Here is a 56,304-nt window from a genome sequence, read left to right on the forward strand (position 1 = left end):
CAGTGCCGCCGGGCCGCCCTGCGGCGCTGCCGGTCCCGCGGGTCCCCGCGCGCCCCCCCCGGGGCCCCCCCCCCGCCGGGGGGCCCCCCCCCCCGGGGGGGCCCCCCCCCGGCGGACTGCGTCCGGCGGCTTCCGGGGCCGGGAAGCGCCGGCGGGAGCCGCGAACCACCGGGCGGAGGCAGCCGGGAGGCGCCGGACCCGGCTACGCGGCGGCCGGCTCCGCCGCCTCGGCCGGAGCGGTCCGCGCGGGCCGCAGGAGCAGCAGGTAGGACGCGGCGGAGAGCACCGCGCAGCTGAGCACGACGACCGCGAGCAGCACCGCCGACGGGCTGCCGCCCAGGCTGCTGAGCGGGGCGACCACGGCGCCGCAGAGGAAGGTGCCGGTGCCGAGGAGCGCGGAGGCGGAACCGGCGGACTGCGGGGCGACCAGACTCAGCGCGCGGGCGGCCGAGTTCGGCAGGACCATGCCGAGGCTGGCCATCATCACGAACAGCGAGGCGCACACCGCGACCAGCCCGAGGTCCCAGACCGCCGTGACCAGGACCAGGGACACCCCGGCGGCGATCATCACCGCGAGGCCCGTGCGCATCAGCGCCCCCGCGGTGAACCGGGGCGCGAGGACCCGCCCGTTGAGCTGGGTGGCACCGACGATCGCCACCGAGTTGAGCCCGAACAGCAGGCTGTAGGTCTGCGGCGACACGTGGTAGACGTGCTGGAGCACCACCGAGGAGCCGCTGATGTAGCCGAACAGCGCGCCGAAGGCGAAGGTGCTGGTCAGCAGCAGCCCCAGGAACGGCAGGTTGCGCAGCAACCCGCCCATGGTGCGCAGGGTGCTGCTCAGGCCGCCGCCGCGCCGGGCGGAGGCCGGGAGGGTCTCGCGCAGGGCGGCGAAGGCCACCAGGGTGAGGAGGAGGCCGAGGGCGGCCAGGGCGCCGAAGGTGCCGCGCCAGGAGGTGAAGCGCAGCATCTGGGCGCCGAAGAGCGGCGCCAGGATCGGGGCCAGGCCGGATATCAGGGTGATCGAGGCGAGGAAGCGGATCATCGCGACGCCCTCGAAGCGGTCGCGGGCGACGGCCCGGCCGATGACCAGTCCGGCGGCGCCCGCGGCGCCCTGGACGAAGCGTGCCGCGATCAGCACGGTCAGGTCGGGGGCGATCACGCAGACGACGCTGGCGAGGGTGTAGACGACGAGTCCGACGAGCAGGGGCGGACGGCGCCCGAAGCGGTCACTGAGCGGACCGAAGATCAGCTGCCCGGCCGCCACACCGAACATCGAGAAGGTGAGGGTGAGCTGGACGGCGGCCGGTTCGGCCACGAGGTCCTCGGCGATCGCGGGCAGACCGGGCAGGTAGAGGTCGGTGGTGAGGGGGCCGAGAGCGACCAGACCGCCGAGGACGACGATGGCGGCACGGCCGCTCGCACCGGCGGCGGCAGATGCGTCGACGGCGGGTGCATCGGCGGCAGCGGCTTCGCCGGAAGTGGCATCGCCGGGAGTGGCGGGGACGGCGGGGGCGGTCGACGTGTCACCGGCAGAGCCGGCGGTCGGACCAGGCATGGGGCTCCTCTCGGAACGAGCACGGCGATCGTGCTCGCTCCGTCCTACCCCAGTGCCCCGGGCCACCGACAGCCGGGGCGGCCGCCCGGACCATTTCACCGCCGGGTGGACCGGCCGCCCCGACGGCCCGCAAGCGTCCGCGAGCACCCACGAGCACCGGCAAGCACCCGGCGACGCCCGGAGCGGCCGGGCGCGGGCGGCCCCGGGGCCGGGGACGTCAGCGCGCGGGCTTCTCGGCGCGCAGGGCGGCCTGCACCGCGGCGCCGTCCTGCCAGGCGTAGAGCTGGTTGCCGGTCAGGGTGACCTTGTAGTGGCCGCAGGAGCCGGTGACCTTCGAGGTGATCCCCGCCGGGAACCAGCCCGCCTTGAGCGTGACCGGCGCCAGGTGGTTGCCCTTGGTGGGCTCGGTGGTCGTGCAGCCGGCGGGCAGCCGGCCCTCGGGGACGGTGGCGCGCAGCAGCCGGTCGTCGCCGGTGGTGGACATCAGGTAGCGGACCGAGGAGGCGTTGTCGGGCAGCCAGGTCGGCATCGAGCGGCGGTCGGCCTTGGCCTCGCTGCCGCTGGCGTAGCTGGCCTGCTCCTGGTGCCGGCCGTCGTACCACTCGGCGACCCTCGGCCCGACCGCCACGGTGGCGACGGCGGCGGCCATGCCCGTGCCGACCACGCCGATTGCGATCTTGCCCGCGATGCCGTTCATGCCGGTGTGTCCTCTCCTGCGCCCTGCTGCTCAGCGTCCGGTCCCGTGCACCCCGTCGGGGCTGGGGACCGGCTCCCCGTTGTCTTCCATCCTGGTGGGCACCGGGGTGCCGGGGCGTCACCAGGAGGTCTTGATCCACCGCCGTCCTTGGGGGGTACGACCTCCACCTTGAGAGGTACACGGGGCCGACCGGTCTCGGGGTTCACCCCGGACGAGCCTGGCCCGGGACCGGTCGGCGCGCAGCCCGGTCGGGGCCGCCCGGGTGCCCCGACGGCGTGTCGCTCACCCGGTCGCCGGACGGCCCGGCCCGGGCCGGGCGGTCCGGCGTTCCGGTGACGGGTCGGGCGGTGACGGGCCGGTCGGTGGGGGCCGGTCGGTGGGGGCCAGTCGGCGACCGGTGTCAGGCCGCCGCGGTCGCCGGCACGGCGACCGGGAAGGGCCGGCCGTCCAGGGTCCAGTGCGGGTCGATCGGCCGGCCGAGGGCGGCGTAGACCTGGGCCGCGACATCGGGGTGGCGGATCTCCCCGGTGGGCGGGGCGGCGGGGATGCCCGGTCCGGCGCAGGCCACCCAGGCGGTGCGCTCCTCGACGGTCCGCCCGCCGTGGCCGCCGCCGTCGACGTGGCCGTGGTCGGTGACGACGATGACCGTCCAGGCCTCCTCGGCGCGGCCGGGCCGGGCGCGGACCGCGTCCAGGAGCCGGCCGAGACGCTCGTCGGCGGCGCGCATCGAGGCGCGGTACTCCTCGCCGCAGCCGAGGAAGTGGGCGGTCTCGTCGACGGCGCCGAGGTAGACGAAGGAGGCTTCCGGGTCGGCGTGGCGCAGCACGTCCACGGCCTCCCGGGTGACCTCCTCGTCGACGGCCTCCCACGCCTCGGGGGTGTCCTCGGCGGGGGCGACGTAGCAGAGGCGGCCGGGCGCGCGGAACAGCGGTCCGCCGGACTCGCCGATCACCAGCGGGTCCCAGCCGGCCGCGACGAAGGTGCGGCGCCGGTCGCCGCGGGCCAGCCGGGTGGTGAAGTCGGGGAAGACGTCGAGCCGGTTGCCGCCGAGGTGGTTGCCCCAGACGCCGTGCTTGGCGGGCTCCACACCGGTCACGATGGTGGCCCAGCACGGTCCGGACATGGTGGGGGTGGAGTCCGCCACCGTCACGGGCGCCAGGAAGCCGGCCTCGGCGACCTCCGCGAGCCTCGGCATCGGGACCTGGTCCAGCAGGTCGTACCGGACGCCGTCGATCCCGACGACGAGGACCCGGGGGCGCGGCAGCGGCGGTGTGGACATGAGCGGGGCGGTTCCTTTCGCGGTGCGGGTGCCGACCGTGCCCGCACCGGGGCGGGCGGCGGCGACCGGATCATGCTCCACCGCCCGCCGAACCGCGGGGTTGCCTCCCGGCCAACGCCGGATGTCCTGACCGTGTCCGGACGGCGCCGTTCCGCGTCGGCCGGCCCCGGCCGGGGGTCAGCCCTGCGGGCGGAACTCGTGCACGACCTCGATGCGGCCGACGATGTGCCGGTTGAACTCCGCCAGCTCCTCGGCCGGCACCCAGAGCTCCAGGATGGTGCGGCCGCCCGCCCGGCGGACGGGGTAGCGGCTCAGGAACTCGGTCTCCACCTCGAAGCGGGTGACGTAACCGCTCCCGGAGGCGGGCACGTTCCAGTCCCGCGCGATCCGGATCGCGTAGTCCTCGTTCAGCACCGGGTAGAAGATCGGCTGGTCCGGCAGGCGCGGCGGCCAGGCCCGCCAGTCGGCGGCCGCGACCAGGGCCAGCTCCTTCGGGCCGGTGGGACGCCAGAGCGTGGTGGTCGGCACGGCGTGCTGCACGGCGGAGGCGGTCGGGACGGCAACGGTGGTCGCGGTGCTCGGGGGTCGGTTCGTCGGGCCGTTCATGGGCACGAAAATAGCCATGAACGGCCCGGACGGGTACCGGTTTTCGGACGTGCCGGGTCCGCCCGGCGCACCGGGCGCACCGTCCGCCGGGTCAGTGGTACGCGGACTCGCCGGTGATCGCCTCACCGAGGACCAGGGTGTGGATCTCTCCGGTGCCCTCGTAGGTGAGCACCGACTCCAGGTTGTTGGCGTGCCGCAGCACCGGGTACTCGGTGGTGATGCCGTTGGCGCCGAGCACGGTGCGGGCGCTGCGGGCGATCTCCAGCGCGGCCCGGACGTTGTTGAGCTTGCCGAAGCTGACGTGCGCCGGGCGCGCCGCGCCCTCGTCCTTGAGCCGGCCGATCCGCAGGGCGACCAGGTACGCCTTCTCGACCTCCAGCATCATCTCGACCAGCTTCTGCTGGGTGAGCTGGAAGCCGGCGATCGGGCGGCCGAACTGGACCCGGCTCTTCGCGTAGTCGAGGGCGGCGGTGTAGCAGTCGCGGGCTGCGCCGACGGTGCCCCAGAGGATGCCGTAGCGGGCCTCGTTGAGGGAGGACAGCGGTCCGCGCAGTCCGGTGACGCCGGGCAGCACGGCGTCGGCCGGCAGCACCACCTCGTCGAAGGCGAGTTCGCTGGTCACCGAGGCGCGCAGGGACAGCTTGCCGTGCACGTCGGTGACGGTGAAGCCGGGCATGCCGGGTTCGACCAGGAAGCCCCGGACGCCGTCATCGGTCTGCGCCCAGACCACCGCGACGTCGGACAGCGAGCCGTTGGTGATCCACATCTTGGAGCCGGAGAGCACCCAGTCCGCGCCCTCGCCGGCGCCCTTGCGGCGGGCGCGGGTGCGCATGTTGGCGGGGTCGGAGCCGAAGTCCGGTTCGGTGAGGGCGAAGCAGCCGATCAGTTCGCCGGCGGCGAGGCCGGGCAGCCAGCGCTGCTTCTGCTCCTCCGATCCGAACGCGTGGATGGAGCGCATCGCGAGCGAGCCCTGGACGGAGACGAAGCTGCGCAGTCCCGAGTCGGCGGCCTCCAGTTCCATGCAGGCGACCCCGTAGGCGACGGCGGTCGAGCCCGCGCAGCCGTAGCCGTCGAGGTGCATGCCGAGCACGCCGAGGGCGCCGAGTTCGGGGGCGAGTTCGCGGGCGGGGAAGACCCCGCGCTCGAACCAGTCGCCGATGTGCGGGCGGATCCGGTCCTCGGTGAACTTCCGCACGGTGTCGCGGACGAGCCGCTCCTCGTCGGTGAGCAGGTCACCGACGGCGAGCAGGTCGGCGGGGTCGATCCTGGTCGGCTTCGCCATTGAAGCTCCTTGTAGTCTCGGCGGCGCGGACCGGTCGGGGCGTCGGGACCGGTGGCGGCGTTGGGTACCGGCGAGTATTGCGCACCGGCCGCCTCCCGGGACCGTCGGGAACGAGGGAGTGAGCATGTACACAGTCCGGCCGGTGACGGCGGAGGAACTGCTCGGCGCCGCCGAGCGGCTGGGCGGGCTGCTGGCGGACACCGTCGACGGCGGCGCCTCCGTCGGCTTCCTCGCTCCGCTCGACCCCGGCACGGCGGCCGACTGGTGGCGGGCGCTGGCCCCGGACGTCGGGGCGGGGCGGCTGCTGCTCTGGGTCGCGCACCCGGAGGCGGGTACCGGTTCCGGGTCCGGGTCGGGGCGGCGGATCGCGGGCACGGTGCAGCTGCGCCCGGCGTCGACCGCCAACGGCCGGCACCGGGCGGAGGTGGCCAAGTTGATGGTCCACCGGGCGGACCGGGGCCACGGTCTGGCCGGGCGGCTGCTGGCGGCGCTGGAGGAGGAGGCCGTCCGGCGCGGGATCCGGACCCTGGTGCTCGACACCGAGACGGACAGCCCCGCCGAACGGCTGTACGCGGCGGCGGGCTGGACCCGGGTCGGCACGGTGCCGGACTTCGCGACCGACCCGGCGGGGGCGCCGCACGCGACGAGCATCTACTTCAAGGCGCTGCCGGGGGCCGCCGGCGCCCCTGGGCGGTGAACGGTCGCGTCGCTACCATGACCGCTTTCGCACACGGACGAGTGACAGAGGGGTGGACCGTGGGACGTTGGGCCGTGGTGGTCGAGGAGACCGAGGGCATCGGGGAACACCGGATCTGGGGCAGCAAGGTGCTCGCCGAGGTGACCGGCACCCGGGAGGACGCCGTCGCCGAACTGCGGCGGCTCGTCCCCGCCTACGCCCCGCAGCACCCGTTCAACGCCCGGCGGCGCAGGCTGCTGCGGGACGGCGACAGCTACCTGCTGATCCTTCAGGGGAGCATGCGGGACTACCACTGCGTGTTCAAGGTGTGGGAGCTGCTGTGGGACAGCAAGCACCCCGAAGTGCAGCAGGAGCGGCTCGCGGCGGCCGAGGCCCGGGAGGCGGAGGCGGGCTGACGCCCGCGTCCCCCGCGGGGCCTCAGGCGACCCCGCACAGCCGCAGCAGCGCCGTGGTCCCGGCGGCCGCCACCACGACGAGCGGGAAGGGCGCGCGCCGCAGCGCGAGGACACCGGCGACCAGGACGCCGGCCGGCCGGGCCCAGCCCGCGAAGTCGTTGCCCGCGGTGAGTGCGCCGGTCGCGGTCAGGGCGACCAGCAGGACGGCGGCGGCCACGGCGAGCAGGTGGCGCAGCCGGTCCGAGACGGTGAGGCGGCCGCCGAGCAGGGGGCCGGCCAGCCGGAACGCGTAGGTGCCGGCGGCCAGCAGGAGGATGGCGAGCAGGGACATCAGTGGACCTCCTCGGCGAGCGGGCGGGGCTCACCCTCGGCATCGGCGGCATCGGTGTCGCCAGCGGTGTCGCCAGCGGTGTCGCCGGCGCCGTCGGGGCGGCCCGCGAACAGCAGCCCGGCCAGGGCGAGCAGCACCGGCAGGCCTGCCGGGACGAACGGGGTGGCGGCCACGGCGACGGCGGCGCCGGTCAGGGCGGCGGCGCGGGTGCGGCGGTCGGTGAGCGAGGGCAGTACGAGCGCGAGCAGGACGGCGGGGAAGGCCGCGTCCAGTCCGAGCGCGTCGGTGTCGCCGATGAGTCCGCCGGCCAGCGCGCCGACCAGGACGGAGGCGTTCCAGATCACGAAGAGGGCGAGGCCGCACACCCAGTACGCGGCCCGGCGCCGTCGCGGGTCGGCCTGGAGCAGGGTGAAGGCGACCGACTCGTCGGTGAGCAGCTGCGCGCCGAGCAGCCGCCGCCACACCGGGCCGTCGAGGGTGTCCGCGACGGTGAAGCCGAAGGGCAGCAGCCGGGCGTTGAGGACGAGACCGGTGACCACGGCGGCGAGCGCGCCGCCGCCGGAGAGCGCGATGCCGACGGCGGCGAACTGGGAGCCCCCGGCGAAGACGAGGACGGACATGGCGACCGGGACCCAGAGCGGGAGGCCGCCGGAGACGGAGATCGCCCCGAACGAGGCGCCGACCAGGGCGTCCGCGAGGCACACCAGGGCGATGTCGCGGAGCGTGGCACGTTCGAGGGTTCGGAGGAGCGAACGCATGTCCAGTAGAGTGAACCCAAAGGGTGTCGTTCGTCAAGGCGAACGCATGGACCTGTGGAGCGAACGCTGATGAGTGGAAGCAGCAGCGGATCCGGATCCGGATCCACCCCCGGCGTATCCGGGACCGAGCTGATCGGGCTGATCTCGGCGTCGATCCGGCGCGAGCGCGAACGCGCCGGACTCTCGATGGCCGAACTGGCCCGCCGGGCCGGGATCGCCAAGTCGACGCTCTCCCAGCTGGAGTCGGGCGTCGGCAATCCGAGCGTCGAGACGCTGTGGGCGCTCGGCGTCGCGCTGGACGTGCCGTTCAGCCGGCTGGTCGACCCGCCCCGCCCGGTGGTCCGGGTGGTGCGGGCCGGCGAGGGTCCGGTCACCCACTCCGAGCGAGCCGACTACGCCGCGACCCTGCTGGCCTCCTGCCCGCCCCACGCCCGGCGCGACATCTACCGGATCGAGGCCGGGCCGGGCGAGACCCGGGCATCCGACCCGCACATGCCCGGCACGGTCGAGCATGTGCTGCTGGGCACCGGGCGGGCGCTGGTCGGGCCGGCCGAGGCACCCGTCGAGCTCGGCCCGGGCGACTACGTGAGCTACCCGGGCGACGCCCCGCACGTGTTCCGGGCGCTGGCGCCGGGCACCCTCGCGGTGATCGTGATGGAGCACGTCTGAGCGGGGCGCCCCGGCGGGCCGGCGGGTGTCAGAGCTTCAGCAGCCGGTCCAGGAAAGGGTTGCCGAACACCCGGTGCGGGTCGTGGCGGTCCAGGACGGTGACCGCCTCGTCCCAGCCGGCCCCGCCGCCGGCGCGGTGGCTCGCCGGGACGATCCGGTCCAGCATGTCCGCGTCGGCCCAGGCGGCGTCCTCGGTGTAGGCCCAGCCCTTGGACCACTCGACGCGCAGACCGGCCCGGGTGCCGTCGAAGGAGCGCAGCAGGGCCTGTTCGAGGTCCCGGGCGAAGCGGTGCAGCCCGGGCGTGCCGGGGAAGGCGAGCACGTCGAGCCAGACCGCGGTGTCCCACTCGGGCCGGTCGGGGCGCGGGCGCAGCGCGGAGAGCAGCGGCGGCCGGGCGCCGGGCACCCCGGACCAGGCCGGGTCGTCCGTACCGGTCACCCGGATCTCCACCGCGCCGTTCACCGGGAACTCGCCGCGGGACCGGTAGTCGTCGAGCAGCCGCCGGTACTGGTCGGCGAATTCGGCCACCACCCACTGGAGGTCGGCGCGCCGGGCGAGGATCGCGTAGCCGTTCGCGGTGACCCGCAGGGTGGTCGGGCGGACGTACTGGAGCAGGGTGCGGGAGGGGCCCCAGAGGTCGGAGTGCAGGCCGCCGGCCAGCAGGTGGGTGAGCACCTCGCCGGTGAGCAGGTCGCGGATCAGCCCGCCGGAGAGCAGGACGTCGGTGAGGTCGCCGGTGAGTCCGATCTTGGCGATCAGGTACTGGAGCCGGCCGAACAGCGGCGCGGTTCCCCAGGCTCCGGCGAGAAGGTCGCCGGCCAGCCGGGCGACCGGTTCCGGGATCGAGTCCGAGAACGGGTAGTTGTAGGGCTCGTCGACGGCGCGGGAGCCGAGCGGGCGGTCCGGGGCGATGCTCCAGGTCTTCAGCCACGGCCGGTCGGTGTAGGCGAACCAGATCGCCTCGGCCCGGCCGTCGCGGTCGACGAAGTCGGCGAAGGTGCGCGGGCGGGAGAGGCCGCCGAGGCCGGTCGTGGTGCCGGGGCGGGCGAAGAGCTCGGTGGCCGGGACGTCCAGCCGGCTGACGCAGCGCAGCGGGCGGTCGGCGCCGGCCCGGAGCACCACCTCGGTGACGAACGCCCGGCCGAGGTGGACCAGGAAGGCGGCGCTGTCCGCCTCTGACCGGTCGAAGGTCCGCAGGGTGTAGCGGTCGGTGGCCGGGTCGAGGACGACCGCGGTCAGGCTGGTCACCTGGTTACTGACCGAGCCGTAGCCGTGGCCGTCGGCCAGCGCTTCGCCGGCGGCGGGGACGGCGGTGCCGTGGCCGCCGATCGCGAGCACGCCGCCGACGGTGAGTTCGCCGGGGGCGGGGACGGCGGTGAGGCCGAGGCCGCGGTCGGCCAGGTGGGCGAGCAACGCCTCCATGGTGGCGCCGGTCCGGGCGCGGACGGTGGTGGGCGAGTCGGCGGTGATGGCGGTGAGGTGGCGGGTGGTGTCGAGCAGCAGCACTCTGGCCGCCTCGGGGGTCCCGTCGGCGACGGTGAGCGGGGCCCAGGTGTGCCGGTGGCCCTGGGCGCGCAGGCGCCAGCCGTGGGCGCGGGCCCAGTCGGCGAGCGCCGGGACCTCTTCGGGCGTGCGCGGGGCGCAGGTCCAGAGCTGGTCGGTGCCGATCTCGCCGGACCAGTTCCGGTAGACGCGCTGGAACACTTCGGTCCCGGCGGGCAGTCCGGGCGGTGCGGGGGCGGCGGCCCGGGCGCTGTCCGGTCCGACGGTGCCGCTGACCAGCCAGCCGGTGGTGCCGAGCGCCGCGGAGAGGCCGAGGAGGCGGCGCCGGCTGAGGCCGCCCTCCTCCGGCTCCCCGGCCGCCGGGCCGGTGGCGGCGCCTCCGGCCGGGTCCTGTCCGTGGTGGTGCCGGTGGTGCTGGTGGTCCGGTGCTGCCGTCATGCCCGCCCCTGTGTCCGGTGGACTTTCGTCCGCTCGCTCCCCCGATTCCGGGTGAGCGTACGAAGCAGTCGCGCGGGTGCCCCGATCCGGCTCATGATCTTCACTCGAAGGTATGAACCTTGCCGGATTTCCCGGTGGGCTCATAGGTTGATCGTGATTCTCGTCCCCGATCTGCTCCGGAGGCCCCACCGTGTCCGCGCCCGTGCCCGCGCCCCTGACCGTCGCCGTCGCCCAGCCCGCCTGCGCCGAACCGGGTCGGCCCGACACGGTCGCGGTCAACGTCGAGCGCCACGCCGCCGCCGTCCGGGAGGCCGCCGCGGCCCGGCTGGTGGTCTTCCCCGAGCTCTCCCTCACCGGCTACGACCTGGCCGCGCCCTCGGTCGACCCGTCCGACGAGCGCCTCGCGCCGCTGGTCGCCGCCTGCGCCGAGACCGGTGCCACCGCGCTGGTCGGCGCGCCGGTGACCGACCCCGACGGCCGCGACTTCATCGCCACCCTCGCCGTCACCGGCGGGGGCGCCACGATCGCCTGCCGCAAGATGAACCTCTGGGGGAACGAGCCCGAGCGCTTCGTCGCCGCCGAACGGCCCGCCCTGCTGGAACTGGACGGCCGGCGGCTGGGCCTGGCGATCTGCGCCGACGCCGCGAACCCCGCGCACGCCGAGCTGCTGGCCGGTCTCGGCGCCGAGGTGTACGTCGCCTCCACCCTGTACGGCGCGGGCCCGGAGGCGCTGGCCACCAAGGCGGCCCGCTACCCGGCCCGGGCGGCGGACAACGGCGTCTGGGTGGTGCTGTCGACCACCGCCGGCCCGAGCGGCGAGTTCGCCGCCAGCTCCGGCGGCTCGGGCGTGTGGGCCCCGGACGGCGGCGAGGTCGTCAAGGCCGGCACCGGGACCGGCGAGATCGTGACCGCCGTCCTGGGCTAGCCGGCGACGTCGGGCGGTCGCGGCGGTCGGGCAGCCGCGCAGTCACGGCGGTCGGACAGTCACGGCGGTCGGGCGGTCGGGCACGATGTCGTACCCGCGCACCGGCCGGAAATACCCCGGGCCGACGCGCGGCTGTGGTCAGCGGAAAGCCGAACCCGGCCGGAGCGGGGACCCTGGATCCGCAGGGGTCCCCGGCCCCCGGTCCGACCGGGACCGTTCAGGAGGTGCAGCGCACGATGGGTGACGAGCAGTACCGGATCGAGCACGACTCGATGGGCGAGGTACGGGTGCCGGCCGCGGCGAAGTGGCAGGCGCAGACGCAGCGCGCGGTGGAGAACTTCCCGGTGTCCGGCCAGCGCCTGGAGCCGGCCCACATCGCCGCGCTGGCGCGGATCAAGGCCGCCGCCGCGCGGGTCAACGCCAGGCTGGGCGTCCTGGACGAGGAGACCGCCGGGGCGATCGTGTCCGCCGCCGAGGAGGTCGCGGCGGGCCGGTGGGACGCGGAGTTCCCGGTCGACGTGTTCCAGACCGGCTCGGGCACCTCCTCCAACATGAACGCCAACGAGGTGATCGCCACCCTGGCCGGCGAGCGCCTCGGCCGGCCGGTCCACCCCAACGACCACGTCAACGCCAGCCAGTCGTCCAACGACGTGTTCCCGTCCTCGATCCACATCGCCGCCACCGCCGCCGTCAGCCACGACCTGATCCCCGCCCTGGAGCACCTGGCCGAGGCGCTGGAGCGCAAGGCGGCGGAGTTCGCGGGCGTGGTCAAGGCGGGCCGGACGCATCTGATGGACGCCACCCCGGTCACCCTGGGGCAGGAGTTCGGCGGTTACGCGGCGCAGGTCCGGCACGGGCGGGAGCGGCTGCTGGCCACCCTGCCCCGGGTCGCCGAACTGCCGCTCGGCGGCACCGCGGTGGGCACCGGCATCAACACCCCGCCCGGTTTCGCGGCGGCGGTGATCGAGGAGGTCGCGCGCGCCACCGACCTGCCGCTGACCGAGGCCCGGGACCACTTCGAGGCGCAGGGCGCGCGGGACGGCCTGGTCGAACTCAGCGGCCAGCTGCGCACCGTGGCGGTCGGCTTCACGAAGATCGCGAACGATCTGCGCTGGATGGGCTCGGGCCCGCGCACCGGCCTCGGCGAGCTCAACCTCCCCGACCTCCAGCCCGGCTCCTCGATCATGCCCGGCAAGGTGAACCCGGTACTGCCGGAGGTGGTGCTGATGGTCTCCGCCCAGGTGATCGGCAACGACGCCACCGTGACGGTGGCCGGGGCGAGCGGGAACTTCGAGCTCAACGTGATGCTGCCGGTGATCGCCCGCAACGTCCTGGAGTCGGTCCGGCTGCTCGCCAACAGCGCGCGGCTGCTCGCCGACCGGGCCGTGGACGGCATCACCGCCAACGTCGAGCGGGCCCGGGAGTACGCGGAGTCCTCGCCCTCGGTGGTCACGCCGCTGAACCGCTACATCGGCTACGAGGAGGCGGCGAAGGTCGCCAAGCAGGCACTGGCGGAGCGGAAGACGATCCGCCAGGTGGTCCTGGAGCGCGGGTACGTCGAGCAGGGACGGCTCACGGTCGGGCAGCTGGACGAGGCCCTGGACGTGCTGCGGATGACCCGGCCGTAACCCCCGGGGGACGGCGCGAGCCGTCCCGGTCGGCACACGCTCCCGGACGGCAGGCCCAGCGGACGGGCAGGCACCCCGGACGGCAGGCCCCGGGCGGCACGCGCCCGGGGCGCGGACGGCGGCCTCGCCGTTCCGCGCCCCGGGTTCCGGGCTTCCGTCGGACGTCAGCCCTTGGCTCGGCCGGCCCGGCCGAGCCGCATCGCGGCTCCGTTCGACGTCATGGTGGCCATCGAGATGGCGGCGAGCCCCAGCAGGAACATCACGCCACCTGCGATCATGCAGGTCACGATGTTCTTGCCCCGGTTCACCTCACCCGAGACGACCCAGGGGGAGACGAACGTCCACGCGCCGAGCAGGGTCGCGGCCCAGGCCCGTGCGTGCGTGCGCTCGTACGCCGAGCCGTAGCCGGCCATCAGCACGCAGTAGGCGATGCCGACGATCAGGCAGGTGACGGTCAGCGTGCTGAAGGCGGTGAAGCCGACGATCCATGGCGAGGCCGCCAGGAACAGACCGGCCAGGACGGCCAGGGCCTCGACGGCCTGGGCCCGTGGGGTCAGAGTGACCCGCTCGTAGTGCTCCCGGAGTTCGACGATGTCCGGATGGTGCTCCATGCCCATCGGGATCTGGGTAGACACCGATACCACCTCCTACGTGCGGAACATGGGGGCGCAAGCCCAGTACCATTCTGGCGCCGTTGGACCGTTTTGCACCTTTTCGCCGGGGAAGCTACCCTGCCCGCCCGCCGGTCCGCCCCCTCCGCCCGACCGGGTGACCTCCGTCTCAACCCCGCCCGCGGCCATTGCGTATGCAACTCGTTGCATAGCAGGATGCCGCTCATGGCACTGGAGCACGCGATCCTCGTCTCGCTGCTGGAACGACCCGGTTCCGGCTACGAGCTGGCCCGGCGCTTCGACCGGTCCATCGGCCGCTTCTGGACCGCCACCCACCAGCAGATCTACCGGGTGCTGCGGCGGATGGAGACGGACGGCTGGGTCTCGGTCGAGGAGGTCCCGCAGGACGGGCGGCCGGACAAGAAGGTGTACTCGGCGGCCGCGCCCGGCCGGACCGCGCTCGCCGCCTGGCTGCGCGAGCCCGTCGAGGCCGAGACGGTCCGCCACGAGCTCGCCGTGCGGATCCGCGCGGCGGCCTTCGACGACCCCGCCGCCCTGATCCCCGAGGTCGAACGGCACCGGGACGGCCACGCCGCCCTGCTCGCCCACTACCTCCACGGCGAGGGGCGCGACTTCCCCGAACCGGACACGCTCGACGCCCGGCAGCGGCTCCAGCACGTGGTGCTGCGCGGCGGCATCGAGTACGAGCGGATGACGCTGGCCTGGCTGGACGACGTCCTCGCCACCCTGCGCGAGCTGGCCGCCGAGGCCGCCGGCCCCGCCGACTGACCCTCCGTGCTCCTCGTCCCACCCTCCACCCAGCTCTCCACCCTCGACCCCCGGGAGCCCGCGATGCTCTTCAACCCGCGTTCCTACGACCCCGCGCAGTTCGACGAGCCGACCCGCCGGCTGCTGCGCGCGACCGTCGACTGGTTCGAGTCGCGCGGCAAGAAGGCGCTGATCGACACCTACATCGATCGCAGCTGGTACGCCGACTTCCTCGAATTCGCCGCCAAGGAAGGCCTGTTCGCCGAGTTCCTGACGCCGTCCGCGGCCGACCCGGACAAGCGCTGGGACACCGCCCGGATCGCCGAGCTCAACGAGATCCTCGGCTTCTACGGCCTCGGCTACTGGTACACCTGGCAGGTCACCATCCTGGGCCTCGGCCCGGTCTGGCAGAGCGAGAACGAGGCCGTCCGGGCGCGGGCCGCCAAGCTCCTGGCCGAGGGCCACGTGATGGCGTTCGGGCTCTCCGAGCGCAGCCACGGCGCCGACATCTACTCGACCGACATGATCCTCACCCCGGACGGCGAGGGCGGCTTCACCGCCACCGGCTCCAAGTACTACATCGGCAACGGCAACGTCGCCGGCCTGGTCTCGGTGTTCGGCCGCCGCTCGGACGTCGAGGGGCCGGAGGGCTACGTCTTCTTCGCCGCCGACAGCCGCCACGAGGCGTACCACCTGGTCAAGAACGTCGTGAACGCCCAGATGTACGTCAGCGAGTTCCGGCTGGAGGAGTACCCGGTCCGCGCCGAGGACGTGCTGCACACCGGCAAGGCCGCCTTCGACGCCGCGCTGAACACCGTCAACGTCGGCAAGTTCAACCTCTGCACCGCCTCCGTGGGCATCTGCGAGCACGCGATGTACGAGGCCGTGACGCACGCCCACAACCGGGTGCTCTACGGAAAGAAGGTCACCGACTTCCCGCACGTGCGGCGCGAGCTGACCGACGCCTACGCGCGACTGGTGGCCATGAAGCTGTTCGCCGCCCGCTCGGTGGACTACTTCCGGACCGCCTCCCCCGAGGACCGCCGCTACCTGCTCTTCAACCCGATGACCAAGATGAAGGTCACCACTGAGGGCGAGAAGGTCATCGACCTGATGTGGGACGTCATCGCGGCCAAGGGCTTCGAGGCGGACACCTACTTCGACAAGGCCGCCAAGGACATCCGGGGCCTGCCGAAGCTGGAGGGCACCGTCCACGTCAACCTGGCGCTGATCCTCAAGTTCATGGCCAACTACCTGTTCGCCCCGGCCGAGTACCCCGCGGTGCCGACCCGCCGGGACGCCGCCGACGACGGCTTCCTGTTCCGGCAGGGCCCGGCCCGGGGCCTGGGCGCGATCCGCTTCCACGACTGGCGGACCGCCTACGACGCGCACGCGCACCTGCCGAACGTCGCCCGGTTCCGCGAGCAGGCCGACGGCTTCTGCGCGCTGCTGCTGGAGCACGCGCCGAGCGCGGAGCAGCAGGCCGACCTGGACTTCCTGCTGGAGATCGGCCAGTTGTTCGCGCTGATCGTCTACGGCCAGCTGGTGCTGGAGCAGGCCGAGCTCACCGGGCTGGACCAGGACCTGCTGGACCAGGTCTTCGACGCGCTGGTGCGGGACTTCTCCGCGCACGCCACCGAGCTGCACGGCAAGGCGTCCACCACCGAGGCGCAGGCGGCGTGGGCGCTGGCGCACGTCCGCCGCCCGGTCGCGGACGGCGCCCGGACGGCGAAGGTGTGGGGCATGGTCGAGGCGCTCTCGGGCGCCTACGAGATGGCGCAGTAGCCGCCCCGCCCGTGGGGGACCCGGGGGTGCCGGTCGGCGGACCGGCACCCCCGGAGTCGTGTCACCGGCGGACCGTCAGAAGGTGAGCTTCCAGCTGTCGATGTAGCCGGTGTCCTGCGGCCCGACGTCCTGGACCTTGAGCTTCCAGGTGCCGTTGGCGGCCACCGCGGACGCGTTCACGGTGTAGGTGGTCTGCACATTGGGCGCGGAGTCGCTGCTGGAGCCCTTCAGGCGGTAGGAGGTGCCGTTGGGCGCGACCAGGTCGATGACCAGGTCGCCGCGGTAGCTGTGCTTGATGTCCACCCCGACCTGGAGCGCGGCGGGCGCGTTGCCGGTACGGCCGGTGACGGTGACGGCCGAGGTGACCGCCCCCCCGTTGTCCGGGATCTGCACGTCGGCGGTGTTCTCGAAGACGGTGCCGGTGGGCGGGGTGGTGCCGCCGGCCGAGAGGGTCCAGATCGCGTACGCGACGGCGTCGCTCATCCGGTCCAGCGCGGTGTCGTTGATGTTGGCGCTGGTGTCGCAGGAGGAGTGGTAGCAGCGGTCGAAGGGCTGGCCCGCCGTTCCGCCCCACTTGGCCGCCTGGGCGCTGGTCTTGGTGTAGTCGGCACCGCTGAACAGGCCGCCGACCCGGATGCCCGCGTCCTGGAACGGGGCGTGGTCGGACCGGCCGTCGCCCTCGAAGTCCTGCTCGGTGCTGATGCCGAGACCGGCGAAGTAGTCGCGGAACAGGGCGTCGAGCGCGCTGTCGTAGCGGTAGGTGAAGTAGCCGGGGTTGGGCGAGCCGATCATGTCGAAGTTCAGATAGGTGTCGATCTTCGAACGGTCGGCGCTGGAGAGGCTGTTGACGTAGTTCTTGGAGCCGATCATGCCGTACTCCTCGGCGCCCCACCAGCCGAACCGCAGGTGCTTGGAGGGCGTGAGCCCGGCCCGGGAGACGGCGAGCGCGGTCTCCAGGATGCCGGCGGAGCCGGAGCCGTTGTCGTTGATGCCCGGCCCGCCGGTGACGGAGTCCAGGTGGGCGCCGGCCATCACGACGTGCGAGGTGTCGCCGCCCGGCCAGTCGGCGATCAGGTTGTAGCCGGTCGAGCCGTTGTAGCTGAAGGTCTTCAGCGCGGTGGTGTAGCCGGCGGCGTCCAGCTTGGCCTTCACGTAGTCGATCGAGGCCTTGTAGCCGGCCCGGCCGTGGGCGCGGTTGCCGCCGTTGGCGGTGGCTATCGACTGGAGCTGGGCGAGGTGGGCCTTGACGTTGGCCACCGGAATGTCGGGGGCGGCGGCCGCGGCCGACGGGGCGGCGACGGGCGTCGTGGGGGACGCGGCCGCGGCCGGGGTCAGCAGGGCGGCCGCGAGGGTGACGACGGCGGCGGCGGACAGGGCGGATCGGCGCAGGCGGGATCGCCTCGGGGCGCGCTCGGTCAATGGAGGCTCCGATATCTGATGGGGCAGAACGGAAGCGCGCCACTCCGCGGGCGGCATTGGGGTGTTGAGGGGGTGTGGGGCCGGCCGCATCGCAAAGTTGACGCGACCATGATGATTGAGGGAACCTCCGGCCCCGTCAAGAGGCGGCGGTCAGAAGGGCGACCGCGGGGGCCGTCAGCCGTCCGAGGCCGGGCGGTCCGGGGTGCGGGGAAGCTCCGCCCGGACGAGGGCGCCGCCGTCGTGGTTGCCGGTGCTGAAGCGGCCGCCCAGCTCCTCGGCGCGCTCCGCCATCGAGCGCAGCCCCAGCCCCGACCCGGCCCGACGGGACCCGTCGGCGCCGACCGGCTCCGGGCGGCCCCCGGGGAAGCCCCGGCCGTCGTCCCAGACCTCGACCACCACCGCCTCCGGCCGCACCCGCAGCGTCAGCCGGGCCTGCCCGGCCGCCGAATGGCGCAGGACGTTGTGCAGCGCCTCGCCGCTGATCCGCAGCACCGCCACCTCCACCGCGGCGGCCAGCGCCGGCGGTGGGTCCGGGTCCAGCACCAGCGCGATCCCGACCCGCGGCCCGTCCAGCTCCGCGACCAGCCGCCGCAGCGCCACCGCCAGCCCCTCCCCCGCCAGCGCGGCGGGCGCCAGCCCCTCGGTGATCCGCCGCAGTTCGTCGATCGCCTGCCCGATCCCCGCCGACACCGCCCGCAGCGAGCGGGCCGCCGGGGAGTCCTCCGGCACGACGGCCCTGGCGGTGTCGACCCCCAGCCGCAGCCCCGAGAGGGTGGGGCCGAGCCCGTCGTGCAGGTCGTGCCGCAGCCGGCGGCGCTCCTCCTCCCGGGCGAGCACGATCTGCCGCCGCCCGCGCTGGAGCTCCTCGTACATGCGCAGCGAGGCGATCGCGGGCGCGGCCTGGTCGGCGAGGAAGCGGAGCACCTCGTGGTCCTGCGCGTCCAGCTCCGGCTGCCCGGCCCGCGGCGGCGCGTAGAGGTCGCCGATCACCGCGCCCTCGTAGCTGAGCGGGAACACCTGGCTGTCGGGGCCGACGGTGCCGACGGAGGCCAGTTCGTGCGGTCCGGTGCGGGTGTGCAGGACGACCCGGGCGCCGGGCAGGCCGAGGGCGCCCACCACGGTGTCGCAGAGCAGCGGCGGGGCGTCGGCCGGGCTGACGGCGCGGCTCAGGCGTTCGGCGAGCTCCCGGACCACCTGGTAGGGGCGGGCCCGGTCGCCGTAGTAGAAGCGGTCGACGGCCCGCACGACCCAGCGGGTGGTGGGCCCCAGCAGTCCGCCGATGGCCAGCGCCCCGGCCGCCAGCAGCTGGGCGCCGGTGTTGCTGGCCGTCGGCAGGGCACGGCGCAGCAGCAGGGCGATGCCGAGGTAACCGGCGATCAGCAGGGCGATCAGCGCGAGGACGCTGAGCATCCGGCGGGTCGCCCGGTCGAGGTAGCGGGAGCGGTCGCGGGTGAACGCGTAGCCGACCGCGCCGAGCATCCACAGCGCCGACCCGGCGAAGTAGGCCACCGCCGCGACGCTCTCCGAACTGCCGATCCGCAGCGCGATGTTGGTCGTGACCAGCCAGACCAGATAGGGCACCAGCACGGCGGTGACGCCGCGGTGCGGCCGCGCCGAGCGGCGCCAGCGGACGGCGGCCACGGTCAGGCTGGTGGCGACGATGCCCCAGGCGACCAGGGTCGCGTGCCATTCGTCGAGCGGCAGTCCGCGGCCGTCCGGGACGAGCACGTCGCCGAAGTAGGGCAGCGGGGTGCCGAGCCGCACGGCGCAGGCGTGCAGTGCGCTCCAGACGGCGACGGCGACGACGAACGCGCGGCCCGGCCCGCCGGGCAGCCGTCCCTCGGGCAGCCAGAGCGGCAGGGCCAGGGAGACGAAGACGAACAGGGTGACCGAGGCGAGCAGCAGCGCGGCGCCGAGGGCCTGCACCGCCGGTCCGGCGTCGGCGGCGGCGCCCGCGAGGAGGGCGAAGCGGGAGAGGCAGCCGCCGAGTCCGGCGGCCAGCAGGCAGCGGCCCAGGCTGCGGCCGACCGGTGCCCCGGCCGGGGCGGGCTCGGACTCGGGGCCGGGGCCGGGGCCGGGGCCTTGGCCGGGGCTGCCGTCGGAGGGCCGGAGGGGAGCCGGCCCGTCGGCGCCGGGTCCGGCGCGGTGGGCGAGGATGAGCAGCCCGGAGAGCGCGAACGCGAAGCCGAGCAGGACGGTCTCGCCGTCGTGGAGGTAGAACGGCACGGCCCAGGCGGCGTCCTGGTGGGTGACGGCGAGCAGCACCCAGCCGAATCCGCTGAGCAGGGTGGCCGCGCAGACCCAGGCGGCCGGGGTGAGGCCGCTGCGCCGGGGTGGCGCGGCCCGGCGGCCCGGCCGGGGGGCCGGCTGCCGCGCGGACGCGGCGGGGAGCCCGGTGGGCGCGGCGGGCCCGGCGGGCGCGGTGGGTGCGGGGCTGTGCCCGGTCCCGGTGGTGGCCGAGGTCGCGGCCGGTTCGCTCATGAGAGCCTCCTCTCCCGCATCCTCGGCTTCCTGGCGTCCCGGGGGCGCGGGACGGCGGTCCGGTCCCGGTCCCGGCCGTACCCGGGGCGGCCGTCGGCCCGCGGGTCCGCCGGGCGGTCCCCGGGCCCGCGACCCGCCCCGGCAACTGCCTGCCTGCCTGCCGGGTGGCCCGACGGGCGGCGGCGGGCCGGCGGGTCAACTGTCGCCGAGGCCCATGTCCCTGGCCCGGGCGACGGCCTCCGCCCGGGTGGCGACGTGCAGCTTCTCGAAGATGTGGGTGACGTGGTTGCGCACCGTCTTCTCCGCGACCACCAGCTCGCGGGCGATCCGGCGGTTGTCCAGCCCCCGGGCCACCAGGTCGAGGACCTCCGCCTCGCGGGCGGTGAGCGCCGGGAAGAGCTGCCCGGCCTCCCGCACCCGGGCGCCGGCCAGCAGGGTGGTGATCCGCTCCGCCACGTCCGCGCCGAACACCGCGCCACCGGCCGCGACCGTCCGCACCGCGTGCAGCACCTCCTCCCGGCCCGCGCCCTTCACCAGGTAGCCGCGGGCCCCCGCCTGGAGCGCGGCGAGCAGGCTCCCGTCGTCGTCCGCCATGGTGAGCATCAGCACCGGCGGGGCCGGCCGGTCGGCGGAGAGCCGGCGGGTGGCCTCCAGCCCGGAGCCGTCCGGCAGGGAGAGGTCCATGACCACCATGTCCGGACGGTGCCGGGCGACCGCCTCCGGCACGTCGCCCACGCGCTCGGCCTCGGCCACGACGACGATGCCCTCGGCACTCTCCAGGGCGGCCCGCAGCCCCTCCCGGAACAACGGGTGGTCGTCGACGATCAGGACCCGTACGGGTCCGGCCGACGGCGCCTCGTCCGGTTGCGGTCCCCCGGCGCGGGGGTCTTCGGCGGGCTGCTCTTCATCCACCCGGCCGACACTACCAGCGATGCCGGTGTGACTTTCCGTGATCATGACGCCGGGGCCGCCGGGTCGGCCGGGCGAACGAGACCGCTGCCCCATGCGCCCGGGACAACGGGCGGCCGAGACTGGTGGGAACGCCTCCGACCCGGCGACCGCCCCCCGGTGGACCCACCCTCACCCGTCCCTAGGCGGTGCCATGACCACGGTGACCCCTCTCCCGCCCCTGCCGCGCACGCCCGCCGGGGTCCCGCCGCGCCGGACGCCCGCACAGCGCCGGCTCACCGGGGCCGCGGCGCTCACCGTGCTCTGCCTGGCGGTCGCCGCCCTCTGGGGCTGCTACGTGCTGGTCCACCTGGACGCGCCCGGGGTGGAGGCCCCCCGCGACCAGCTCGCCATCCTGGTCTACGCGCTGCCCACCGCCGCCGCGGGCATGCTGCTGCACGCCCACCGTCCGGGAAATCCACTCGGTTGGGTGATGCTCCTCTACGCGCTGACGTCGATGCTGCCGAGCGCGGCCGCCGCGCCCGTCTGGGTGGAGGTCTCCGACCCCGGTCTCGTCGGCGCTGCCGCCGTGGTGCGCGCGGTGTGCGACACGGTCAGCCAGACGCTGTTCTACGTCCTGCCGCTCTGGCTGCCCGCCGGACGGCTCACCGGTCGCAGGTGGTGGTGGTACATCGGCGCCGTCACCGCGTGGGTGCTCCCGGACACCATGTCCTTCCTGGACCGCGCGACCGTGTTCGGCCGGCCGAATCCGCTCGCCGACAGCGCCGTCGCGAACGCCTTCGGCTCCGTGTCCGACCAGCTCGACCGCCTCTACGACCCGGTCAACTACCTGCTGATCGGTGTCGCCGCCGCCGTGCTGCTGGTCCGGCTGCTCCGCCGGAGCGCGCCCCGTCACCGCGCCCACCTGGCCGGCATGCTCGGCGCCTACCTGCTCTGGGCCGGAATGCAGGACTACTACACCCGGCGGTTCCAGTACGAGTACTGGCTGAGCTACTCGCTGTTCACGGCGGCGGGCGCGGTGTGGGCGGTCGCGGTGGCGTACCTGGTGGTGCGCGACGGCGGGTGGCGGCTGGACCGGGCCGCCCGGTCCGTGCTCGGCGGCCTGCTGCTCGCCGCCGGGCTCACCGTGGTGTTCGTGGTCTGCGCGACCGTGCTCTCGGGCTGGCTGGTGCCCGGCCGCGGCGGTGCCGCCCTGCTGCTGATCGCCCTGCTCCTCGCCCTGGGCGCGGGCCTGCCCCGGGCCGGCCGGCGGGCGACGGGCCTCGTGGACCGGCTCTACTACGGCGAACGCGCCCAGCCCTACCAGGTGCTCCGCACCCTGGCCGGGCAGGTCCGGCAGGTCGTCGACCCGGAGCGGCTGCCGTCCGCGCTCTGCGGCACCGTCGCCGAGGAACTGCGGCTGCCGGGTGTGGCACTGGCCGTCACCACCAGGGCCGGGCGTCGCCCGCTGGCCGCGGTGGGGCGGTTGGACGGACCGGTCCAGGGTTTCGCGCTGGTCCACCACGGCACGACGATCGGGGAGCTGACCGTGGGACTGCGGGCCGGCGAGGAGCGGCTCGACCCCAGCGACGTCGACATCCTGCGCTCGCTGGCGGACCAGGCCTCGCCGGCCGTCGCCTCGCTGCGGCTCCGGGAGGACCTCCAGGCCGGCCGGGAACAGATCGTCGCGGCGCGGGAGGAGGAACGGCGGTGGCTGCGCCGGGACATCCACGACGGGCTCGGACCGGCGCTGGCGGGGCTGCGGCTGCGGGTCGACAACGCGGCCTCGGCCGCCGGGGCCGCGGGCACTGCCGGGACTGCGGCGACTGCGGCGACTGCGGCCGGGTCGGGCGGCGCGGGCGGCGCGGCCGGCCCGGCCTCCGGGAGAGGAACCGACGCGCTGGCCCTGACGCTGCGGGGGATCTCCGACGACCTGGCGCTGACGATCAAGGAGGTGCGGCGGATCACCGACCGGCTCGGGCCCGCACCGCTCGGCGAGTTCGGCCTCACCCGGGCCGTCGAGCACCTGGCGGCCACGTTCAGCGGCGACGGCCTCGCCGTCAGCACCGCGCTGCGGCCGGACCCGCTGCCGGAACTGCCGGCCGCCGTCGAGGTGGCGGCCTACCGGATCACCGCCGAAGCGCTGAACAACGTGCTCCGACACGCCCGCGCCCGGCACGCCGAGGTGGCCCTGCGGGTGGACGAGGAGAACCTCGTGCTGACCGTCCAGGACGACGGGATCGGCCTCGGCGACCCCCAGGCGCCCGACGAGTACCCGGGCCCCGGTGACCCGGGCCCGGTCGACCCCGGCTCGGCCGACCCCGGCTCGGCCGACGCTGGCACTGCCGACACCGGCACGGGCTCGAACGAGCCGGGCGACGCCGGACCTGCGGACCCGGACCGGGCCGCCGGGGTCGGGCTGCGGTCGATGTCGGACCGCGCGGCCGAGATCGGCGGCCGCTGCACCGTCGGCAGCCTCCCCACCAACGGCACCCGGGTCCTCGCCGTCCTCCCCCGCCACCCCTTCCGCAGCCCCCGGCCCGGCGCCTGAACGTTCCGCCGGGTGCCCCACGCGTGCCCCCGTGCCCCCCGCGCGGTGAGGCACGGGGAGCACGGGGGCGACGGGGGCGGGACGGCGGAGGTCAGTTCTTGCAGTCCTTCTCGCCGGGCTTGCAGCGGTGCTCGGTGGCCGTGGTCCCGTCGGCGGGCGCCGCCGCCTTGGCCAGCGCGCCGGCGGCGCTCCTGATGATCACGGTGGCGGTGGCGATGCAGGCGACTACGGAGGCGACGCCGAACGTCCTCGTTCTCGTGTTCGTTGCCATGAGTGGTGCTCCAGACTTTTCTCTCCCCGAGCGGTCCGACCGATCGACCGCTCCGCCCCCCACTCTGGTCGGCGGCGCGCCCCGGGCACATGGGCCTGCCGTCCTGTTCCGGTCCCAGGACGGGTCCGCGGACGCGAACCGTCGACACCGAACCACCGGCCCCCGCCGGGGTGGCGGGGGCCGGTGGCCGGAAAGCGGAGCGGGTGGAAAGCGGAGCGGTCGGGGAACGGGGCGGTCGGGGAACGGAGCGGCCGGGCGGCAGGACCGCCGCGGGAGCCGTCATGGCCGGCTGCGCCGTTCGGCGCGGCGCCGGGCCAGCGAGTTCCTGGTCGCGGTGGTGCGGCGCGGCGCGTCCAGCGCGAGGCAGAGCACCTCGGCGCCGAGCGGGCCGGCCTCCAGCCGCAGCGGACAGCCCCGGGTCGCCAGCAGCAGATCGCCGTCGACGGCCAGGTGGTCCGGCTCGTCGGCGGTCCGGCCGACCAGCAGCGAGCCCCGGACCACGAACAGCACGGTCTCGCCGTCGGACCGCCCCGGCAGCGCGTGGTGCGCGCCGGGGCTGAGCCGCAGGTGGTCGAAGGTCTCGCAGGCGCTGGTGAGCATGGACCGGCGCGCCAGGCAGCGGACGCGGACGCGTTCGCCGTTCGGGCCGAGGATGACGGTGGCCGCGGCCGTGGCGGTGGTGACGATCATCGTGCGTCGCCTCCTTCGGGGCTCGGCGGGGTCTCGGGACGGTCGGGGGTGTCGGCGGCCGGGGCACCGTTGGTGGTCGGGGCACCGTTGGTGGTCGGGGCACCGTTGGTGGTCGGGGCACCGTTGGTGGTCGGGGCACCGTTGGTGGTCGGGGCGCCGTTGGTGGTCGGGTGCTCGGTGACCGGACGTTCGGCGACCGGACGTTCGGCGACCGGCTGCTCGGTGACCGGCTGCTCGGTGGTCGGGCGCCCGGCCGCCGGGTGGGCGGTGGCACCGCCCGGGCGGCCCGCGACCGCGAGGATCGCGTGGAAGTACTCGAGCCCGGCGGTGCCGGCCGTGAGCACGGTGCGCGCGCCGAACGGCAGGGTCAGGGCGGTGCCCTCGACCAGCGGGAATGCGGATTCGGCGACCGTCGACGCGTCGGTCCCGGCCTCGGGCACCGTCGCGGTGCCGGAGCCGGCCGTGATGTAGAGGGCGCGTTCGACGCCCTCGGCGGCGACCTCGACGCTGCGCCCCGGGTCGAGCCACTGCAGTCCGACCGCACGGAGCGGTCCGGCCAGCACCCGGCTCGGGTCGACGGCACCGCGGCGGCGGAGGTCGGTGATGACGGTGCCCGTCATGACGGGAACTCCTTCTGCTGAGCTGCGGTCCCTGCTGGGCCGCTTCTGGTCTCCACGGTGCTGCGCCTGCCGTCCCGGCCGCACGGGGACGCGGTCCCGTCCTGCTCCCGGCCGGCGGCCGGGTGCCCGTCCCCCCGGTTCGGCACCGCGCCCGGGCCGGTCCCGGCAGCAGCCCGGCTGTGCGGGACGGCGACCCGGGCGGGCCGGGCGGCGCCGACGGCCAGGTCGCCCGCGGCGGCCCGCAGCACCGCGCCGTCCACCGGGGTCAGCAGCCGTCCGTCGACGCAGTACGGACGTCCCAGGTCGGCGAGGAGCAGCAGACCGGGCCGGGTGGTGGCGACGGCCGCGGCGGCGAGCCGGTCGAGGTCCGCCCCGGCGGGCAGGGCGGTCGCGGAGCCGTTGCGCGCGAGCAGATCCCGGTGGGCCCGGCCGGACGGGCCGGCGGACAGCCCGAGCCGGGCCGCCACCGCGGCGGCGAGCAGCAGGCCCAGGGCGTCGGCGTCGCCGGGCGCCGGCGCGGGACCGGGGGTCGCGCGCACGGCGGCGGCGAGGCTGCGGCCGTAGCCGAGGGCGAGGGCGGGGCCGGTCTCGTCCGGGTCGAAGCAGACCAGGGCGGCCCGGGCGTCGGCGCACAGGGCGAGCAGGGCGGTCAGGGTCCGGGCGTCGTGGCGGGCCGCGGGCGTGAGCAGGCCCGCGAGCGCCGGGCCGTGGGCCGGGCAGACGGCGAGCACGTGCCGGACGACGGCGACGAGCCCGGCCCTGGTCCGCGCGGCGGGCCCGGCGGCGAGCAGGTCGGAGCGGACCCAGGCCAGCGCGGCCGGGACCGGACGGTGCAGGGCGAGGGCTGGACCGCAGGCGGCGGCGAGGTCGGTCGGCACCCGGACGGCGGCCGGGACGGCGCAGGCGCGTTCGCCTCCGACCGCGATCACCGTGCCGTCGGGGAGGGTCCCGGCGTCCGTCCGGCCGCCGGTGGCCGGGTCGGTGGGGAGGGGCCCCGCGCGGACCTCGCGCGGGGCCTGCGCGCGGACCTCGTGCAGGACGGTGGGCGCCCGGGCCTCGGCGAGCGCGCGGACCCGGGCGAGCTGCTCCGGGGGCGCGGTTCCGTCGGTGACGAGGACGAACCGCCGATCTTCGAACTCGGCGATCCGCGCGCCCAGTTCGCCCCAGGAGCGCTCGTCGCCGCGGACCGCGAGGGTGAGGTGCGCGGCACCGGCCTGGATCCGCCGGTCCAACCGGGCGCTGCGACGCATGGGGGCCTCCTCCCGTTCGGGGTCGGAGGCCCAGCGTGTCCTGCCCGTCGCCCCGGGCGCCTGAGCCCCGGAGCCCGTCCGTGCCCTGCCCACCGGGCGGGACACCCGGGCCGTGGGGCGCGGGGGCCTCGGGCGCGGCAGCTGCGGGCCGGGCAGCGTCGGGCGCGGCGGTCGGCGAACGCTTTCAGCCGTCGAGCGTCGGCGCGCACCCCGTGGCCGTCACCGCCGACCAGGCGCGCAACCACCCCGCCGCGCCGACGAGTTCACGCCCGCCCAGGTCGTCGACGAGCACCCCCGCGCCGATCCCGGACGGCAGCGGCAGCCACCGCCCCGCGACGCGGCGGCGCACGGTGCCGGCGAGCGCCTCGCCGAGCGCGATCGACTCCAGCAGCGGGTGCCAGAGCGGGAGTTCGAGCCTTCGCATCAGCCCGAGGATCCGTTCGGCCTGCCCCTCGTCGACCAGGCCGCGGCGCCGGGCCACCACCGTGCTCAGCGCCATGTCGACGCAGACCGCCTCGCCGTGCAGCAGCTCCGGCAGTGCACGTGTCTCCACCGTCGGACTGAACGTGTGCCCGTAGTGCCCCAGGCGCTCGCGGCCGTCCCTACCACCGCCGTCCGTACCACCGCCGACCGTGGCTCCGACGACGCGCGCGAGCACGGCCGCGCCGATGCCGGCGGCCTGGAACCGGGTGTCGAGCAGGTCCCGGCCGCGTCGCTCCAGCAGCCCGAACAGGTCCGCGTCCGCGATCAGCGCGACCTTGAGCACCTCGGCGAGACCACTGGCGACATGGCGGCGCCCCAGAGTGACCAGGAAGGCCGGATCGACCAGCGTCTCGGCCTCGGGGCGATGGGCGAACAGGCCGTGCAGGGTGGTGGGGACCCGCACGAACGGCGTGGAACGGCGGTAGAGGGTGCAGGCGAGCCCGACCACCTCGGCGAGCGCGCCGCCGCCGACCGCCAGCACCGGCGCGCCCCGGCGGGAGATCCCGACGGAGTCCATCCGGTCGGCGACCTGGAACACCGCGTCCATGGTCTTCACCTGCCCGTGCGCGGGCAGCACCAGCGTCTCGTGGTCGACGCCCCGGGTGTCCAAGTAGTGGCGGAGCCGGTGGCCGTGCAGCTCGTGCACCCGGGCGTCGACCACGACGAGCCGGCGTCCGGGCGGACCGCCGGCCACGGCGAGCGCCGGGTTGCCCGGATCCAGCAGGCCGGGCACGAAGCGGAGCCCCGGCCCGCCGGGACCTCCGGGGTCTCCGGGACCTCCGGGGGCGGCGACGGGGGCGGACGGGGTGGGGGGAGGCCCGAGGGGAGCGGGGCCGGGCTGGGTTCGGGGGACGTTCACGGGTCGGCTCCTTCGAGCGGGTCGGCTCCCCGGGCCGCACGGGACGGCGCAGGGCGGGCGCGGGTGGATGCGGGCGGACGCGGGGGGACGCAGGGGAACGCGGAGGGAGGGCCCGGCGGACGAGGGACGGGCCCGCCGGGCCGCTGTCGCCACGGTGCCGCGCCCGCCGTCCCGGTTGCACGGGTGGACGGCCCCATCCCCGTCCCGGCCCCGGGCGGGACCGCGCCCCGGTCCGGCCGTCCGGGGTGCGGTCGCGTCCCGGGGACGGCCGGTCCCCGGGAGACCGCGGTCCGTCCGGCCGCCCCGGCGACGTACGGTGGAACGGAGAGGCCGCACCCATGCCCGCCACCCGCATCCACTTCGCCGACCGCACCGACGCCGGCCACCGGCTGGCCGCCCGGCTCGCCCACCTGCGCGACCCCGGCACCGTGGTGGTCGCGCTGCCGCGCGGCGGGGTGCCGGTGGCCGCCGAGGTGGCCGCCGCGCTCGCCGCACCACTGGACATCTGCGTCATCCGCAAGCTGGGCGTCCCCGAGCAGCCGGAGCTGGGGATGGGCGCGATCGGCGAGGACGGGGTGCGGGTGCTCAACGAGCTGGTGCTGCGCCCCGCGCGGGTCACCGCGGGGGAGCTGGCCGCCGTCGAGGCCCGCGAACGGGCCGAGCTGGAACGCCGGGCCCGCCGCTACCGGGGTGACCGGCCACCGGTCGACCTGCACGGGCGGACGGTGGTCGTGGTCGACGACGGCGTGGCGACCGGTTCGACCGCGCGGGCCGCCTGTCTGATCGTGCGGGCGCGCGGCGCCCGGCGGGTGGTGCTCGCCGTCCCGGTGGCGCCGGAGGACTGGACGGAACGGCTCGGCGACGTCGCGGACGAGCTGGTGTGCGTCGGCACGCCCTCGCCGTTCTTCGCGATCGGCGAGTTCTACGCCGACTTCTCGCAGACCGGGGACGCCGAGGTGCTGCGCCGGCTCGCCGAGGCCGAAGCCGGGCCCGTCCCCGAAGCCGCGACCGGCACCGGACCCGAACCCGGCACCGGCACCGGACCCGGACCCGTGACCATTCCCGGCACCGCGACCGGCACCGGACCCGGACCCGCCGCCGACCGGGAGCTGACCCTCCCCGCCGCCGGCGTCCGGCTGACCGGCCGGCTGACCGTCCCCGGTGGCGCCCGCGGCATCGTGGTGTTCGCCCACGGCAGCGGCAGCGGCCGGCACAGCCCGCGCAACCGCCGGGTGGCCGAGGAGCTGAACCGCGCCGGGCTGGCCACCTTCCTGTTCGACCTGCTCACCGAGGACGAGGCGCCGGACCGGCGGAAGGTCTTCGACGTCGCCCTGCTCGGCGCCCGGCTGACCGACGTCGCCCGCGCCCTGCCCGTGGACCCGGCGGCGGCACCGCCCGTCGGCCCGCCCCTCCCCCTCGCTCTGTTCGGCGCGAGCACCGGCGCCGCCGCCGCACTGTGGACGGCCGCCCGGCTCGGCGACGGGGTGGCCGCGGTGGTCTCCCGGGGCGGGCGGCCGGACCTCGCCGGGCCCGGCACGCTGGCCGCCGTGACCGCGCCGACCCTGCTGGTCGTCGGCGGCCGGGACCTCGAGGTGATCGACCTGAACCGGCGGGCGCGCGAGCACCTGCGCTGCGAGAGTGAACTGGCGGTGGTCCCGCACGCCGGCCATCTGTTCGAGGAGCCCGGCACGCTGGACCGGGTCGCCGAGCTGGCCCGCGACTGGTTCGTCGAGCACTCCGGCGGGGGCCCGCGGGCCTCCGGGAACCCGCAGGCCCCCGGGGACCCGCCGGAGGCCGTTACGCAGAACCCGTGAAACCTCGCCGATCGGCCGGTCATTCTGCACAGCCCGATCGGCGATTTCCTGATCACCTTGTACACATTGAACAGTGAAAACCCGACCTGTTGCCCAACCACCCCGACTGGAGCAAGCTCTCGGCTCAACCGCCCGCGCAGCCTTGCCCACCCACCCAGCGGCGCGGCCGCCACCAGCGGATGCCTCAACGCCGAGGCCTCAATGTGGAGGAACGACCGATGACCCCGCAGTCCCACGCCCTTGAGCTGACCCCCGAGGAGCGCGAGGCCGGTCTCGACGCCGAGCAGCTGCGCCGCCTCGTCGGCCTCGTCGAGCACGACCCCGCCACCGACCCGTTCCCGGTCACCGCGCAGGACGCCGTCGTGTTCGTGGTCGGCAACGCCACCCAGACGGCCCAGTTCTACCAGGTCGTCTTCGGCATGGAGCTGGTCGCCTACTCCGGCCCGGAGACCGGCCGCCGCGACCGCAAGGCCTACGTGCTGCGCTCCGGCTCCTGCCGCTTCGTGATCAAGGGCGGCGTCGCCCCGGACAGCCCGCTGCTGGACCACCACCGCCGCCACGGCGACGGCGTCGTCGACCTGGCGATGGAGGTGCCGGACGTCGACAAGTGCATCGCGCACGCCCGCGCCCAGGGCGCCACCGTGCTGGAGGAGCCGAACGACGTCTCCGACGAGCACGGCACCGTCCGCCGCGCCGCGATCGCCACCTACGGCGAGACCCGCCACACCCTGGTCGACCGCTCCCGGTACACCGGCCCCTACCTGCCGGGCTACATCGCCGCCCAGAGCCGGGTGAAGCACCCCGAGGGCTCGCCGCGCCGCCTGTTCCAGGCGCTGGACCACGCGGTCGGCAACGTCGAGCTCGGCAAGATGGACGAGTGGGTCACCTTCTACAACAAGGTCATGGGCTTCGTGAACATGGCCGAGTTCGTGGGCGACGACATCGCCACCGACTACTCCGCGCTGATGTCCAAGGTCGTCGCCAGCGGCAACCACCGGGTGAAGTTCCCGCTCAACGAGCCGGCCATCGCCAAGAAGAAGTCGCAGATCGACGAGTACCTGGAGTTCTACACCGGCCCGGGCTGCCAGCACATGGCGCTGGCCACCAACGACATCCTCACCACCGTCGACGTGCTGCGCTCGCGCGGCGTCGAGTTCCTCAACACCCCCGACTCGTACTACGACGACCCCGAGCTGCGCGAGCGGATCGGCCACGTCCGGGTGCCGATCGAGGAGCTGAAGAGCCGCGGCATCCTGGTCGACCGCGACGAGGACGGCTACCTGCTGCAGATCTTCACCAAGCCCATCGGCGACCGCCCGACCGTCTTCTACGAGTTCATCGAGCGGCATGGTTCGCTGGGCTTCGGGAAGGGCAACTTCAAGGCGCTCTTCGAGGCCATCGAGCGCGAGCAGGACGCCCGCGGCAACCTCTGAGACCGGCCCGCCCCACGGGCGACCGGCCACCGCTGGAGCCGTACGAAGGTCTGGGCCCCGGAGGGTCCGGGAGGAGCAGGGACGATGGCGTACTACCGGCAGCTGGGCAGCATCCCGCCCAAGCGGCACACCCAGCACCGCACACCCGAGGGCGGGCTGTACTACGAGGAGTTGATGGGCGAGGAGGGGTTCTCCTCGGACTCCTCGCTGCTCTACCACCGGGGCATCCCCTCGGCCGTCGTGAACGCGGTCCCGTGGGAGCTGCCCGACCAGTCGACGGTCGCCAACCACCCCCTGCTCCCCCGGCACCTCAAGCTGCACGAGCTGTTCGCGGGCCAGGAGTGGAAGTCCGCGGACGTCGTCGGCAGCCGCCGGCTCGTCCTCGGCAACGGCGACGTGCGGATCTCGTACGTCGCCGCCGGGGCGCCGAGCGAGCTGTACCGCAACGGGCTCGGCGACGAGTGCGTGTACGTGGAGTCCGGCTCCGGCACCCTGGAGACGGTCTTCGGCACGCTGGAGGTCGGCCGGGGCGACTACGTGATCATCCCCCGGGCGACCACCCACCGCTGGGTGCCGACCGGCGACGAGCCGCTGCGCGCCTACTGCATCGAGGCGAACAGCCACATCACCCCGGTCAAGCGCTTCCTCTCCAAGTACGGCCAGCTGCTGGAGCACGCGCCGTACTGCGAGCGGGACCTGCGCGCCCCGTCCGGTCCGCTGCTGGTGGACGGCACGGACGTCGACGTCCTGGTCAAGCACCGCGGTCCGAACGGCATCGCGGGCACCCGGTACACCGTGCCGCACCACCCGTTCGACGTGGTCGGCTGGGACGGCTGCCTGTACCCGTACGCGTTCAACATCAGCGACTACGAACCGATCACCGGGCGGATCCACCAGCCGCCGCCGGCCCACCAGGTGTTCGAGGGCAACGGGTTCGTGATCTGCAACTTCGTTCCCCGCAAGGTGGACTACCACCCGCTGTCGATCCCGGTGCCCTACTACCACTCCAACGTGGACAGCGACGAGGTGATGTTCTACTGCGGCGGCGACTACGCGGCGCGCAAGGGTTCGGGCATCGCCCAGGGTTCGATCTCGCTGCACCCGGGCGGGCACACCCACGGCCCGCAGCCGGGCGCGTACGAGCGGTCGATCGGCGCGGAGTTCTTCGACGAGCTCGCGGTGATGGTGGACACCTTCCGCCCGCTGGAGCTGGGCGAGGGCGGCCGGGCGAGCGAGGACCCGAACTACGCCTGGACCTGGGCCGGTCGGGGGCCGCAGTCGTGAGCACCACCCCCGCCGACCCCACCGCCGCCGGGGCGGCCGCCGTCCCGCCGCTGTTCCAGGGGCTGTTCGACGACGCGGCGGTGTTCCCGCCCGGGAACCTGCCCGTCGCCGAGGCGGTGCCCGCGCACCTCGCGCACCGCGCCGCCCGGTACGCCGAAGCCGTCGGCCCGCTGCTCTGCGGGGCGGGCCGGCTGGGCGAACTGGCCGCCGCGGCGCACGCGGTGGGCGGCACCGGCTCCCGGCTCCGGGTCGGCCTGGTGCTGCCGGGGGGCAGCTCCGAGCTCGGCCCGGCCCTCACCGCCGCCGCCCCGTTCCTGGTGGCCGGCGTCGAACTGGCCACCCGGGACGCCCGCGAGGCCGTCGCCGCGCTCGACCTGCTGCTGCCGCCGGACGTACCGGCCGCCGTCGAACTGCCGCGCGAACTGCTGCGCGGCGACGGGCTGGAGGAGGTCCTGGACGTCCTGGTCGACAGCCCGTACCGGGCCAAGTTCCGCACCGGCGGCGTGGTCGCCGGCGCCTTCCCGGACGAGGCCGAGCTCGCCGGCTTCCTCACCGGGTGCGCGCAGCGCGGCCTGCCGTACAAGTGCACCGCCGGACTGCACCACGCCGTCCGGCACACCGACCCGGCGACCGGCTTCGAGCACCACGGCTTCCTGAACGTGCTCCTGGCGGCGGCGGAGACCGACCCGAAGGCGGCGGCCGACATCCTGGCCGAGCGCTCCGGCGAGGCGCTCGCCGAGGCCGCCCGCTCACTGACCGACCGTCAGGTGACGGTGATCCGCAACTCGTTCACCGCGTTCGGCACCTGTAGCATCGCCGAGCCCCTGGACGACCTGGCCGCCCTCGGCCTGCTGTCGCCCGCCCTGACGTCCCAGGAGGACCGTTGACCACCCCCCGCAGCTGGCTCGCGCCCGCGAACGACTCGCCGTTCGGCGTGCACAACCTGCCGTACGGCGTCTTCACCGCGGCCGACCGGCCGGGCACGCGACGGATCGGCGTCCGGATCGGCGACTTCGTGCTCGACGCGGGCGCCGCCGCCCGGGCCGTCGGGGAGCCCTCCGTCCTGCTCGACGCGGACTCGCTCAACCCGCTGCTGGCGGCCGGCCGCCCGGTGTGGACCGAGGTCCGCGCCTCGCTGACCCGCTGGCTGACCGACGAGGCCCACCGGGACGCGCTCTCCCCGCTGCTGCTGCCGCTCGCCGAGGTGGCACTGCACCTGCCGTTCGAGGTCGCCGACTACGTCGACTTCTACGCCTCCGAGCACCACGCCACCAACCTGGGGAGGATCTTCCGCCCCGGGTCGGAGCCGCTGACGCCCAACTGGAAGCACCTGCCGATCGGTTACCACGGCCGCTCCGGCACCGTGGTGGTGTCCGGCACCCCGGTGAGCCGCCCGCAGGGGCAGCGCAAGGCGCCGGCCGACGCCGTCCCGTCCTTCGGGCCGACCCGTCGGCTGGACATCGAGGCCGAGGTCGGCTTCGTCGTCGGCGCGCCCTCGGCGCTGGGCGAGCCGGTCGGTCTGGACGACTTCCGCGAGCACGTCTTCGGCGTCTGCCTGGTCAACGACTGGTCCGCGCGGGACATCCAGGCCTGGGAGTACGTGCCGCTCGGCCCGTTCCTCGGCAAGTCCTTCGCCACCTCCGTCTCGCCGTGGATCGTGCCGCTGGCCGCCCTCGAGCACGCCCGGGTCGCCGCGCCGGCCCGTGACGTCGAACTGCTCCCCTACCTCGACGACCGCGCGGACGACCGGCACTGGGGCCTGGACCTCGCCCTGGAGGTCCTGCTGAACGGCCACCGGATCTCCCGCCCGCCGTTCGCCTCGATGTACTGGACAGCCGCCCAACAGCTCGCCCACATGACGGTCAACGGCGCCTCGCTGCGCACCGGCGACCTGTTCGCCTCCGGCACGATCAGCGGGCCGGAGCCGGAGACCAGAGGCGCGCTGATCGAGCTGACCTGGAACGGCGAGAACCCGCTCAAGCTCGCGGACGGCACGACCCGGACCTTCCTGGAGGACGGCGACGAGGTGACCGTCACCGCGACCGCCCCGGGGCCGGACGGGACCGTCGTCGGCTTCGGCGAGGTCACCGGCCGCATCACCCCCTGACCCGGCGGGGCCACCACCCGGGCCCCGCCGCGGCACCACCCGCACCACCCGCACCACCCGCACCACCCGCAGTATCGGCACGACGGAGGGCGGCACCGGTCACACCGGTGCCGCCCTCGGTGCGCTCATTTCCCGCAGGAGTCAACGGCTTCCATTCCGGTCACGTCGACCTGAGGGACGGTCCGCTCCGCGCGGTCCGTCCCGGCTCGCAGCACGACCTCCGCCCGGTCCGCCCGGACCAGTTCCCCGCACAGCTCCGCGGTCCCGGTCCGCACCCGGACCAGGTGCGACGGGGGCGCCTCCGTGGTCGCCCAGGCCAGACCCAGCGCCCCCACGATCAGCACCAGTCCGACCGCGCAGCACCCCGAGGCCCGGGCCAGCGCCCGGGTCACCCGCCCCACCTCCCGCTCCGTCCAGCGCCGCAGCGCCTGCCCGCCGAGCAGGATCTCCTCGCCGGGCACACCGTGCGCCGCCCGGACCGCCAGCAGCGAGCCCGTCACCAGGAGCAGGAACGCCAGCGCGAGCAGCACCGTCGCCGTGTCGCCCGCCCAGTCCGGGAGCTGGTCGAGGCTGTCCCGGCCCTTCAGCAGCACCAGGACGGCGAGCAGCGCGGTCAGCCCGGTGAGACCGGTGCGCCAGCCCTCGGCCTGTCGGCGCAGCTCCGGGAGGCGGGTGAACTCCAGGTCCCGGGCGAGTTCGGCCCAGCGCCGGTCGGTACGTGCGGTCACGGGGCGATCCGCCAGCTGGCGCCGCAACCGACGAAGCGCACGTCGGAGGGGATGCTGGGATGCCCGTGCCCGCACTCGCAGAAGTGCACCTCGCCGTGCAGCGGCTCCGGCTCCGCCTGTGCGGTGCCGCCCGAGCGCCCGGAGAGGCGGTCAAACAGGCCCTTGGTGCCCGTGCCGGGGTTGCCGCGCCGGAACTCCGTGCCGGTCCGACCGTGGCAGCGCGGGCACGTCCCGGAGACGCGGACCGACCGGCCGTCCGGCGCGGCGGACTGGCTGAACGGGGTGCCGTCTACCTCGCCCAGGTCGGCCTCGGCGTAGGGCAGGTGGTGGTCGTGCGGGGGCGGGGTGGTGCTCATGACCGTTCTTCCTCTTCGTCGTCTTCGTCCTGGACAGCGGTGGCGGCCGGGAGTTCCAGTCCGAACAGCCCCGCGTAGAGCGTCAGCCGGTCGCGGACCCAGCCGGGCGTCCCGCCGACTCCTTCGGCTGCGAACGCCAGCCGCTCGGGTGTCACCGGGCCGGTGAGCCCCGGGAGCATGCCGTCCAGGCCGACCGAGAGGATCGCGAGGTCCTGCCAGCACGGCTGGACCGGGGGGACGTCCGGGAACGTGCTGGGCGAGTCCTCCAGGACGCCGTAGGGCGAGATGCGTTGCCAGGTCCGGTCGAGGGGTTCGCCGAGCCGGCAGGCGATGCTGAGCAGGTCGAGCGGAACGAGCGGGGCACCCGGCGGGGAGACCCGGTACTTCGGGTCGAGAGCAGCGACGTCCCAGGGGTCGGGGACGGTCTCGGGCAGGCGAGCGAGATCCTCGGCCGACGGGTCTGGGACCAGGGCGCCGAGGGCTCGGAACGCTTCCAGCAGTCGGAACGCGTCCCGTACGCCCACCTGCTTCTCCTGGGCGTAGCGGATCAGCCTGGCGGCGTCGAGGCGTGCCCAGCGCGGGCTCTCGAACCACTCGTCGAAGTCCTCGTCGTCGGCCTGGTCGACCAGTGCCCGGCGCTCCTCCCAGGCCGGCCGGAAGTCCTTCAGAGACTGCGGCAGCTCCGGTGGCGCGAGATCCGGCAGTCCCAGCCTCCCGGTCTCCTCAGCGGCGATGCCCCACAGATAGCCGAGCGTCTGCCGCAGCTGCACACTCCCGGTGAGGAGCACGGCAGGTGTCGGCGGTACGGGATAGTCCGCCGCGTCGAAACCTGGGTCCATCCCTGAGAAGGCGTACCGGCTGGGCAGTGGAAGGTCGTCCCAGGCGTCCAGCAGCGCCGCAGCGTCGGGAATGTCCACGCCCGCGCCGCGCAGGTCGTCGACAACGGCCGCGCGGTCCTCCCAGGACATGGAGTACCGGCGGCTGAACGCGAGGTCCCGAAGGGACACCCCGTTCTCCAGCCGCACTCCGTCCTCCTGCAGCCAGCGCGCCGTGTCAGCCGTCTCCGGCTCGGGTATGAAGCCCCGAGCCACCGATCCTGACGCGTAGCGCCGCCGATGGACGACGCCGAGCGACGGCGCCACCTTGGCGATGACCTTCTCGGCCTTCCGCACGGTGGTCTTCCACTCGGCTGCCAGGCCGAGGGTCGCCGCCCAAGGGAACTCGGGCTGACCATCGGAGTTGACGAGCAGGTAGCCGAGGAGTACTTCGCGCAGGTCCGGGTCCAGCTCGGACCACGCGGCCGTCTCCTCCCGCGACGGGACCGCCCAACCCAGCCAGGCATGCCGGACCAGAACCTGCCGAGCCTCCTCCGGGGCGAGGCCGGTGCCCTCCGCGTGCGTCACCAGCTCCCAGGGCCCGGGTGTCGGGCCGACGATCCGCCCCTTCTCGTCCTTGACGTACAGGACGGAAATCTCCCGTGCGTCGCACACATGGCCGCGGGCGGCCGCAGGCACGTCCGGCAGCGGCCGGTCGAGGAACGGCGTGTACTCGGTGAGGCCCTCGACAAGCTCCCCCAGGCTCCACCGGCCCGTCGCCGAGACGCGGACCAGGCCCCGGTGGTCCTGCGGATCGTGCCGGTACCGGTTCGTGTCGGCGTTCAGGTGGCGGTCCTTGCCGTCCGGCCACAGCAGCAACTCGACAACCGCACGGCCGATGTGGCCCGGGACCCGGTCCAGGTCTCCCGGGCGGACTGCGGGGCCCGCTAGCTCCGGATGCGCCATCCGGAGGCCACGCAGCGCCCGGAGTACCTGGCCCACGGTCCATCCATGTCCCCCGGCCAGCTGCACCACGCGGCGCCAGTCGCGGGCCTCGCCCTTCGCCAGCCTGGCCCAGCCGGGCTCCGGTACCGGATGCCCCTCCAGGGAGCGCGGGGTCGCCAGGTCGGACACAGCCCAGCGCAGGTCGTGGACCGCTGCCCGCCAGGGACCGACCGTGGGGTCGATCCGCTGCCGTGTCTCCCCGGGCCTCGGCGAGGCCACCTGGCTGTCCGGCGGGAACCAGCCCACTCCGTCCAGGTCGACCGGCCCGCCGATCTGCCGCCGGACACGCACCCCCCGGCCGGCCCACCTCTCTGCGATCGCCCGGGCGGCTGTCAGGTTCTGGGTCTCCAGGGCCCACAGCCAGTCGGCGGTGAGGGCTCCCCAGCCCGCCAGTGCCGGGGCGCCGAGACACCACTGCTCCAACTGCCACGCCTTGTCGTAGGACTCCAGCTTCTCCCGGTTGACGCTCAGCCTCCCCGCGTGGGCGCCGGTCAGGTTGAGCACATAGCCGTACGGGAAGGCGTCCGCCGTGATCCCGTCGCACAGGATCGCTCCCTTGTCACGGACCCACCACAGGGTCCCCGGGACGGCCTCGACCGCGCTGTCGGCCTCGACCGTGTGCTTACCACTACCCGGCGCCAGCACGCCGGGCTCCCACACCCAGGGCATCCCGGAGTCCCCCCGCACCTCCAGCCGGAATTCGCTCACGAACACGACCGACCGCAGCGCCTCGACGCACGCGTCCCCGGTCATCAGGCCGGGCTTCAGGTACAGCCGGACGGCGGTGCCGCCCGCGGCCAGTACGGCCGCCGCCCCGGCATCGGCCTGTCGGATCCGGAACAGGCTGCCGCTGCCCGCGATGTCCACCCGCATCGCCTCGGCGGCCGGGCGCCCGTCGGTCCCCACCGGGCGGGTCGTGATCGTCATCTCGTCGGCCAGCATGAAGTAGCTGAACACCCCAATACCGAAGCGGCTGTTTGGGTAGAGCCGCAGCGTGCTGTCCTGCCGGAGCCAGGCCGCCTGTTCGCGCCGGAACTCGCCGGACTGCTCGAAGCGGCGGCCCGCGCGGGTGAACGTCCCCTTCAGCTGCTCGGCGGTCATACCGACACCGTTGTCCAGGCACTCGACGTAACGGCCCCGCTCGTCCTCGCCGGTGACGATCCGGATGGAACCGCTCCAACCGCCGGTGCCGCGGCCGCACACGCCCAGGTACCGCTCGCGCATCGCCCGGTAACGGCAGGCGTCCATCGAGTTCTGGTACAGCTCGCGGAGGGCGGCCTCGTGCCGTCCGCCGTACAACTGCTCCCCCATGAGCAGCCGCCGCACCTCGGTCTGGGCCAGCGAGAAACGCAGGAGCGGCGTGTCGTACGCCCGGCGGCCCGACTCCTCCGCCGGCCGCAGCCCGCCGTCGGTCACCCGGGACGGCAGCCCGCCGAGCAGCACGGCCTCGGCGGCGGGCAGACGGCGTTCCTCCGTCGCCAGCAGCTGGACGAGTTCGTCGGCCTCCTGGACCACGGCGGCGAGGGCCGCGTGGATCGCCGGGTGCGGGCAGACGGCGTCGAGTTGCAGCTCCCGGACCGGGCCGACCCGGTCGCCGGTGTCCCAGTGGGCGTTCTCCAGCGCCGACAGCACCTCGCGCGGGAGCACCGAGTCGGAGACCGCGAGATGCTCGGAGAGGACGTCCGGCAAGGTCCGCGCGTCCAGGGCCAGCAGCCCGGCCAGCCGCACCAGGGCGGTCAGCGGCCGTACCCGCAGCGGACGGGCCTTCCCGCGCACCACGTGCCGGTCGGGGCAGGACACCTGGCCCTGGTCGGCGAGGTGTCCGAGCGACAGTCCGGCCGCGATCGCGCGCAGTGCGCCCGCCAGTTCCCCGGCCCGGCCGCCGTCGCCCCTCCCGTTCGGGTTCCCGTCCCCGAGCAGGGCGGCCGCCGCCTCGTCGCCCAGGGCCGCCGGTACCGCCTGCTCGTCGGTCTGGAAGCGTTCGGCGATCCAGCGGTGGACCAGCCAGAGGACGGTGGCCTCCGACTCCGGTTCGACGCCCTCCCGGGGGCGGTGCCGCTTGACCTTGTCCGTGACCTGGGGGTACTGCTCCAGGACCAGTTCGTAGTGGCGCCTCGGTTCGTCCGCGGCCGAGAAGTGGTGGGCGAAATGCGGGTAGAGCTCCTGGGCCTGGCTGAGCCGTCCGGCCCAGGCCGCCTCGTGGGCGAACACCGCCGCGACGAGCGCCGCCACCTCCAGCGCCGACAGCCGCGCGTCCCTCGACACCAGCTGTGGCAACCGGTCGCGCAGCAGCCTGACCGGGAAGTCGTCGTCGGCCCACGGGTCGGGCAGCCGCTTCTGCGCCCGGTCGACCTGGCGGGCGACGCTCTCCACGAACACGGTCAGGCTGTCCTGGAGCGCCTCGGCCTCCTCGTCCTCGGCGTCTGCCACCAGCGCCCACAGCGCCGGTGCCCGCACCGCCTCCGACCACGCCCCCAGCAGCCGCCGTCCATCGGCCACGACCGCCGACCGGGTCTCCTGCTCACGGTCGTTGCCGTAGTAGACCTGCGGCAGTTGGGCTCGCCGCGACGACTCCCTGGTGAGCCCGTACGCCGTCCCGAACACCTCCTCCACCGTCGTCGACTCGCTGAGCGGGTCGAACGCCCGGGCCAGCGCGGAGGTGAAGAGGCTGCCGTCCGCGGTGAAGCCGCTGCGCTCCCCGGGTCCGCACCCGGTCATCACGACGAAGCCGCTGCCCGGCGGGCCCTGGGTGATCCGGCTGCCGAAGACCGCCTCCCCCTCCGCCTCCGCCGACCGGCAGGCGTCCATGACCCAGAGCACCGTGCCGGCCCGGCAGTCCCGCAGGTACCGGCTGATGTCCGCGTCCAGCAGGGAGTCCAGGATGTAGGGCTGGTCCCAGTCGCCCTCGCCGGTGTCCTCCAGGGGACCGCGGGCGTCGGCCGGGACCAGGTAGTCGGTGGCACCGATCCGCACCCCGTGCCCGGTGAAGTACAGCAGCAGAGTTCCGCCTGGCCCGGCCCGCCGCGACGCCGTCGTGATCCGTTCGGCGATCTCGCTCCGGCGGCCGTCTTGGACGACCTCCACCTCGGTGTAGCCGCTGCCCTCCAACGCCGCCTTCAGCACCCGCAGGTCGGCCGCCACCGTCGGCGCCAGCGACGGCAGGACGTGCGCAGTCGCCGGCGCGTCCCCCACCCCGATCAGCAGCGCCGTCCGTGCCACGGCGCCCGTACTCTCCCCCACCCTGCCCCCTCGCTCGCCCCTGCCCCGTCCCCGACGGACGCCCATGATCGCACCGACCGATGCCGTCGCCGACACCAAGTACGGTGTCCGGAGGATCGGTCGGCGACGACGGACGGGAGTGGGGACGATGGGTGACGAGGTTCGGGCCCGGCGGGACGGCGGGGTGGGGCGGATCGTGCTCGACCGGCCCCGGGCGCTCAACTCGCTGACGCACGGCATGATCCTGGACCTGCGGGCCGCGCTGGACGCCTGGGCCGAGGACGACGCGGTGCGGGTGGTGGTGCTGACCGGCGCCGGGGAGCGTGGTCTGTGCGCGGGCGGCGACATCCGGGCGTTCCACGACGACGCCAAGCTCGGCGGGGCCGGCACGCGTGCGTTCCTGCGCGACGAGTACCGGTTGAACGAGCTGATCTCCCGCTACCCGAAGCCCTACGTGGCCGTGATGGACGGCATCACCATGGGCGGCGGCGTCGGTGTCTCCGCCCACGGCTCGGTGCGGATCGTCACCGAGCGTTCGGTGGTGGCGCTGCCGGAGACCCGGATCGGCCTGGTGCCGGACGTCGGCGGCAGCCGGCTGCTGTCCCGCGCGCCCGGCGAGCTGGGCACCCACCTGGGGCTGAGCGCCGCCTCGATGACCGCCGGGGACGCGCTGCTGTGCGGGTTCGCCGACCACTATGTGCCCTCGGCGAACCTGCCGGAGCTGCTGGCCGCTCTCGACGACGGGCCGGTGGCGGAGGTCGTCGCCCGGTACGCGGAGCCCGCTCCGGCCGCGCCGCTCGCGGAGCAGCGGGAGTGGATCGACGCCTGCTACGCGGCCGACAGCGTGGAGGAGATCGTGGCCCGGCTGGTGGCCAGTGGCGTGCCGGCGGCCAAGCAGGCCGCCGAGGAGCTGGCCGAGCGCTCGCCGACGATGCTCAAGGTGACGCTGAGCGCGCTGCGCCGGGCCCTGTCGCACGGCTCGCTCGCGGAGAGCCTGGAGCAGGAGTACCGGGTGTCCTGCGCGGCGGTCGCCCACCACGACCTGGTCGAGGGGATCCGGGCGCAGGTGGTCGACAAGGACCGGAATCCGCGCTGGTCCCCGGCGACCCTCGCCGAGGTCGACGAGCGGGCGGTGGCCGCGTTCTTCGAGCCGCCGGCCGACGGTGACCTGCGGCTGCGGTGACCGGACGGCCCGTTCGACGGGTGACGACCGTCTCGCGGATCGAGACTGGCGCGAGGCGGCCCGTTTCGGAGATCGTTGGACGGTCCTGGCGCGCCCCGAGCGGGGCCGAGCAGCGGAATGGGAGTCAACGGCGATGACCGAGACCTACGAGACGATCCTGGTGGACCGCAAGGGCCGGGTCGGGCTGATCACGCTCAACCGGCCGGAGGCGCTGAACGCGCTCAACACCACGCTGATGAACGAGGTCGTGGCCGCCGCGACCGCGTTCGACCGCGACCCGGAGATCGGCTGTCTGGTGATCACCGGCTCGGAGAAGGCGTTCGCGGCGGGCGCGGACATCAAGGAGATGCAGGGCAACAGCTTCCCGGACGTCTACCTGGACGACTGGCTCGGCCCGTGGGACCGCCTGGGCAACCTGCGCAAGCCGGTCGTCGCGGCGGTGGCCGGCTTCGCGCTGGGCGGCGGCTGCGAGCTGGCGATGCTGTGCGACATCCTGCTCGCGGCGGACACCGCGAAGTTCGGCCAGCCGGAGATCAAGCTCGGTGTGATTCCGGGCATCGGCGGCTCCCAGCGGCTCACCCGCGCGGTCGGCAAGGCCAAGGCGATGGAGCTGTGCCTGACCGGCCGGATGATGGGCGCCGAGGAGGCCGAGCGGGCCGGCCTGGTGTCCCGGATCGTCCCGGCCGACCAGCTGCTCGCGGAGGCCCTCGCCACCGCCGAGAAGGTCGCCGCGATGTCCACCCCGGCGAGCATCATGATGAAGGAGAGCGTCAACCGCGCCTTCGAGACCACCCTCGCCGAGGGCGTCCGCTTCGAGCGCCGCCTCTTCCACGCGGCGTTCGCCACGGCGGATCAGAAGGAAGGCATGGCGGCGTTCGCGGAGAAGCGCCCGGCGGAGTTCAAGCACCGCTGATGTGTTTGGAGGAGGCCCCTTCGTCGACCGACGAAGGGGCCTCCCCGGTCCTCAATCCTCCTTCCTCACGGTCTGGGTGGGATCGTCGAGCCAGGCCCGCTGCCCTGCGGCCGTGACGGTCAGCCCGAACCGTTCGGGCCCGGGTCGGCCCTGCTCCTCCCACCAGCGGTGGGCCTCCTCCACCTCCACCCAGAGCCGACGCGGCCCGTACTGGCGCACCGCGCCGTCGAGGTCGACGGCGGCCCAGGAACGGGCATCGGTGGTCGCAACCCAGACCCGGGCGGCGTCCTCCTCCCACGCGGTCCACACATCACCGAGGCGCAGGCCCAGGGCGAACCGGGCCTCCCAGGCGTCACCGGTGACGAGTGGCGGGTCGAAGGAGGTCCGGCTCTCCTCGGGCACGTGCTCGTCCCGCACCACATCGCGAAAGATCCGCAGGTCCTCGCGCTGGGTGCGCATCAGCATGAACGCGGAGTGCGGGCTGAAACGGCCCTGCGCCTGTTCTCTTTCGACGGTGAGCTTCAGCAGTCCCCAGCAGATCATCGGGTTGTCCCACGGCGTGAGGACGATGCCGCCAGGGCGGGTCTGCTCGACCCAGGCCCATGGGACGCGGCGGACCGAGCAGGTCGACACGATCCGGTCGTACGGGGCCCGGCGCCTCCAACCTTCGGCGCCGTCCCCACAGATCACGTCCACGCCGAGACCCGCCGCGTACAACAACGCCCGCGCCTGGCAGGCGAGGTCAGGGTCGATCTCGACCGACACGACGTTCTCGGGCCCGAGCCGGCGCGCCAGCAGCGCCGCGTTCCAACCGGTGCCGGCGCCGATCTCCAGCACCCTCAGGCCCGGCCGGAGGTCGAGGTCGCACAGCATCCGCACGACGATCGAGGGCGCGGAGGCGGAGGACGACGGCCACGGATCGGGCGACTCCTGGCCGTCGTTGACCTGGGTGACGACCGGAACATCGGCGTAGGCGGCGCCGAACCAGCGTCGGTCGTCACTTCCGAGGTCACACGGCTCGTAACCGCCGTCGTCGTCCGCCAGCCAGATCCGCTCCGGCAGGAAGCTGTGGCGCGGGACTGCCTCGATCGCCGCCCGCCACTCACGGGGAATCGGGCCGCCGAGCGCTTCGCCGACGGCCCGGAGCAGGCCGCGCACGGCGGCCTGCTCCGGAAGATGCACGGAATCCGTCACTTCTTGTCGTCGTCCTTCCGGTGCTTCGGATCGGGCAACGGCCGCGTCCCGTCGGGCGACGGCTTGGCGGTGCCGGGGTCCTTCTTGCCGCCGTGTTTGCCGTTGCTGTCCTTGTCGGTTCCCCAGGCCATGGGTTCCTCCTTGTGGTGCTGTGTCTACCGGTCGGGCGGGCGGGGCGTGGGCGGGTTGAGGGGCTTGTGCTTCGGCGGCTTCGGGTCCGTGACGACCACAGCGGGACTCCTTTCGGGTGGAGGAGGGCAGGGTTCGGATTCCCCGTCTGTGCCGCCGACCCGGCGGCACAGACGGCGTTCAGTGGCAGTGGTTGATCAACACCAGCGCCGCAGCGAGGATGTGGAAAGCCGATGCCAGCGAGACCCCCTACGCGGCCCAGACCCGGAGGGGATCGAGTACGGGAGAAGAGCCGCTCGGAGACAGATCGCCGCACGACGGCATCACCGAGCGATCGCCAGATCGGCGTGAATGATCTTCCCGAAAGGGAGCCGCTTGGCACCCCAACGACCGTGCGTGAGGCTGTGAACCATCGCCAGGCCCCTACCGGACGTAGCCTGATCCCCGGCATCGACCATGACAGGCAGAACGCGCGAACCGTCACTGACGAGGATCCGGACGATTCGGTCGGTCGGACGGCGCACGGCCACCATCATGCGAGCCTGGCAGCCGGTCCTGACGGAGTTCGTCGCCAACTCGCTGACGACGAGCGACGCTTCATCCGTCAATACGTCAAGCCCCCACTCCCGCAACTTGGCACATACAAAGCGGCGTGCGACAGCCACCGACTCGGGCCGGTAGGGCAAGCAGACGGTCGCCGGCGCGGAGAACTCGCTGACCCCGGAGGAAGTGCCATCGGCGGCGGGAGGGCGCCGGCGGCGGCGATCATTCTGATCGGCCGGCAGCAGGGTTGGTGGAGACATCGAGGTCACTCCCTCGGGTGGTCCGATTGGGTCCTCCCTGGCGCACGGGGGCCGGGCGAGGTATTCCTAGTTCACCGCCCCGTGGCAGGGTGCGGGGCGGGTGCGACCGGACGTTTCACCGGACGTTTCGGGCTCAGGCGATATCTACAGCCCATGAGTGCGAGAGCAGTTGGGAGCTCCTGTGGAAGGACCAACACTGGCCGAGCTGCGAAAGGCCGCCGGATACACCCAGGAGACCTTCGTCGCCGCCTTCTCGGACATGGCGCAACGCATGGATGTTCGAGCGATAGTGAGTGTCCGTCAGCTAAGGCGATGGGAGTCGTCCAGTCCACCGACGCCGCACAGTGGTCAACAGGACGTACTGGAAGCACTGTTGGGTGTTCCACTGGCTGAACTCGGGTTCGTCGTCCCGCTGAGGCGGAGCCCGAGCCCGTCGAAGGACAGAAGCCGGGAGGATGACTTGCAGCGGCGGCGGTTCGTCCTCGATGCCGGAGCACTTCTGGGCGCTTCCGTCCTTCCGCCCACACGGACGGGGCGGCGCGTCGGCGCGGCCGATGTCCAGATCTTCCGCTCGAAGGTCACTGACCTGTACACAATCGATCACTCACAAGGTGGCCGCGTCGCCCGGCAAGCAGCCAAGCACACGCTTCAAAGCGTCGAGCGGGCCATGGTCGACGGGATATACCTCGAGGGAGTCGGCCGGGACCTTCACGCCTTGGCCGGGACGCTGCACTCCCACCTCGGTTGGATCGAATTCGACGCGGGAAGACCTGCGGCGGCTCGCTCAGCCTGCACCGAAGCCCTGACCGCAGCCCGCTTGGTCGGAGATCCACTCATGGAAGTGCGGGCCCTCGACAGCCTGTCCTTACTGGCGGTCGAACAGAAGAGACCCTGGGAGGCCATCGCTTCCTCGATGGCCGCCGAGAGACTCGCACAGGCCCGGGGCGGGCCGAAAGTGAAGTCCGTGGTGGCCCTGCGACAAGCGAGGGCTCTCTCGTCCGCCGGCGACCACGCGGGCGCCAGGCGCGCCCTCTCAACAGCGCTGGCATGGCAGGACCGATCGGACAAGGATGCCGACGCACCCCCTTGGACGGCATTCGCCGGCCAGGTCGAGGTGGACTACGCAACCGCTGCCTGGCATGTCGAGACTGGGCACATCGCACATGCGATCCCGTTCCTGCGTTCTGCAATCAGCCAGTTGGGCCCGACATACACGCGAAACGCCGCACTGTACCGAGCACGTCTCGCCGAGGTACTGATGAAGGCTGGTGATGTCGAGGAGGCCTGCCAAGAGGCAGTGGCCAGTGCCGGCGCCGCCAAGGGAATGACTTCGGCCAGGCTTGTCGACCGGCTGAGTACTGTGGCTTCCATGGCCCGTCAGGTTGATACAGCAGTAGCACGGGATTGCGTCGAGGAGCTTCGGGCGCTCGGAGTTTCGACACAGAGGCAGAGGGTTGCATGACGGTGACGATTCGCCTGCTCGGTGGCGAGCAGACTGCCCAGCTCGAGATACAACTGAGGGAGGTCTTCGCCGAGGCATTCGCGGAGCCTCCCTACAGTGAGGGGCCGGTCGATGTGGAGCGGGCCTTCCGACGGTTCCGCTCGCAAGTGCGGCGGCGGGGGTTCCGTGCGGCCATCGCCTTCGACGGCGACGATGTCGTCGGCATGGCCTACGGCTATCCGTTGTCGGCGAACACCGGCTGGTGGGACACGCTGATCGACGCCGCGCCGGACGAGCTCCGTCACGAGGACGGGCAACGTACCTTCGGAATCTTCGAACTGGCGGTCCAGCCCGGGTGGCGACGCCTCGGCATCGCCACCCGCCTGCACCGCGCTCTCGTCGACGGTCTCGACCATGCACGGGTGATGCTGAACACCCGACCGGAAGCCGCCTCCGCGCAGGCTGCCTACCTCTCCTGGGGCTACCGACGGGTGGGGTCGGCGATTCCATGGGAGGGCGCAGCACACCACGACGTGATGATTCTGGACCTGACGAGGCGATGAGCACATTGGCACTCCTAGAGGTACAGAAGCCGCAGGAAGCCTGGAGGCGAAACCTGATCCGATCGTGGCCGCCCTTCCGGGAAGGGCGGCCGTGACCGGGAACGAGCGGGCGCAGCGGCAGGTCGCCGTAGCAGGTGGCTCGGACATCGGCGTGGAGCGGCCGACCGGTGTCCAGAGCCACCGACCGGACGACCCGGGTGGCCCTGCCTCGACGCGCGAGGCAGGGCCACCCATCCGCCAGCTCCTCCTCAAGGGATTCCCGTTGCCCGTACAGCACGACATCGCATCCGAGCGCGAGCTCTGGGACACGTACGCGGCCGGCATCAGACCCGACGTGCTCGACGCCGGGCCGGTGTTCCGCTGGACCCAGTACGCCGACCACGGGCCCGGCTCCGAACTCCTCGGGTCACCGCGCAGCGCGCTGGAGATCGGCTGCGGCACCGGCCGCGCGTTGGCCGCGCTGGCCGAGCGGGGCGTGGAGGTCACCGGCGTCGATCTCTCGCCTGTCATGGTCGAGAAGGTCACCGAGCACTGGGGTCCTTCCGGCATCCGGATCCACTGTGCCGAGGTCCTGGACTACCTGAGGAAGACCGACGAGACATGGGACGCGGTCTATTCGGTGTTCGGAGCGGTCTGGTTCACCGACCCGCTGAAGCTGCTCCCCCTCATCGCCTCCCGACTGAGTCCCGGTGGCGTACTGGCCTTTTCACATCCTCCCGCCATCCCCGGCGCCTACGGTCCGCAGGGCATGTACAAGGGCGGTTTCGCCGGGAGGGCGCTGTACACGTACCGCTACTCCTACACACCGCGCCGATGGGTCGGCCTTCTCCGGCAGAGCGGATTCGAGTCGGCGGAAGCGACAATCCTCGCCGCCCCGACCGAGGGCCACATCGGCACGCTGATCGTTACGGGCAGGACGCCTGGAGCCTGAACTACAGGCAATGTGTCGGGGGGAGAGTCGCAATCAGTCCGACGGCTGTGCCGCCGGCCCGGCGGCACAGCCGTCGTTCGGTGGCAGCGCTTGATCAACACCAGCGCCGCAACGAGAACATGTGAGCCGCAGGAAGTCGGCGTGGCCGACTTCCTGCGGCTCTCAACTGTTCTCCGTCAGGGTCGTGTTGAGGCGGGCGAGGCCGCTGCGGGTGGTGGCCACCACCACCCGGTCGCCGGGTTCGAGGGTGCGGGTGCGGTCGGCGTAGTTCCAGTGCAGGAGTTGCGGGGCGCGGGCGAGACGGACTGCCAGGACCCTTACGCCGCCGGTGTCCTCCAGGTCGTGGCGGTTGAGGCCGATCAGGCCGGTGCCGAGCTCGGCGGTCAGCTCCGCGATCAACAGCACGTGGCGGAAGACCGAGAGGGTGCCCAGCACCTCGCGGCCCATCAGGGCGGCGGCGAAGGCGGGGGCCGCAAGGTACGAGGTGGAACGCGAGACGACGTTGTCCAGGGTGGCGTAGACGTGGCTCGCGAAGGAGTCGTCGAAGAGGCGCAGCACCACCCGGACGTCGGGCCGGACGGCGCGCGCCTCGAGTGCCGCCTCCAGGTTGGTGGCGTCGTCGCCGCTGACGGCGACGATCGCGCGGCTGTGCTTGAGGCGGGCGCGGCGCAGTTGTTCGGCGAGCGGGCCGTCGTCGACGACGACCGGGACGCCGAGGGCGCGGACGGCGGAGATGCCGCGGGCCTGCGGGTCGCTCTCCAGGCCGACCAGCGGCACGCCGAGGCCGTGCAGCTGCTCGACGACGCGGGTGCCGACGTTGCCGAGGCCGACGACGATGACGTGGTCGCGGGTGCCGGCGCCGGGGTTGCGGTGCTGGCCGCGGCGACCTGCGGCGAGAACCTCGACCATGATGGCGGTGGCGACCGGGGCGAAGGTGATGCCGCAGAAGGTGATCACCACCTGCGCGACCCGCTGCCAGGTGCCGCCGGTGCCGCTGCCGTCCCCCGCGCCCGGCTGGTCCGGCTGGGCGGCGCCGGCGAGGTCCAGCAGGGAGGCGTAGAAGGTCCAGGCGAAGTCGCCGTTGAGGTACCAGAGCAGACCGAACGAGAACAGCACGGCGGCCAGGGCGGTGATCAGGACGACCCGGAGGCGGGCGCTGGTGAAGAAGCGCAGGGTGTCGAGGAGCCGCCAGCGCAGCCGCCGCCACCAGGGGATCCGGACGGCGGGTTCGCGCGGCAGGGTCTGGAGTGCGGCGACGCCACCGGTGGCGGGGGACGGTTCGTCGGGGACGGGCGCGGGTTCGGTGGCGCGGCGGGCCTCGGTGGCGGAGCGGATGGGCCCGCCGTCGCCGAACTCGCCGGCCAGCCGGACGAAGGAGGCGGAGTCGCCCTCCTGGTCGGGCAGCAGGCGGATCCGGCCGAGGTCCTGGCGGTCGATGCGGTCGGCGACGACGCAGATCCGGTCGGCGGCTATGTCGTCGTCGTAGGCGATGTGCAGGAAGCGGTCGCCGACCTGGACGGAGTTGGGCCGGGACAGCGCGGCGTCGGCGAAGGCCGGGGCGGCGGTGGCGGAGCCGGAGAGCGCGGTGCCGTTCCGGAGCAGCCGTTCGATGTTGGAGCCGAGCCGCTGGTTGAACATCCGCAGCACGATGCGGATGTTCGGGTTGTGGCCCTGGGCGGAGAGCGCGGCGTGGATGTTCTCCTGGTCGTTGCCGTCGACGAATGCGATGCCGCGCGCGGTCTCGACCTGGACGGCGCGCAGGGCCTCCTCGGTGACGCCGGCGTACTCGACGACGGCGGCGACGCCGTCCAGTTGCTCGATCCGGGGTGCGTGGTCGCGGGTGCGGTCCGGGACGAGGACGACGACCGGTACTTCGTAGTGCTCGACGAGTTCGAGGACCAGGCGGTGGGCGAGTGCGTTGCCGCCGCAGACGATGTAGTGCTGACCGATCGGCTCGACCGGAGGGGTCCCCCACCCTTCAGAAGTCATATCGACGGATCTTATCGACGGTAAGTGAGGGTGGAGTGACGTTCGGGGAACCCCGGGGGAAATCCGATCGATCACCCGAACGGGTGCGCCCCGCGAGCACGGTGCGGCGCGGGCGGTGATCGTGAGGTGATCGCGAGGAACGCCGTCCGCCGCCCGCACCCCAGGAGGATGCCACCGTGGTCTCCCCGATCATCACTCCCGACGGTTCCCCGGTCCGGGGCCCGCTCGGCATGCTCGCCAAGGCCGCCTGGCAGGTGCTGCTGCTCGCCGGGCTGGTCTCGCTCGCGCTCGGGATCATCGTGTTCGTCTGGCCGAAGCAGACGCTGTGGGTGGTCGGCGTGCTGTTCGGCCTCTATCTGCTGGTCATCGGCATCGTCCAGCTGGTCGCCGCGTTCGGCACCCACGGCAGCACCGCGATGCGGGTGCTGGCCTTCATCAGCGGCGCACTCTGCGTACTGCTGGGCCTGCTGTGCTTCCGCAGCGCGGCGCAGTCGTTGCTGCTGCTGGCGATCTGGATCGGCATCGGCTGGCTGTTCCGCGGTATCACGCAGTTGGTCGCCGCGCTCTCGGACGAGACGATGCCGGCCCGCGGCTGGCAGGCCTTCGCCGGTGCGGCGAACACGCTGGCCGGGGTGCTGCTGATGGTCTGGCCGGTCGGCTCGATCAAGGCGCTGACGGTGCTGGCCGGGTGTTGGCTGCTGTTCCTGGGGCTGGTCGAGATCGTGACGGCCCTCCAGGTGCGCAGTTCCGCGAAGCAGATCCCGTCCGGCGTCTGACGAAGCGACGGCGACTCGGCGGGACAGCGGCACGGCGGGACGACAGGGCGACAGGGCGACACGACGGCGGGCCCGGGCCCGCCGTCGGCGCGTCGGGCGTCAGCGCCAGACCGGGGCGTCCGTGCCCCACCGGCCCGGCGGGCGGGACCAGTCCGCCGGGGCGCCCGCGTAGCCGATGGGCGGGCAGGCGTGGCGGAGCCGGCCGTGGGCCGACCCGTCGGTCTCGGTGATCCACCGGGCCGGGTCGTAGGGCTCCTCGTTCGGCAGGACGTGCGGGTCTGCGGTGGGGGGGATGCCCTCCAGCAGCCAGCAGGCGGTACCGGCCAGGGAGTAGCGCAGGTGGCGGCTCCCCGGCCGGCCGGTGCGCTGCTCGGTGAGGGCGCGCAGGACCCCGGCCGCGATCAGGTAGCCGGTGCCGTGGTCGAGGGCCTGGGCGGGCAGGACACCGGGACGGCCGTCGGCGCCCGCCTCGACGAGGGCGATGCCGCAGCCCGCCTGGACCAGGCTGTCGAAGCCCCGGCGTCCGCTCCACGGGCCGGTCCACCCCCAGGCGTTCAGCTCGACCACCACCAGGCCCGGCCGACGGGCGAGCACCTCGTCGGGGGCGAGGCCGTACCCGTCGAGGGCGCCGGGGCGGTAGCCGGTGACGACGACGTCGGCGGTGGCGAGCAGGTCCTCGAACACCGCCCGGTCGGCCGGAGCCGCGAGGTCGAGGCGGGTGGAGCGCTTGCCGAAGCCGGTGTCGGCGTGGGCGTCCTCGGCCTCGGGCAGGCCGGGCGCGTCGACCCGCAGCACGTCGGCGCCGAGCAGGGCGAGGGTGCGGGTGGCGACCGGTCCGGCGATGACCCGGGTGAGGTCGAGGACACGGATCCCGTCGGCCGGCAGGCCGGCGGGGGCCAGGGGACGGGGCGCGGCCTCGTCGACGGTCCGGCGTTCGACCAGTGGCAGGGCCAGCTCCCGGACCGGTGCGACCGCGACGGCGAGCGCTCCCGCCGCGTACGCGCGCTCCTGGACGACAGCGGCCGGCTGTTCGCCCAGCACGGCGGCGAGCCGTTCGGGCCCGGTGCCGGCGGGCAGGCCGAGGGCGGTGAGCAGCCGGTCCCGGTGGTGGGGGTAGTTGGCGTGGGTGCGCAGCCAGCCGTCGGCGGTCTGCCAGAAGCCCGAGAGCGGCGCGAAGGCGACCGGGGCGCGGCCGTCGATCCGCAGGTGGCGTTCGCTGACGAAGGCCGTGGCGACGGCGCCCTGGTCGATCCGGACCTCGGCCACCGTGCCGGCGGACCCCGCACCACCGGACCCCGAAGCACCCGACCCCGGGCCGCCCGAGCGCAGCGCGGCCAGTTCGGCGGCGGCCAGCGAACAGGCGGCCACGGTGGCCCGGGCCAGCCGCCGCACGGGCAGTCGGGAGGGCAGCACCGCGTCCGGGCCGTGGAAGGAGACCCGGTCCAGCAACGCGGCCGGTCCGCCGAGCGCGGTCCAGGCGTCGGCGGTGGGCCCGTCGACGCCGGGCGGCGGCGCGTCGGCGGGGACGGGACCGGAGACGGGGTCGGGGGCCGGGGCGGGGAGCGAACGGTCGGTCATGTCGGCATTGTGCGCGTCGGCCTGGGCGGTCGCAGTGACCTCGGCCACCTTCCGACGTGTCCCGGCGGTGCGCCTGGCCCGGGGCCGACGGGGCAGAACCGGACCAGAAGCGGGGTCGGCAGCAGGTCGGCGGCGGGTCAGAAGGTGAACCGGAGCGCGCGGACCCGGTGGTCGAAGCTGGACGGCGCGATTTCCGGTTCGCCGACCGACCGGGCCTCGGGGAGCCGGGTGAACAGCTCCCGGTAGAGCACTTTCATCTCCTGACGGGCGAGGTGCGCGCCGAGGCAGTAGTGCGGCCCGCCCCCGCCGAAGCCCAGGTGCGGGTTGGGGGTGCGGGTGATGTCGAAGGCCCCGGGGTCGGCGAACACGGTCTCGTCGTGGTTGGCGGAGCCGTAGTAGAGCACCACCTTCTCGCCCGCCCGCAGCAGCGGGCCGTCCGGGCCGCCGAGCCGGTGGTCGACGGCCAGGGTGCGGCGGAACTGGATGATCGGCGTGGAGTGGCGGACGATCTCGTCGACCGCGCCGCCGAGGTGCCGGTCGAGGTCGCCGAGCAGCAGGGCGCGCTGGCCGGGGTGGGCGGTGAGCAGGTGGAGGCCGTGGGCGAGGGCGTTGCGGGTCGTCTCGACGCCGGCGACGAGCAGGAGGGAGAAGAAGGCGCCGAGTTCGCGGCCGGTGAGGCGGCGGCCGTCGACGTCGGCGGTGACCAGGGCGGAGATCAGGTCGTCGGCGGGGCGGCGGCGGCGCTCCCGGCCGAGGGCGGCCACCGTGCCCTGCATCCGGGCCAGTGCCCGCAGTCCGCGGCCGGGCGTCCGGAGGCGCTGGAGCAGCGGGCGCGCGACGCCGGTGTGCTCGGAGGCGTGGTTGACCTGGTCGAGAATGACGCGGCGGATTTCGGCCGGAATGCCCATCATGTCGCAGATCACCCGGAAGGGGAGTTCGGCGGCCACCGCGTTGACGAAGTCCGGGGGGCGCTCGTGCTCGACCCGGTCGACCAGTTCGGTGGCGACCCGGCGGATGTCCGCCTCCACCCGGGAGAGCAGGCGTGGCGTGAAGGCGCGGGAGACGATCCGGCGCAGCTGGGCGTGCCGGGGGTCGTCCAGGTTCACCATCGAGTCCCCGAACAGGAGGCGGACCCAGCGGGCGGGTTCGGGCGTGGTGACGCCCGGTCCGCTGAGGAAGACGCCGGGGGTACGGCTGGCCTCGACCACGTCCGCGTGCCGGACCAGGGCGTGGAAGCCCTGGTCGCGGCCGCCCCGGCCCGGACCGGCACCGAAGCGGGCGGGGGCGGGGAGGCGGCGCAGTTCGGCGAAGGCGGCGGCACGGACCGTGGCGGGCAGCCGCCAGAAGGCCGGATCCGCGAGGTCGACGCCCTCCGGCCGGTCGACGGCGGTCGCGGAGCCGCCGCCCGCGCTCCCGGGCCGGACGTCCGCCCCGGACCGGACGTCCGCGGCCGCTCCGGCCGTCGCGCCGCCGGCCGTGGTCGCACCGGCCGCGGTCGCGCCGGCGCCGGATGCGGTGGTGCCCATCCCGGGCCTCCTGTCCCTGTCGCTCCCGTGTGCGCGGGATCACAGTGTGTGAGGTCACATTCAGTGCGTATCGGAACGAAGCTGTCAAACCGATATGACGGCATGAATAGCATCTTCCGGGACCAGTCGGGCGCGGGTCGGGCCTCCGTCCCGCCCCGGACCGTCGGGATCCGGCCACCGCGTGACACCCGCGTGACACCCCTTCCGTACCGGACGCCCCGGTGGCGCCGGAGGTGTCGGTGCCCGAACGGCCTGCCTCGCCGGGACCCGCCCGAGGTGCCCGGACGTGCCGTCACAGGGGTGGAACCGGCCAATAGCGGAGGGTGCGGTACTGGTCGGCGGAGGCGAGTGCGACGATGAGTGTCATCGTGATGACCGACCGGATCCGCTCGCTGCGCGCCGTGGTCTTCGCCGCGCTCTGCGTGGCGCTGGCCGCCACGGCGCACGTCTCCATGTCCGGTTCCGGGGTTTCGGCTCCCGTCCTCGCCGGCGCGTTCGGTCTCGTCCTCGGCCTCACCTGGTTGCTGGCCGGCCGGCGTCGCGGGCTCACGGTGATCAGCCTCTGGATGGTGGCGGCGCAGACCGCCCTGCACCTGACCTTCGAACAGGCGGGCACGCTGTTCGCCGGTGGCGGCGCGGCCCGCGTTCCACCGACGGACTGGGCCTCGCTCCTGTTGTGCAATCCGGACGCGGCACCCACCGGGGTGACGCCCGACGACCTGGCCGTGATGGCCGGGCTCGATCCGGACGTCCCGCCGGCCGGTGTGCAGGCCGCGACCGCCGCGCACCACGCGCACGGCGCGGCGGCGGCACCGGCCCTCCCGTCCGGATCGGGCGCGGGGGTGACCGGTCAGGGCGTGGCCGGTCAGGGCATGGGCGGCCACGGCACGGGCGGACACGACATGGCCGCGCACGGCATGTCCACCGGCATGATCGCCGCCCACGTGCTCGCCGCGCTCGCGTGCGCGCTGCTGCTCTGGCGCGGCGAGACGGCGCTGGTGCGGCTGTTCGACCTGCTCGGCGCACTGGGCGCGGTACTGGCCGGGGCGCTGCTCGCACCGCTGCTGGCCCTGTTCGGCCGGCCCGCCGGGTACCGGCCGCCGGGAGCGCCGAGACCCGTCGGCAGCCGGACCAGGCTGCCGCGGCTGGTGCTGCTCTCGCACGCCCTGGTGAGGCGCGGGCCGCCCCGCGCGGTGTTCGCCCGCTGACGCGCCCTCCGCCCCCGGACACCGCCGGTGTCCCGAAGCGGTGGGCAGGTCGCCCCGCGCCGCAGCCGCGCCGCCGGGTACCGCCGCCCGTCCCGGACGACCCCGACCGACCGCGGACCACCGCACCGCCCTGCCGTCGCACCGACCCGCCCAGCCCCGCACCTTCTGCCGGAGGCCGGGCCGGGAACGGGACCGACGACCACGGACGGCGGCGGAGGCCGCCGGAGGCGGGCGACCCGGGAACGGCGCGCCGCCGGTACCGACGGACGCCGCCCGCGCGACCGGGGCCCGGGCCCGTGCGCGCCGACCGTTCCGCCGTTCCACCGGCCGGGGCTCCGGACGCGCGGCCGCCCACCGATGCCGACGGTTCCGCCCGCAGCGGGACCGCACCACCGTCTTCCCCTCGGGACTCCTCCATGTCTCACTTCGACGGCGCACCGGTCCGAACCGGCGCCACCGTCCTACCGCGTCCGCCCGTCGTCCCCCTGCCCGGGACGGCCCTCCACCCCGGCGGCGGCCCCGCCGCCGGGCCGCACCCGGTCCGGCTCCGCGCCGCCCTCGGGCTCGGCGCCACCCGCCGGCTCGGCGACTCCCGCCGGCTCCGCGCCGAGGCGAGTGAGGAGCCGCGCCGTCCACTGCGCCGACGGGTCGCCGCCGCTCCGGTCGGCGAGCAGCGGTCCGCGCAGCCGCTCCGCCCGCTCCAGCCAGTCCCGGCAGACCGCGCAGCGCGCGACGTGCTTGTCCAGTCGACGGTCCGGCACACCGGCCGGCTCACCGTCGAGGCGGGCCGACAGAGCGGTACGGAGTTGCTCGCATCTCATATGACCATCGTCCCGCACCTTCTTCGAGGTGGGACCGTCCGGGTAGGAGGCCGCCGCCGTGGATGACGAGCAGCTGACCGCCCTCGCCCTGGCCGCCCGCGAAGGGCGGTCCGCCGACGTCGAAGCCTTCGTCCGGGCCACCCAGCGGGACGTGTGGCGGTTCGTCGCCCACCTCACCGACGTGCAGTCCGCCGACGACCTCGCCCAGGAGACCTTCCTGCGCGCCCTGCGCAGCCTGCCCGGGTTCGCCGGGCGCTCCTCGGCCCGGACCTGGCTGCTGTCGATCGCCCGCCGGACCGTCATCGACCGCTACCGCACCGCCGCCGCCCGCCCGCGCTGCGCGGCGCTGCCGGACTGGCAGGAGGCCGCCGAACGGCAGGGCACCACGCCCGCCGCGGGCTTCGAGGACGGCGTGGCGCTCGGCGACCTGCTGGACCGGGTGCCCGCGCAACGGCGGGAGGCCTTCGTGCTCACCCAGGTGGTCGGGCTGAGCTACGCCGAGGCCGCCGAAGTGGCCGGCTGCCCGGTCGGCACCGTCCGCTCCCGGGTCGCCCGGGCCCGCGAGGAACTGATCGCCCGCCTGCGGGCCGCCGAGGCCGGGGAGCCGGCCCCGGGCGCGACGGCGGAACTGGCGGCCGCCTGCTGAGCGGCGCGCCAGGACCGCCGGACGGCGGGTGACGGATCCCGGGATCCGTCACCCGCCGTCCGGCGTGCTCCCGCCGTCCGTGTGCCCCTCCGCCCGGCGTGTTCCCTCCGCCCGGCGTGCCCCGGCCGCCCGGTCAGGCGCCGACCGCCGGGCGGCGCGCCAGGAAGACGAACTCCTTCCCCGGACGGTCCGGCGCCTCCCGCACCTCCGTCACGACGAACCCCTGCGCCGCCAGCTCGCCCTCGACCTCCTCCCGCTCCCGGAAGCGCAGCGTCGAGTCCGAGGTCAGCACCTGACCGTCCGCGGCGAAGACGAAGGTCCACCGGAACGTCACCAGCGGCCCGTCCACCCCGGTCACCCGCACCCAGCTCTCGACCGCGCCGACACCCGGGAGCTCCGTCA

At 74.3% G+C, this 56,304-nt stretch carries 49 protein-coding genes (1 of these 49 only partly in view); 21 read left to right on the forward strand and 28 right to left on the reverse strand.

All coding sequences use genetic code 11. From position 1 onward, the window contains the following. Window positions 1-202 precede the first annotated feature (202 nt). The 5 genes from ACIPYS_RS32925 to ACIPYS_RS32945 all read right to left on the reverse strand — a co-directional run bounded on the left by ACIPYS_RS32925 (window position 203) and on the right by ACIPYS_RS32945 (window position 5,419). Complete coding sequence (locus ACIPYS_RS32925; protein WP_093859682.1) at window positions 203-1,555, reverse strand: multidrug effflux MFS transporter; 1,353 nt, start codon at window positions 1,553-1,555, stop codon at window positions 203-205. A 217-nt stretch (window positions 1,556-1,772) separates the two neighbouring features. Continuing rightward, window positions 1,773-2,252 carry a hypothetical protein gene (locus ACIPYS_RS32930; protein ID WP_093859683.1) on the reverse strand — a complete coding sequence of 160 codons (480 nt, stop codon included), beginning with the start codon at window positions 2,250-2,252 and terminating at the stop codon, window positions 1,773-1,775. Between the two features lie 400 nt (window positions 2,253-2,652). Further along, window positions 2,653-3,531 (reverse strand): alkaline phosphatase family protein, encoded by an 879-nt coding sequence (locus ACIPYS_RS32935; protein ID WP_173862026.1) that lies wholly within the window; start codon window positions 3,529-3,531, stop codon window positions 2,653-2,655. A gap of 177 nt (window positions 3,532-3,708) precedes the next feature. Further along, on the reverse strand, window positions 3,709-4,059 hold the full coding sequence (locus ACIPYS_RS32940; protein ID WP_400753273.1) for a hypothetical protein: 351 nt from the start codon (window positions 4,057-4,059) through the stop codon (window positions 3,709-3,711). A gap of 169 nt (window positions 4,060-4,228) precedes the next feature. Then, complete coding sequence (locus ACIPYS_RS32945; protein WP_093859684.1) at window positions 4,229-5,419, reverse strand: acyl-CoA dehydrogenase family protein; 1,191 nt, start codon at window positions 5,417-5,419, stop codon at window positions 4,229-4,231. Between the two features lie 124 nt (window positions 5,420-5,543). Here ACIPYS_RS32945 and ACIPYS_RS32950 point away from each other — a divergent pair, with 124 nt between their 5' ends. Beyond that, on the forward strand, window positions 5,544-6,116 hold the full coding sequence (locus ACIPYS_RS32950) for a GNAT family N-acetyltransferase (RefSeq protein WP_400753129.1): 573 nt from the start codon (window positions 5,544-5,546) through the stop codon (window positions 6,114-6,116). A 59-nt stretch (window positions 6,117-6,175) separates the two neighbouring features. Beyond that, window positions 6,176-6,511, forward strand: coding sequence for a hypothetical protein (locus ACIPYS_RS32955; protein ID WP_159424835.1), 336 nt, complete (start codon window positions 6,176-6,178; stop codon window positions 6,509-6,511). Between the two features lie 22 nt (window positions 6,512-6,533). Here ACIPYS_RS32955 and ACIPYS_RS32960 read toward each other — a convergent pair whose 3' ends face one another. Both ACIPYS_RS32960 and ACIPYS_RS32965 read right to left on the reverse strand, forming a co-directional pair. Then, a complete protein-coding gene (locus ACIPYS_RS32960; protein ID WP_360018722.1) occupies window positions 6,534-6,842 on the reverse strand; it encodes an AzlD domain-containing protein in 309 nt (102 codons plus the stop codon). Then, a complete protein-coding gene (locus ACIPYS_RS32965) occupies window positions 6,842-7,600 on the reverse strand; it encodes an AzlC family ABC transporter permease (RefSeq protein WP_400753134.1) in 759 nt (252 codons plus the stop codon). Before ACIPYS_RS32965 ends, ACIPYS_RS32960 begins: the two co-directional genes overlap by 1 nt. A gap of 69 nt (window positions 7,601-7,669) precedes the next feature. Between ACIPYS_RS32965 and ACIPYS_RS32970 the strand changes: the two genes are divergently transcribed. Next, entirely contained in the window at window positions 7,670-8,269 is a 600-nt protein-coding gene (locus tag ACIPYS_RS32970) for a helix-turn-helix domain-containing protein (RefSeq protein ID WP_400753137.1), read from the forward strand. 28 nt (window positions 8,270-8,297) lie between these two features. Here ACIPYS_RS32970 and ACIPYS_RS32975 read toward each other — a convergent pair whose 3' ends face one another. Continuing rightward, window positions 8,298-10,211 carry a cholesterol oxidase substrate-binding domain-containing protein gene (locus ACIPYS_RS32975; RefSeq protein WP_400753140.1) on the reverse strand — a complete coding sequence of 638 codons (1,914 nt, stop codon included), beginning with the start codon at window positions 10,209-10,211 and terminating at the stop codon, window positions 8,298-8,300. Window positions 10,212-10,401: 190 nt separating this feature from the next. Between ACIPYS_RS32975 and ACIPYS_RS32980 the strand changes: the two genes are divergently transcribed. After that, window positions 10,402-11,136: a carbon-nitrogen hydrolase family protein gene (locus ACIPYS_RS32980; RefSeq protein ID WP_400753143.1), complete on the forward strand. Its 735-nt coding sequence runs from the start codon at window positions 10,402-10,404 to the stop codon at window positions 11,134-11,136. Between the two features lie 236 nt (window positions 11,137-11,372). Then, complete coding sequence (locus ACIPYS_RS32985; protein ID WP_400753276.1) at window positions 11,373-12,764, forward strand: class II fumarate hydratase; 1,392 nt, start codon at window positions 11,373-11,375, stop codon at window positions 12,762-12,764. Window positions 12,765-12,928: 164 nt separating this feature from the next. On the opposite strand, the gene ACIPYS_RS32990 is transcribed toward ACIPYS_RS32985, so the two are convergent. After that, a complete protein-coding gene (locus ACIPYS_RS32990) occupies window positions 12,929-13,399 on the reverse strand; it encodes an SPW repeat protein (RefSeq protein ID WP_037778888.1) in 471 nt (156 codons plus the stop codon). A 201-nt stretch (window positions 13,400-13,600) separates the two neighbouring features. Here ACIPYS_RS32990 and ACIPYS_RS32995 point away from each other — a divergent pair, with 201 nt between their 5' ends. Both ACIPYS_RS32995 and ACIPYS_RS33000 read left to right on the forward strand, forming a co-directional pair. Further along, the gene (locus tag ACIPYS_RS32995; protein ID WP_400753147.1) at window positions 13,601-14,164 is read left to right on the forward strand and encodes a PadR family transcriptional regulator; all 564 of its coding nucleotides are present in this window, start codon (window positions 13,601-13,603) and stop codon (window positions 14,162-14,164) included. Between the two features lie 63 nt (window positions 14,165-14,227). Further along, entirely contained in the window at window positions 14,228-15,928 is a 1,701-nt protein-coding gene (locus tag ACIPYS_RS33000; protein ID WP_400753279.1) for an acyl-CoA dehydrogenase family protein, read from the forward strand. 75 nt (window positions 15,929-16,003) lie between these two features. Here the strand turns inward: ACIPYS_RS33000 and ACIPYS_RS33005 are convergent, their stop codons facing one another. The 3 genes from ACIPYS_RS33005 to ACIPYS_RS33015 form a co-directional block, all read right to left on the reverse strand. Continuing rightward, window positions 16,004-17,347 (reverse strand): M28 family metallopeptidase, encoded by a 1,344-nt coding sequence (locus ACIPYS_RS33005; protein WP_400753150.1) that lies wholly within the window; start codon window positions 17,345-17,347, stop codon window positions 16,004-16,006. Window positions 17,348-17,521: 174 nt separating this feature from the next. Beyond that, entirely contained in the window at window positions 17,522-19,828 is a 2,307-nt protein-coding gene (locus ACIPYS_RS33010; RefSeq protein WP_400753153.1) for a sensor histidine kinase, read from the reverse strand. 195 nt (window positions 19,829-20,023) lie between these two features. Beyond that, the gene (locus ACIPYS_RS33015; RefSeq protein ID WP_231978722.1) at window positions 20,024-20,656 is read right to left on the reverse strand and encodes a response regulator transcription factor; all 633 of its coding nucleotides are present in this window, start codon (window positions 20,654-20,656) and stop codon (window positions 20,024-20,026) included. Between the two features lie 274 nt (window positions 20,657-20,930). Here ACIPYS_RS33015 and ACIPYS_RS33020 point away from each other — a divergent pair, with 274 nt between their 5' ends. Then, the gene (locus ACIPYS_RS33020; protein WP_400753156.1) at window positions 20,931-23,267 is read left to right on the forward strand and encodes an ATP-binding protein; all 2,337 of its coding nucleotides are present in this window, start codon (window positions 20,931-20,933) and stop codon (window positions 23,265-23,267) included. Between the two features lie 91 nt (window positions 23,268-23,358). Here the strand turns inward: ACIPYS_RS33020 and ACIPYS_RS33025 are convergent, their stop codons facing one another. The 5 genes from ACIPYS_RS33025 to ACIPYS_RS33045 form a co-directional block, all read right to left on the reverse strand. Continuing rightward, the gene (locus ACIPYS_RS33025) at window positions 23,359-23,538 is read right to left on the reverse strand and encodes a hypothetical protein (protein ID WP_093859699.1); all 180 of its coding nucleotides are present in this window, start codon (window positions 23,536-23,538) and stop codon (window positions 23,359-23,361) included. A gap of 279 nt (window positions 23,539-23,817) precedes the next feature. Then, a complete protein-coding gene (locus ACIPYS_RS33030) occupies window positions 23,818-24,228 on the reverse strand; it encodes a hypothetical protein (protein ID WP_093859700.1) in 411 nt (136 codons plus the stop codon). Beyond that, window positions 24,225-24,848 (reverse strand): hypothetical protein, encoded by a 624-nt coding sequence (locus ACIPYS_RS33035; protein ID WP_400753161.1) that lies wholly within the window; start codon window positions 24,846-24,848, stop codon window positions 24,225-24,227. The genes ACIPYS_RS33030 and ACIPYS_RS33035 overlap by 4 nt, the downstream gene beginning before the upstream one ends. Continuing rightward, a complete protein-coding gene (locus tag ACIPYS_RS33040; RefSeq protein WP_400753164.1) occupies window positions 24,845-26,098 on the reverse strand; it encodes a hypothetical protein in 1,254 nt (417 codons plus the stop codon). The genes ACIPYS_RS33035 and ACIPYS_RS33040 overlap by 4 nt, the downstream gene beginning before the upstream one ends. 184 nt (window positions 26,099-26,282) lie before the next feature. Further along, window positions 26,283-27,440: a 2-epi-5-epi-valiolone synthase gene (locus tag ACIPYS_RS33045; RefSeq protein WP_400753167.1), complete on the reverse strand. Its 1,158-nt coding sequence runs from the start codon at window positions 27,438-27,440 to the stop codon at window positions 26,283-26,285. A 353-nt stretch (window positions 27,441-27,793) separates the two neighbouring features. On the opposite strand from ACIPYS_RS33045, the gene ACIPYS_RS33050 reads away from it, so the two are divergent. From ACIPYS_RS33050 to fahA, 5 genes are all read left to right on the forward strand, one after another. Continuing rightward, the gene (locus tag ACIPYS_RS33050) at window positions 27,794-29,254 is read left to right on the forward strand and encodes a phosphoribosyltransferase family protein (protein WP_400753283.1); all 1,461 of its coding nucleotides are present in this window, start codon (window positions 27,794-27,796) and stop codon (window positions 29,252-29,254) included. Between the two features lie 218 nt (window positions 29,255-29,472). Beyond that, window positions 29,473-30,687, forward strand: a complete 1,215-nt coding sequence (gene hppD / locus ACIPYS_RS33055; RefSeq protein WP_093859704.1) for a 4-hydroxyphenylpyruvate dioxygenase — start codon at window positions 29,473-29,475, stop codon at window positions 30,685-30,687. 84 nt (window positions 30,688-30,771) lie between these two features. After that, window positions 30,772-31,971, forward strand: coding sequence for a homogentisate 1,2-dioxygenase (locus tag ACIPYS_RS33060; protein WP_093859705.1), 1,200 nt, complete (start codon window positions 30,772-30,774; stop codon window positions 31,969-31,971). After that, the gene (locus ACIPYS_RS33065) at window positions 31,968-32,858 is read left to right on the forward strand and encodes a hypothetical protein (protein WP_400753171.1); all 891 of its coding nucleotides are present in this window, start codon (window positions 31,968-31,970) and stop codon (window positions 32,856-32,858) included. The genes ACIPYS_RS33060 and ACIPYS_RS33065 overlap by 4 nt, the downstream gene beginning before the upstream one ends. Next, window positions 32,855-34,078 (forward strand): fumarylacetoacetase, encoded by a 1,224-nt coding sequence (fahA, locus tag ACIPYS_RS33070; RefSeq protein WP_400753174.1) that lies wholly within the window; start codon window positions 32,855-32,857, stop codon window positions 34,076-34,078. The genes ACIPYS_RS33065 and fahA overlap by 4 nt, the downstream gene beginning before the upstream one ends. Before the next feature lie 125 nt (window positions 34,079-34,203). Here fahA and ACIPYS_RS33075 read toward each other — a convergent pair whose 3' ends face one another. The 3 genes from ACIPYS_RS33075 to ACIPYS_RS33085 are packed head-to-tail and all read right to left on the reverse strand — an operon-like array spanning window position 34,204 to window position 40,222. Then, on the reverse strand, window positions 34,204-34,806 hold the full coding sequence (locus ACIPYS_RS33075; protein WP_400753177.1) for a hypothetical protein: 603 nt from the start codon (window positions 34,804-34,806) through the stop codon (window positions 34,204-34,206). Further along, entirely contained in the window at window positions 34,803-35,162 is a 360-nt protein-coding gene (locus ACIPYS_RS33080; RefSeq protein ID WP_400753180.1) for a hypothetical protein, read from the reverse strand. Before ACIPYS_RS33080 ends, ACIPYS_RS33075 begins: the two co-directional genes overlap by 4 nt. Next, entirely contained in the window at window positions 35,159-40,222 is a 5,064-nt protein-coding gene (locus ACIPYS_RS33085; protein ID WP_400753183.1) for a caspase family protein, read from the reverse strand. Before ACIPYS_RS33085 ends, ACIPYS_RS33080 begins: the two co-directional genes overlap by 4 nt. 127 nt (window positions 40,223-40,349) lie before the next feature. On the opposite strand from ACIPYS_RS33085, the gene ACIPYS_RS33090 reads away from it, so the two are divergent. Beyond that, complete coding sequence (locus tag ACIPYS_RS33090) at window positions 40,350-41,384, forward strand: enoyl-CoA hydratase/isomerase family protein (RefSeq protein ID WP_400753186.1); 1,035 nt, start codon at window positions 40,350-40,352, stop codon at window positions 41,382-41,384. Window positions 41,385-41,517: 133 nt separating this feature from the next. Continuing rightward, window positions 41,518-42,297, forward strand: coding sequence for an enoyl-CoA hydratase (locus ACIPYS_RS33095; RefSeq protein WP_093859709.1), 780 nt, complete (start codon window positions 41,518-41,520; stop codon window positions 42,295-42,297). Window positions 42,298-42,348: 51 nt separating this feature from the next. Here the strand turns inward: ACIPYS_RS33095 and ACIPYS_RS33100 are convergent, their stop codons facing one another. From ACIPYS_RS33100 to ACIPYS_RS33110, 3 genes are all read right to left on the reverse strand, one after another. Continuing rightward, entirely contained in the window at window positions 42,349-43,491 is a 1,143-nt protein-coding gene (locus ACIPYS_RS33100; protein WP_400753190.1) for a methyltransferase domain-containing protein, read from the reverse strand. Next, window positions 43,488-43,622, reverse strand: a complete 135-nt coding sequence (locus ACIPYS_RS33105) for a hypothetical protein (protein ID WP_400753192.1) — start codon at window positions 43,620-43,622, stop codon at window positions 43,488-43,490. The genes ACIPYS_RS33100 and ACIPYS_RS33105 overlap by 4 nt, the downstream gene beginning before the upstream one ends. A 321-nt stretch (window positions 43,623-43,943) precedes the next feature. Beyond that, window positions 43,944-44,423 (reverse strand): ATP-binding protein, encoded by a 480-nt coding sequence (locus ACIPYS_RS33110; protein ID WP_400753194.1) that lies wholly within the window; start codon window positions 44,421-44,423, stop codon window positions 43,944-43,946. A gap of 157 nt (window positions 44,424-44,580) precedes the next feature. On the opposite strand from ACIPYS_RS33110, the gene ACIPYS_RS33115 reads away from it, so the two are divergent. The 3 genes from ACIPYS_RS33115 (at window position 44,581) to ACIPYS_RS33125 (ending at window position 47,358) form a co-directional block, all read left to right on the forward strand. After that, the gene (locus tag ACIPYS_RS33115) at window positions 44,581-45,885 is read left to right on the forward strand and encodes a hypothetical protein (protein WP_400753197.1); all 1,305 of its coding nucleotides are present in this window, start codon (window positions 44,581-44,583) and stop codon (window positions 45,883-45,885) included. Continuing rightward, window positions 45,882-46,427, forward strand: coding sequence for a GNAT family N-acetyltransferase (locus ACIPYS_RS33120; protein WP_093859713.1), 546 nt, complete (start codon window positions 45,882-45,884; stop codon window positions 46,425-46,427). Before ACIPYS_RS33115 ends, ACIPYS_RS33120 begins: the two co-directional genes overlap by 4 nt. A gap of 262 nt (window positions 46,428-46,689) precedes the next feature. Further along, on the forward strand, window positions 46,690-47,358 hold the full coding sequence (locus ACIPYS_RS33125) for a class I SAM-dependent methyltransferase (protein ID WP_400753201.1): 669 nt from the start codon (window positions 46,690-46,692) through the stop codon (window positions 47,356-47,358). A gap of 162 nt (window positions 47,359-47,520) precedes the next feature. Here ACIPYS_RS33125 and ACIPYS_RS33130 read toward each other — a convergent pair whose 3' ends face one another. Then, complete coding sequence (locus tag ACIPYS_RS33130) at window positions 47,521-49,347, reverse strand: NAD-binding protein (RefSeq protein ID WP_400753204.1); 1,827 nt, start codon at window positions 49,345-49,347, stop codon at window positions 47,521-47,523. A gap of 176 nt (window positions 49,348-49,523) precedes the next feature. On the opposite strand from ACIPYS_RS33130, the gene ACIPYS_RS33135 reads away from it, so the two are divergent. Further along, window positions 49,524-50,123: an HdeD family acid-resistance protein gene (locus ACIPYS_RS33135; RefSeq protein ID WP_353653553.1), complete on the forward strand. Its 600-nt coding sequence runs from the start codon at window positions 49,524-49,526 to the stop codon at window positions 50,121-50,123. Between the two features lie 99 nt (window positions 50,124-50,222). On the opposite strand, the gene ACIPYS_RS33140 is transcribed toward ACIPYS_RS33135, so the two are convergent. Next, the gene (locus ACIPYS_RS33140) at window positions 50,223-51,701 is read right to left on the reverse strand and encodes a CoA transferase (protein ID WP_400753208.1); all 1,479 of its coding nucleotides are present in this window, start codon (window positions 51,699-51,701) and stop codon (window positions 50,223-50,225) included. 137 nt (window positions 51,702-51,838) lie between these two features. Further along, window positions 51,839-53,227, reverse strand: coding sequence for a cytochrome P450 (locus ACIPYS_RS33145; protein WP_400753211.1), 1,389 nt, complete (start codon window positions 53,225-53,227; stop codon window positions 51,839-51,841). Between the two features lie 356 nt (window positions 53,228-53,583). On the opposite strand from ACIPYS_RS33145, the gene ACIPYS_RS33150 reads away from it, so the two are divergent. After that, window positions 53,584-54,435, forward strand: coding sequence for a hypothetical protein (locus tag ACIPYS_RS33150; protein ID WP_400753214.1), 852 nt, complete (start codon window positions 53,584-53,586; stop codon window positions 54,433-54,435). A gap of 461 nt (window positions 54,436-54,896) precedes the next feature. On the opposite strand, the gene ACIPYS_RS33155 is transcribed toward ACIPYS_RS33150, so the two are convergent. After that, window positions 54,897-55,256, reverse strand: coding sequence for a zf-HC2 domain-containing protein (locus ACIPYS_RS33155; RefSeq protein ID WP_400753216.1), 360 nt, complete (start codon window positions 55,254-55,256; stop codon window positions 54,897-54,899). A gap of 58 nt (window positions 55,257-55,314) precedes the next feature. Between ACIPYS_RS33155 and ACIPYS_RS33160 the strand changes: the two genes are divergently transcribed. After that, window positions 55,315-55,902 (forward strand): sigma-70 family RNA polymerase sigma factor, encoded by a 588-nt coding sequence (locus ACIPYS_RS33160; RefSeq protein ID WP_286158623.1) that lies wholly within the window; start codon window positions 55,315-55,317, stop codon window positions 55,900-55,902. A 133-nt stretch (window positions 55,903-56,035) separates the two neighbouring features. Here ACIPYS_RS33160 and ACIPYS_RS33165 read toward each other — a convergent pair whose 3' ends face one another. Next, on the reverse strand, window positions 56,036-56,304 hold the 3' portion of the coding sequence (locus ACIPYS_RS33165; protein ID WP_400753219.1) for a class I SAM-dependent methyltransferase. It continues 469 nt past the right edge of the window; the window shows 269 of its 738 coding nt (coding positions 470-738); the start codon falls outside the window, past its right edge — the gene reads right to left on this strand; its stop codon occupies window positions 56,036-56,038.

It is taken from the genome of Kitasatospora sp. NPDC089913 (genome assembly GCF_044748625.1).
Classification (GTDB): domain Bacteria; phylum Actinomycetota; class Actinomycetes; order Streptomycetales; family Streptomycetaceae; genus Kitasatospora.

Excerpts from the sequence above, each read along its gene's own strand:
- ACIPYS_RS32925 (WP_093859682.1), bottom strand. The coding sequence starts at position 1,555 with ATGCCTGGTCCGACCGCCGGCTCTGCCGGTGACACGTCGACCGCCCCC.
- ACIPYS_RS32945 (WP_093859684.1), bottom strand. The coding sequence starts at position 5,419 with ATGGCGAAGCCGACCAGGATCGACCCCGCCGACCTGCTCGCCGTCGGT.
- hppD (WP_093859704.1), top strand. The coding sequence starts at position 29,473 with ATGACCCCGCAGTCCCACGCCCTTGAGCTGACCCCCGAGGAGCGCGAG.
- ACIPYS_RS32960 (WP_360018722.1), bottom strand. The coding sequence starts at position 6,842 with ATGTCCCTGCTCGCCATCCTCCTGCTGGCCGCCGGCACCTACGCGTTC.
- ACIPYS_RS33095 (WP_093859709.1), top strand. The coding sequence starts at position 41,518 with ATGACCGAGACCTACGAGACGATCCTGGTGGACCGCAAGGGCCGGGTC.
- ACIPYS_RS32975 (WP_400753140.1), bottom strand. The coding sequence starts at position 10,211 with ATGACGGCAGCACCGGACCACCAGCACCACCGGCACCACCACGGACAG.
- ACIPYS_RS33060 (WP_093859705.1), top strand. The coding sequence starts at position 30,772 with ATGGCGTACTACCGGCAGCTGGGCAGCATCCCGCCCAAGCGGCACACC.
- ACIPYS_RS33105 (WP_400753192.1), bottom strand. The coding sequence starts at position 43,622 with ATGGCCTGGGGAACCGACAAGGACAGCAACGGCAAACACGGCGGCAAG.
- ACIPYS_RS32950 (WP_400753129.1), top strand. The coding sequence starts at position 5,544 with ATGTACACAGTCCGGCCGGTGACGGCGGAGGAACTGCTCGGCGCCGCC.
- ACIPYS_RS33155 (WP_400753216.1), bottom strand. The coding sequence starts at position 55,256 with ATGAGATGCGAGCAACTCCGTACCGCTCTGTCGGCCCGCCTCGACGGT.
- ACIPYS_RS33010 (WP_400753153.1), bottom strand. The coding sequence starts at position 19,828 with ATGAGCGAACCGGCCGCGACCTCGGCCACCACCGGGACCGGGCACAGC.
- ACIPYS_RS33110 (WP_400753194.1), bottom strand. The coding sequence starts at position 44,423 with ATGTCTCCACCAACCCTGCTGCCGGCCGATCAGAATGATCGCCGCCGC.
- ACIPYS_RS33040 (WP_400753164.1), bottom strand. The coding sequence starts at position 26,098 with ATGCGTCGCAGCGCCCGGTTGGACCGGCGGATCCAGGCCGGTGCCGCG.
- ACIPYS_RS32965 (WP_400753134.1), bottom strand. The coding sequence starts at position 7,600 with ATGCGTTCGCTCCTCCGAACCCTCGAACGTGCCACGCTCCGCGACATC.
- ACIPYS_RS32930 (WP_093859683.1), bottom strand. The coding sequence starts at position 2,252 with ATGAACGGCATCGCGGGCAAGATCGCAATCGGCGTGGTCGGCACGGGC.
- ACIPYS_RS32935 (WP_173862026.1), bottom strand. The coding sequence starts at position 3,531 with ATGTCCACACCGCCGCTGCCGCGCCCCCGGGTCCTCGTCGTCGGGATC.
- ACIPYS_RS33080 (WP_400753180.1), bottom strand. The coding sequence starts at position 35,162 with ATGAGCACCACCCCGCCCCCGCACGACCACCACCTGCCCTACGCCGAG.
- ACIPYS_RS33035 (WP_400753161.1), bottom strand. The coding sequence starts at position 24,848 with ATGACGGGCACCGTCATCACCGACCTCCGCCGCCGCGGTGCCGTCGAC.
- ACIPYS_RS33120 (WP_093859713.1), top strand. The coding sequence starts at position 45,882 with ATGACGGTGACGATTCGCCTGCTCGGTGGCGAGCAGACTGCCCAGCTC.
- ACIPYS_RS33030 (WP_093859700.1), bottom strand. The coding sequence starts at position 24,228 with ATGATCGTCACCACCGCCACGGCCGCGGCCACCGTCATCCTCGGCCCG.
- ACIPYS_RS32995 (WP_400753147.1), top strand. The coding sequence starts at position 13,601 with ATGGCACTGGAGCACGCGATCCTCGTCTCGCTGCTGGAACGACCCGGT.
- ACIPYS_RS33090 (WP_400753186.1), top strand. The coding sequence starts at position 40,350 with ATGGGTGACGAGGTTCGGGCCCGGCGGGACGGCGGGGTGGGGCGGATC.
- ACIPYS_RS33140 (WP_400753208.1), bottom strand. The coding sequence starts at position 51,701 with ATGACCGACCGTTCGCTCCCCGCCCCGGCCCCCGACCCCGTCTCCGGT.
- ACIPYS_RS33000 (WP_400753279.1), top strand. The coding sequence starts at position 14,228 with ATGCTCTTCAACCCGCGTTCCTACGACCCCGCGCAGTTCGACGAGCCG.
- ACIPYS_RS32985 (WP_400753276.1), top strand. The coding sequence starts at position 11,373 with ATGGGTGACGAGCAGTACCGGATCGAGCACGACTCGATGGGCGAGGTA.
- ACIPYS_RS33145 (WP_400753211.1), bottom strand. The coding sequence starts at position 53,227 with ATGGGCACCACCGCATCCGGCGCCGGCGCGACCGCGGCCGGTGCGACC.
- ACIPYS_RS33150 (WP_400753214.1), top strand. The coding sequence starts at position 53,584 with ATGAGTGTCATCGTGATGACCGACCGGATCCGCTCGCTGCGCGCCGTG.
- ACIPYS_RS33025 (WP_093859699.1), bottom strand. The coding sequence starts at position 23,538 with ATGGCAACGAACACGAGAACGAGGACGTTCGGCGTCGCCTCCGTAGTC.
- ACIPYS_RS32970 (WP_400753137.1), top strand. The coding sequence starts at position 7,670 with ATGAGTGGAAGCAGCAGCGGATCCGGATCCGGATCCACCCCCGGCGTA.
- ACIPYS_RS33020 (WP_400753156.1), top strand. The coding sequence starts at position 20,931 with ATGACCACGGTGACCCCTCTCCCGCCCCTGCCGCGCACGCCCGCCGGG.
- ACIPYS_RS33130 (WP_400753204.1), bottom strand. The coding sequence starts at position 49,347 with ATGACTTCTGAAGGGTGGGGGACCCCTCCGGTCGAGCCGATCGGTCAG.